At 65.1% G+C, this 43,836-nt stretch carries 36 protein-coding genes and 1 pseudogene; 24 read left to right on the forward strand and 13 right to left on the reverse strand.

Annotated elements, in window-relative coordinates; genetic code table 11:
* Window positions 1-57: 57 nt before the first annotated feature.
* The 3 genes from PMN64_RS20565 (at window position 58) to PMN64_RS20575 (ending at window position 3,233) form a co-directional block, all read left to right on the forward strand.
* Window positions 58-669: a shikimate kinase gene (locus tag PMN64_RS20565; RefSeq protein ID WP_411781934.1), complete on the forward strand. Its 612-nt coding sequence runs from the start codon at window positions 58-60 to the stop codon at window positions 667-669.
* Complete coding sequence (gene aroB / locus PMN64_RS20570; RefSeq protein ID WP_411781935.1) at window positions 666-1,808, forward strand: 3-dehydroquinate synthase; 1,143 nt, start codon at window positions 666-668, stop codon at window positions 1,806-1,808. Before PMN64_RS20565 ends, aroB begins: the two co-directional genes overlap by 4 nt.
* 117 nt (window positions 1,809-1,925) lie before the next feature.
* Window positions 1,926-3,233, forward strand: a complete 1,308-nt coding sequence (locus tag PMN64_RS20575) for an HlyC/CorC family transporter (protein WP_028343265.1) — start codon at window positions 1,926-1,928, stop codon at window positions 3,231-3,233.
* Window positions 3,234-3,403: 170 nt separating this feature from the next.
* On the opposite strand, the gene PMN64_RS20580 is transcribed toward PMN64_RS20575, so the two are convergent.
* Both PMN64_RS20580 and PMN64_RS20585 read right to left on the reverse strand, forming a co-directional pair.
* The gene (locus tag PMN64_RS20580) at window positions 3,404-3,853 is read right to left on the reverse strand and encodes a hypothetical protein (protein WP_028343266.1); all 450 of its coding nucleotides are present in this window, start codon (window positions 3,851-3,853) and stop codon (window positions 3,404-3,406) included.
* A gap of 118 nt (window positions 3,854-3,971) precedes the next feature.
* Entirely contained in the window at window positions 3,972-4,247 is a 276-nt protein-coding gene (locus tag PMN64_RS20585) for a BolA family protein (RefSeq protein ID WP_028338206.1), read from the reverse strand.
* Window positions 4,248-4,356: 109 nt separating this feature from the next.
* Here PMN64_RS20585 and PMN64_RS20590 point away from each other — a divergent pair, with 109 nt between their 5' ends.
* Entirely contained in the window at window positions 4,357-4,995 is a 639-nt protein-coding gene (locus PMN64_RS20590) for a J domain-containing protein (protein WP_304497709.1), read from the forward strand.
* Window positions 4,996-5,327: 332 nt separating this feature from the next.
* On the opposite strand, the gene PMN64_RS20595 is transcribed toward PMN64_RS20590, so the two are convergent.
* On the reverse strand, window positions 5,328-6,422 hold the full coding sequence (locus tag PMN64_RS20595) for a citrate synthase/methylcitrate synthase (protein WP_411781936.1): 1,095 nt from the start codon (window positions 6,420-6,422) through the stop codon (window positions 5,328-5,330).
* A gap of 76 nt (window positions 6,423-6,498) precedes the next feature.
* On the opposite strand from PMN64_RS20595, the gene PMN64_RS20600 reads away from it, so the two are divergent.
* On the forward strand, window positions 6,499-7,722 hold the full coding sequence (locus tag PMN64_RS20600) for a citrate/2-methylcitrate synthase (protein WP_411781937.1): 1,224 nt from the start codon (window positions 6,499-6,501) through the stop codon (window positions 7,720-7,722).
* On the opposite strand, the gene PMN64_RS20605 is transcribed toward PMN64_RS20600, so the two are convergent.
* On the reverse strand, window positions 7,723-8,385 hold the full coding sequence (locus PMN64_RS20605) for a DedA family protein (protein WP_411781938.1): 663 nt from the start codon (window positions 8,383-8,385) through the stop codon (window positions 7,723-7,725). It lies immediately after the preceding gene.
* A 292-nt stretch (window positions 8,386-8,677) separates the two neighbouring features.
* On the opposite strand from PMN64_RS20605, the gene cobS reads away from it, so the two are divergent.
* From cobS to PMN64_RS20630, 5 genes are all read left to right on the forward strand, one after another.
* Complete coding sequence (cobS, locus tag PMN64_RS20610) at window positions 8,678-9,676, forward strand: cobaltochelatase subunit CobS (protein WP_411781940.1); 999 nt, start codon at window positions 8,678-8,680, stop codon at window positions 9,674-9,676.
* 3 nt (window positions 9,677-9,679) lie between these two features.
* Window positions 9,680-10,090, forward strand: coding sequence for a GNAT family N-acetyltransferase (locus PMN64_RS20615; RefSeq protein WP_076824818.1), 411 nt, complete (start codon window positions 9,680-9,682; stop codon window positions 10,088-10,090).
* Window positions 10,087-11,985 carry a cobaltochelatase subunit CobT gene (cobT, locus tag PMN64_RS20620; protein WP_028343273.1) on the forward strand — a complete coding sequence of 633 codons (1,899 nt, stop codon included), beginning with the start codon at window positions 10,087-10,089 and terminating at the stop codon, window positions 11,983-11,985. Before PMN64_RS20615 ends, cobT begins: the two co-directional genes overlap by 4 nt.
* Before the next feature lie 3 nt (window positions 11,986-11,988).
* A complete protein-coding gene (locus tag PMN64_RS20625) occupies window positions 11,989-13,077 on the forward strand; it encodes an esterase-like activity of phytase family protein (protein ID WP_411781941.1) in 1,089 nt (362 codons plus the stop codon).
* Between the two features lie 136 nt (window positions 13,078-13,213).
* A complete protein-coding gene (locus PMN64_RS20630) occupies window positions 13,214-14,326 on the forward strand; it encodes an NADH:flavin oxidoreductase/NADH oxidase (protein ID WP_411781942.1) in 1,113 nt (370 codons plus the stop codon).
* Window positions 14,327-14,425: 99 nt separating this feature from the next.
* On the opposite strand, the gene PMN64_RS20635 is transcribed toward PMN64_RS20630, so the two are convergent.
* Window positions 14,426-15,952 carry an FAD-dependent monooxygenase gene (locus tag PMN64_RS20635; RefSeq protein WP_411781943.1) on the reverse strand — a complete coding sequence of 509 codons (1,527 nt, stop codon included), beginning with the start codon at window positions 15,950-15,952 and terminating at the stop codon, window positions 14,426-14,428.
* 55 nt (window positions 15,953-16,007) lie between these two features.
* Here PMN64_RS20635 and PMN64_RS20640 point away from each other — a divergent pair, with 55 nt between their 5' ends.
* On the forward strand, window positions 16,008-16,646 hold the full coding sequence (locus PMN64_RS20640) for a TetR/AcrR family transcriptional regulator (protein ID WP_411781944.1): 639 nt from the start codon (window positions 16,008-16,010) through the stop codon (window positions 16,644-16,646).
* A 105-nt stretch (window positions 16,647-16,751) separates the two neighbouring features.
* The gene (locus PMN64_RS20645; protein WP_411781945.1) at window positions 16,752-17,852 is read left to right on the forward strand and encodes an LLM class flavin-dependent oxidoreductase; all 1,101 of its coding nucleotides are present in this window, start codon (window positions 16,752-16,754) and stop codon (window positions 17,850-17,852) included.
* A gap of 67 nt (window positions 17,853-17,919) precedes the next feature.
* Here PMN64_RS20645 and PMN64_RS20650 read toward each other — a convergent pair whose 3' ends face one another.
* The 3 genes from PMN64_RS20650 to PMN64_RS20660 all read right to left on the reverse strand — a co-directional run bounded on the left by PMN64_RS20650 (window position 17,920) and on the right by PMN64_RS20660 (window position 22,112).
* Window positions 17,920-19,602 (reverse strand): phospholipase D-like domain-containing protein, encoded by a 1,683-nt coding sequence (locus PMN64_RS20650; protein ID WP_411781946.1) that lies wholly within the window; start codon window positions 19,600-19,602, stop codon window positions 17,920-17,922.
* Window positions 19,603-19,843: 241 nt separating this feature from the next.
* The gene (locus PMN64_RS20655; RefSeq protein ID WP_411781947.1) at window positions 19,844-20,986 is read right to left on the reverse strand and encodes a hypothetical protein; all 1,143 of its coding nucleotides are present in this window, start codon (window positions 20,984-20,986) and stop codon (window positions 19,844-19,846) included.
* Window positions 20,898-22,112 carry a DUF2235 domain-containing protein gene (locus PMN64_RS20660; RefSeq protein ID WP_411781948.1) on the reverse strand — a complete coding sequence of 405 codons (1,215 nt, stop codon included), beginning with the start codon at window positions 22,110-22,112 and terminating at the stop codon, window positions 20,898-20,900. Before PMN64_RS20660 ends, PMN64_RS20655 begins: the two co-directional genes overlap by 89 nt.
* A 221-nt stretch (window positions 22,113-22,333) precedes the next feature.
* Here PMN64_RS20660 and PMN64_RS20665 point away from each other — a divergent pair, with 221 nt between their 5' ends.
* Window positions 22,334-22,753, forward strand: coding sequence for a hypothetical protein (locus tag PMN64_RS20665; RefSeq protein WP_028343281.1), 420 nt, complete (start codon window positions 22,334-22,336; stop codon window positions 22,751-22,753).
* A 160-nt stretch (window positions 22,754-22,913) separates the two neighbouring features.
* On the opposite strand, the gene PMN64_RS20670 is transcribed toward PMN64_RS20665, so the two are convergent.
* On the reverse strand, window positions 22,914-24,092 hold the full coding sequence (locus PMN64_RS20670; RefSeq protein WP_411781949.1) for an ABC transporter substrate-binding protein: 1,179 nt from the start codon (window positions 24,090-24,092) through the stop codon (window positions 22,914-22,916).
* 150 nt (window positions 24,093-24,242) lie between these two features.
* Here PMN64_RS20670 and PMN64_RS20675 point away from each other — a divergent pair, with 150 nt between their 5' ends.
* Window positions 24,243-25,241 (forward strand): winged helix-turn-helix domain-containing protein, encoded by a 999-nt coding sequence (locus tag PMN64_RS20675; protein WP_411781950.1) that lies wholly within the window; start codon window positions 24,243-24,245, stop codon window positions 25,239-25,241.
* A gap of 69 nt (window positions 25,242-25,310) precedes the next feature.
* On the opposite strand, the gene PMN64_RS20680 is transcribed toward PMN64_RS20675, so the two are convergent.
* Window positions 25,311-25,931 (reverse strand): TetR/AcrR family transcriptional regulator, encoded by a 621-nt coding sequence (locus tag PMN64_RS20680; RefSeq protein ID WP_411781951.1) that lies wholly within the window; start codon window positions 25,929-25,931, stop codon window positions 25,311-25,313.
* 52 nt (window positions 25,932-25,983) lie between these two features.
* Here PMN64_RS20680 and PMN64_RS20685 point away from each other — a divergent pair, with 52 nt between their 5' ends.
* The 4 genes from PMN64_RS20685 to PMN64_RS20700 all read left to right on the forward strand — a co-directional run bounded on the left by PMN64_RS20685 (window position 25,984) and on the right by PMN64_RS20700 (window position 33,012).
* The gene (locus tag PMN64_RS20685) at window positions 25,984-26,241 is read left to right on the forward strand and encodes a hypothetical protein (RefSeq protein WP_411781952.1); all 258 of its coding nucleotides are present in this window, start codon (window positions 25,984-25,986) and stop codon (window positions 26,239-26,241) included.
* 287 nt (window positions 26,242-26,528) lie between these two features.
* A complete protein-coding gene (locus PMN64_RS20690; protein ID WP_411781953.1) occupies window positions 26,529-29,999 on the forward strand; it encodes an acyl-[ACP]--phospholipid O-acyltransferase in 3,471 nt (1,156 codons plus the stop codon).
* A gap of 75 nt (window positions 30,000-30,074) precedes the next feature.
* Window positions 30,075-31,853, forward strand: coding sequence for an NAD(P)-binding domain-containing protein (locus PMN64_RS20695; RefSeq protein WP_411781954.1), 1,779 nt, complete (start codon window positions 30,075-30,077; stop codon window positions 31,851-31,853).
* A 196-nt stretch (window positions 31,854-32,049) separates the two neighbouring features.
* Window positions 32,050-33,012, forward strand: coding sequence for an alpha/beta hydrolase (locus tag PMN64_RS20700; protein ID WP_411781955.1), 963 nt, complete (start codon window positions 32,050-32,052; stop codon window positions 33,010-33,012).
* 193 nt (window positions 33,013-33,205) lie between these two features.
* Here PMN64_RS20700 and PMN64_RS20705 read toward each other — a convergent pair whose 3' ends face one another.
* The 3 genes from PMN64_RS20705 to rpmB all read right to left on the reverse strand — a co-directional run bounded on the left by PMN64_RS20705 (window position 33,206) and on the right by rpmB (window position 36,045).
* A complete protein-coding gene (locus PMN64_RS20705; protein ID WP_411781956.1) occupies window positions 33,206-34,411 on the reverse strand; it encodes an ABC transporter substrate-binding protein in 1,206 nt (401 codons plus the stop codon).
* A gap of 264 nt (window positions 34,412-34,675) precedes the next feature.
* Window positions 34,676-34,903: a hypothetical protein gene (locus tag PMN64_RS20710; RefSeq protein WP_028336196.1), complete on the reverse strand. Its 228-nt coding sequence runs from the start codon at window positions 34,901-34,903 to the stop codon at window positions 34,676-34,678.
* Between the two features lie 833 nt (window positions 34,904-35,736).
* Window positions 35,737-36,045, reverse strand: coding sequence for a 50S ribosomal protein L28 (gene rpmB / locus PMN64_RS20715; protein WP_411781957.1), 309 nt, complete (start codon window positions 36,043-36,045; stop codon window positions 35,737-35,739).
* Window positions 36,046-36,399: 354 nt separating this feature from the next.
* Between rpmB and PMN64_RS20720 the strand changes: the two genes are divergently transcribed.
* From PMN64_RS20720 to PMN64_RS20745, 6 genes and pseudogenes are all read left to right on the forward strand, one after another.
* Window positions 36,400-37,230: a DUF3108 domain-containing protein gene (locus PMN64_RS20720; RefSeq protein ID WP_016843497.1), complete on the forward strand. Its 831-nt coding sequence runs from the start codon at window positions 36,400-36,402 to the stop codon at window positions 37,228-37,230.
* Between the two features lie 743 nt (window positions 37,231-37,973).
* Window positions 37,974-41,507: a helicase-related protein gene (locus PMN64_RS20725; RefSeq protein ID WP_411781958.1), complete on the forward strand. Its 3,534-nt coding sequence runs from the start codon at window positions 37,974-37,976 to the stop codon at window positions 41,505-41,507.
* A 30-nt stretch (window positions 41,508-41,537) separates the two neighbouring features.
* Window positions 41,538-41,822 carry an RNA-binding S4 domain-containing protein gene (locus PMN64_RS20730; RefSeq protein ID WP_028341879.1) on the forward strand — a complete coding sequence of 95 codons (285 nt, stop codon included), beginning with the start codon at window positions 41,538-41,540 and terminating at the stop codon, window positions 41,820-41,822.
* A gap of 136 nt (window positions 41,823-41,958) precedes the next feature.
* Window positions 41,959-42,297, forward strand: coding sequence for a ferredoxin FdxA (fdxA, locus tag PMN64_RS20735; RefSeq protein WP_016844914.1), 339 nt, complete (start codon window positions 41,959-41,961; stop codon window positions 42,295-42,297).
* Window positions 42,298-42,708: 411 nt separating this feature from the next.
* Window positions 42,709-43,515: a CarD family transcriptional regulator gene (locus tag PMN64_RS20740; RefSeq protein WP_080686805.1), complete on the forward strand. Its 807-nt coding sequence runs from the start codon at window positions 42,709-42,711 to the stop codon at window positions 43,513-43,515.
* A gap of 231 nt (window positions 43,516-43,746) precedes the next feature.
* Window positions 43,747-43,836: pseudogene (locus tag PMN64_RS20745) on the forward strand (IS5/IS1182 family transposase); the annotation flags it as partial.

Here is a 43,836-nt window from a genome sequence, read left to right on the forward strand (position 1 = left end):
TTTCAAGGCAGAAGACGGCATACGCGATGATATCCTAAGTCTCGTGGGCTCGGAGATGTGTATAAGAGACAGACCCTGGAGGCCGACATCGCGGCCGTGCTGGGGACGCGGTCGATCGTGCTGGTCGGCATGATGGGGGCCGGCAAGTCGACCATCGGCCGCCGGGTGGCGGCGCGACTCAAGCTGCCGTTCGCCGATGCCGACACCGAGATCGAGGCGGCGGCGCGGATGACGATCCCGGAGATCTTCGAGACCCACGGCGAGCCCTATTTCCGCGACGGCGAGGCGCGGGTGATCGCCCGCATCCTCGATAACGGCCCGATCGTGCTGGCGACCGGCGGCGGCGCCTTCATGCGCGAGGAGACCCGCAACCGGATCCGCGACCGCGCGATCTCGATCTGGCTCAAGGCCGACAGTGATATCATCATGCGCCGGGTGCGCCGCCGCGCCGATCGTCCGCTGTTGCACACCCCCGACCCCGAGGCGACCGTCAACCGATTGCTCAGCGAGCGCGAGCCGGTCTACCGGAATGCCGATCTGACGATTGCCTCGCGCGACGTGCCGCACGACCGCATCGTCGACGAATGCCTCGAGGCCCTGCATGCGCATCTGTGCGGTGCGCGTCCGGCCAACGAGCCACCACCTGACGGATTGAACGCGACCTCATGACTGCGCCCTTGAAACATTCTGCCTCCGTCACCGTCGACGTCGCGCTCGGCGACCGCGCCTATGACATCGTCATCGGCCGCGGCGTGCTGCAGTCGCTCGGCGAGCGTGTCGCGGCGCTGCGGCCCGGCGTGCGTACCGCCATCGTCACTGACCGCACCGTTGCCAAGCACTGGCTGGAGCCGACCGAGGCGTCGCTCGCAGCGGCAGGCGTGCCGACGTCGAGGATCGTGGTCGAGGAGGGTGAGGGCTCGAAGAGCTATGCCACGCTGACCGAGGTCAGCGAAGCGCTGATCGCGGCGAAGATCGAGCGCAATGACCTCGTGATCGCGCTCGGCGGCGGCGTGGTCGGCGATCTCGCCGGCTTCGCGGCCGCGATCCTGCGCCGCGGCGTCGATTTCGTGCAGGTGCCGACCTCGCTGCTGGCGCAGGTCGATTCTTCCGTCGGCGGCAAGACCGGCATCAACTCGCCGCAGGGCAAGAACCTGATCGGGGCATTCCACCAGCCGGTGCTGGTCATCGCCGACACCTCGGTGCTCGACACGCTGTCGCCGCGCCAGTTCCGCGCCGGCTACGCCGAGGTCGCGAAATACGGCATCCTCGGTGACGAGGCCTTCTTCGCCTGGCTCGAGAAGAATCACACCGACATCTTCTCTGGCGGCGCCGGGCGCGAGCACGCGATCGCGACTTCGTGCCGCGCCAAGGCGGGCGTCGTCTCGCGCGACGAGCGCGAGACCGGCGAGCGGGCGCTGCTCAATCTCGGCCACACCTTCGGCCATGCGCTGGAGGCCGCGACCGGCTTTTCGGATCGCCTGTTCCACGGCGAGGGCGTCTCGGTCGGCATGGTGCTGGCGGCGGAATTCTCGGCGCAGCTCGGCATGATCTCGTCCGATGATGCGGGGCGCATCGCGCATCATCTGTCCGCGGTCGGATTGCCGACGCGCCTGCAGGATATCGCAGGCTTCGCGCAGGAAGGTCTTGCCGACGCCGACGCTCTGTTGGCGCTGATGGCGCAGGACAAGAAGGTCAAGCGCGGCAAACTCACCTTCATCCTGCTGGAGGCCGTCGGTCGCGCCGTGATCGCCAACAATGTCGAGCCGCAGCCGGTGCGCGACTTCCTGCAAGCCAAGCTGAAAGCCTAGAGCGGGATGACTCTTCCTCGGATCGTCATCCCACTCTATCTCTTTGATTTGAGCATGATCTTTTCGGAAAACCGCTACACACGTTTCCGGATCATGCTCTAACCACGGATCAATTCAGTGGGATGGTTCACCTTCTCGATCGTGCTGCTCTGTCTCTTCATCTCGGCGTTTTTCGCGGCGAGTGAGACGGCGCTGACCGGCGCCTCGCGCGCCAGCATGCTGCGGCTGTCGAAGCAGGGCAACACCGATGCCGGTGTGGTGTCGAAGCTGTTCAACATGCGCGAGCGCATGATCGGCGCGCTGCTGCTCGGCAACAACATCGCCAATATCGGCGCCTCGGCGCTGGCGACCGGCGTGTTCACCGCCTGGTTCGGCGACGTCGGCGTGCTCTATGCCACCGCGGTCATGACCGTGATGGTGGTGGTGTTCGCCGAGGTGCTGCCCAAGACCATCGCGATCAACGCGCCCGACCGCATCTCGCTTTTGGTCGCGCGGCCGATGCGGCTGACGATCTTCGTGCTGGGGCCGCTGCTCACTATCATCGAGACCATCGTGCTGGCGCTGATGAAGCTGCTCGGCATCAAGGTCGGGGCGCATCAGGCGGTGCTGTCGCCGACCGAACGTCTGCGCGGTGCGGTCGATCTGTTGCATCACGAGGGCAAGGTCGAGAAGCAGGACCGCGACATGCTCGGCGGGTTGCTGGATCTCAGCGAGCTGCAGGTCTCCGACGTCATGGTCCATCGTACCGAGATGACCATGGTCAACGCCGACCTGCCGCCCGAGGAGCTGGTGCGCGAGGTGCTGGCGAGCGAATACACCCGCATCCCGCTGTGGCGCGAGAAGCCGGAGAACATCGTCGGCGTGCTCCACGCCAAGGACCTGCTGCGCGCGATGCGCGCCAACGACGGCGACATGTCCGCGATCGATGCCACCGCGATCGCGCTGCCGCCCTGGTTCGTGCCGGAGATGCGTCCGGTCTCCGAACAGCTGAAGGCGTTCCGCCGCCGCAAGACCCACTTCGCCCTCGTGGTCGACGAGTATGGCGAGGTCGAAGGCATGGTGACGCTGGAGGACATCCTGGAGGAGATCGTCGGCGACATCTCCGACGAGCATGACGTCGTCGTCGCCGGCGTGCGGGCCCAGCCGGACGGCTCGGTCGTGGTCGACGGCTCGGTGCCGATCCGCGATCTCAACCGTGCGATGGACTGGCGCCTGCCGGACGAGGAGGCGACCACGGTCGCCGGGCTCGTGATCCATGAGGCGCGCTCGATCCCGGAGCGCGGCCAGAGCTTCACCTTCCACGGCTTCCGCTTCCGCGTGCTCCGCCGCGAGCGCAACCGCATCACCGCGCTGCGCATCGTCGCCGTCCCGCGCGAGACCGAGCTGGAGGAGAAGAAGCCGAAGCGGGCGGGGACGGCGTTCTAGTTCGAGCTGGCTAGTCTCCTAGCACCGTCACCCTGAGGAGCGCGTAGCGCGTCTCGAAGGGTCGACAGCCCGGCTGGTGGCCGTGCATCCTTCGAGACGCGCTGCGCGCTCCTCCAGTGACAAAGGCGCAGCCTTTGCGCGGGGATGACGGGTCTGATGGATGTGCCTCGCTACTCGATATCGATCGAGATGCCCGACAGCTTCCACGCGCCGTCGGAGGGGATGAAGCCGAGCTGATACTTCACCTGCTTGGGCGCGGTGTCGAAATGCCCCTTCAGCCGCAGCACGCCCTTGTCGTCGATCTTGGCGTCCTCATCGAGCACGATCGGCTTGGCCACCACGGCGTCGAACACCGCATGCTTGTCGACCAGATCCTTGAAGATGGTCTTGAGCTTGTCCGGCGGAAACTGGTCGCGGAACGGCTTTGAGATCTTGGCGTGGAACACGGTGAAATTGTTCGCGGCCACCGCATCGTTGAGCGACACCAGGATGCTCTTGACCAGCACCTCCTGGACGAACGGGCTCGGCATGTCCAGCGCCGAGGCCGGACGCATCGCGCAGATCAGGAGCAGGCCGGCGGCGGTGACGATCGACCGGAAACGTGGCCAGCAAGGGATCATCAATGGCCCCATATCATGCGTGGCGGTGCAATCCGTAGTTTCACCTGCTCACCTATGGAGCAGGTCCATCCTGTTCTCATAAAGGAAAACCACTGCTTCGTCTTGAGGCAAGCGCGCACTAGCGCGGCTTTTCCCCGGGGCCGTGGGCGTGGATCGCCAGCGCATGCACCGAGCCGGCGAGTTCCTGCGCCAGCGTCGCATTTATCATGCGATGGCGTTCGATCCGGCTCTTCCCTTCGAAGGCCGGAGACACAATATATACCCGAAAGTGCGTCTCCCCGCCTGGCCTGTGGCCGGCGTGGCCCTCATGCAGATGTGACTCGTCGACGACGTCGAGGCTTTCCGGCAAGAAAGCTTCACGCAACTTGTTTATGATAGCGTCTTTGGTGCTCATGGCGGCGGAGTTAGGTTCGCGACAGCTTTTCGTCAATGGTGCAAGCGGGAAACGAGGTCTGCGCAATGTCAAGACTTGAAGATTTGTGCATTGCGTAGTCAAAGAGAACATGCCGATCGATTCATCAAAATTCTTCGACTCCATTCGCATCAAGCCGACCAAGGTGAGTGCGAAGCGCCAGGCGCAGGCCGGCGAGCAGGCTGTGACCTGCGAGTGGGCGGGTTGCCAGAACAAGGGCGCGCATCGCGCCCCGAAGGGCCGCGAGAATTCGCGCGAGTATTGGCACTTCTGTCTCGATCACGTCCGCGAATACAACCAGTCCTACAATTTCTTCCAGGGGATGAATCCTGACGACGTCGCGCGCTACCAGAAGGACGCGCTGACCGGCCACCGTCCGACCTGGAAGATGGGCGCCAACAACGGCAAGAAGGGCGACAGCGGTCTCGATGCCGCCGCCGATCCGTTCCACGTGTTCTCCGAGCTCAACGGCCGCGGCCGCTGGCGCCCCGGACCGGGCGGCGCGGAGCCCAAGCCCGAGACCCGCAAAATCATGAACGCCGAGCGCAAGGCGCTGCAGGTGATGGGGTTAGGGGCCGAGGCGACGCTCGAAGACGTCAAGTCGAAGTACAAGGCGCTGGTCAAGCAGCACCATCCCGACGCCAATGGCGGCGACCGCTCGACCGAGGATCGCCTGATCGAGATCATCAAGGCGTACAATTACCTGAAGACCGTGGTGCGCGAGGCCTGAGCTCTCTCGTCCTCGTCGCCCCTGCCTAGTGCGCAGTTGCCCACGGGAGCAGGGGCCCATAACCACCGGCCGTTATCGTTCGCACAAGATGTCTGCCCGATTGCCCCATCGATGGGCCGCGGCGTATGGGTCCCTGCGTTCGCAGGGACGACAGAGGAGCGTGGCTCCGCCGTCGTCCAACGATGCAGTTTTGTAGCCCGGATGAAGCGCAGCGCAATCCGGGGCACATCTATCCGCGGTGGGACCGCTCCCGGATTTTCGCGGAGCCTGTCATCGGGCGCGCGTTCGCGCGACCCGTTGACTCCATCCGGGCTACGGGTCGGCGTTAGCTCTCACCCCTTCGGCATCGCCCCGACATAGGACGAGCTCGGCCGGATCAGCCTTCCAGTGCGCCGCTGCTCCAGGGCGTGCGCGGTCCAGCCGGCGGCACGGGCCACCGCGAAGATCGGCGTGAACGCCTGCCGCGGGATTTCCAGCCCATCGAGCAGGATCGCGGTGAAGAACTCGACATTGGTCTCGAGCGGCCGCTCCGGATTCTTCTTCCGCAGCGCCTCGCGGATATAGGCCTCGACCTCGGCGGCAAATGGCAGGTCGGCACCACTGGCCTCGAGGCGCTCGATCGCGACCTTCAGCACGTCGGCGCGCGGGTCGCGCACGCGATAGACCCGGTGACCAAACCCCATCAGCCGTTCGCCGTGCGCCAGCGCGCCGTCAACCCAGGGCTTGATGCGCTCGCGCGTCCCGATCGCGTCCAGCATCTCCAGCACCGGCTCCGGCGCGCCGCCATGCAGCGGGCCGGTCAGCGCGCAATAGCCACCGGTGATCGCCGCGAACAGATCGGCCTGCGTCGAGGCGATCACCCGCGTGGTGAAGGTCGACGCATTCATGCCGTGATCGCAAACGGTGACGAGATAGGCGTCGAGCGCGGCGACCTCGCGCGGCTCGACCTTGCGGCCCAGCAGCATGCGCAACGTGTCCGCGGCGTGGCCGGCATTCGGGTCCGGCGCGATCGGGTCATGTCCCCTGGCGTGCTGGACCAGGGCGCCCGCGATCACCGGGAAGGCGCCGACGATGGTCGCCTCGTGCTCCAACCCGTTCTCGCCGCGGAGGCCTGCGATCGCGGCCCTGAAGCCGTCGACGATGGACATGCCGCGCGTTGCCGGCAGCAGGTCCGGCAGCCGGGCGAAGGCGCGTTCGCGGGCGGCGCCGAGGCTGGCGCGGACATTGGCTTCGCTCAGCGCCTTACCGGTGGCGCCGTTCCACAGCCGCGCCGTGACGCCCTCGAAGCTCGACTTGTCCGCGAGGTCGGCGACGTGCTCGCCGGCGATAATCAACTCGCCGCGCTCGCCGTCGACGTGGCTCAACACGGTCTCGGCGGCGGGAACGCCATCCAGACCGATCTGGCTCTTGGTGAGATGCATATTCATGGCCTGATCTCCTTGCTTCACCCCTTCAAGGTCAGGCCTCTCGACGAGTTGATCAATCTTGATTATATAAATCAATATGAAAAAATCCGCCGAGCTTTACCTCTCCGCCCGGGAGGCCGCGGCCGAGCTCGCGATCTCGCCGGCGACCCTCTACGCCTATGTCAGCCGCGGGCTGATCCGCTCCGAGCCGTCGCCGGATTCGCGCAGCCACCGCTACCGCGCCGAGGACATCAGGGGGTTGAAGGAGCGCCGCGTGCCGTCGCCGGAGCCGCGCGGCTTCCGTAATTTCGACGCCGACCTGCCGGTGATGGATTCGGCGATCGCGACCATTACCGAGCAGGGCCCGATCTATCGCGGCGTCAACTGCGTCGAGCTCGCCGAGCGCGACACGCTGGAGCACACCGCGACGCTGCTGTGGGACGTCACCGGCGTCGATCCGTTCGCGCCGGACAATTGTCCGCAGGTCTCGGACGAAATGCGCGCCATCGCTGAGGCCGCGCGCCGCGCCCAGCCGATCGACCGGACGGTGGCCGTGCTGGCGCTGGCGGCAAGTGCCGATCCCGGCGCCTTCACCCGCGCGCCGGACGGCCGCGCGATGGTCGGCGGCCGCATCTTGCGGCTGCTGGTCGCGACCATGCTGAACGCTGCGCCATCGAACGAGCCGCTGCACGAGCAGGTGGCGCGGGTCTGGACGCCTGACAACAAGCACGCGCCCGATCTGATCCGCCGCGCGCTGGTGCTGCTCGCCGATCATGAATTGAACGCGTCGACCTTCACCGCGCGTTGCGCGGCATCGACCGGGCTCAATCTGTACGACGCCGTGATCGCGGGTCTCGTCGCGTTGAAGGGCCCGATGCATGGCGGTGCCGGCGTGCTCGCCTCGCGCCTCGTCAAGACGATGCTCGACAATGACGTTGCGCCGGTGGTTCGCGAGCGCGTTGCGCTTGGCGAGCGGTTCGCCGGCTTCGGGCACGGCGTCTACAAGAAGGGCGATCCGCGGGCGATCTCGCTGCTCGAGGCGCTGACGCGGGCCGGCGCGCCGCGCAAATTCACCAGGGAAGTACCGGAGCGGATCGCGGAGGCGACCGGCGAATTCGTCAACATCGACTACGCGCTGGCGGTGCTGGTGCATGCGCTGCGGATGCCGGCGGGCAGCGAGCTCGCGCTGTTTGCGATGGCCCGCAGCGTCGGCTGGATCGCGCATGCCAGCGAGCAGCTTCAGCTCGGCAAGTTGATCAGGCCGCGTGCCCGCTATGTCGGCCCGGCACCCGGGCGTGGCGGGACCACCAACAGCATCTAGCTATTTCGCCGGCTTGGCCGGTTCGATCAGGCTGCCGCCGTGGCGGCGGCGGATGGTCCAGACGGCCAGCGCCAGGATGACGGCGGCGCCCGCGACCGCAAACATCCAGAGATGTTTCCCGGCATGTTCATGGTGCGGCAGGCCGGCATAGTCGTGCAGCGCGGTCACGGCGAGTACGCCGGGCAGCACATGCGCCGGCGCCCAGAGCAGGATCGCGGGAATGTTGACCGCGTAGAAGCGCGCCGGCGGCATGTCGAGCGCGCCGGCCGTGATCGGCACGAAGGCGCGGATCGGCGGCACGAAGCGGGCGAAGAACACCGCGAGCACGCCCCAGCGATTGAAGAACGCCTCGCTCTGCGCAACCACGCGCGGGTAGTTGGAGAGCGGCCAGGCCGACAGGATCTCGCGCTGGCTGCGGTGGCCGATCAGATAGGCGGTGCCGTCGCCGAGCATCGCGCCGGCGGCCGCCGCGGCGAGCACCGGGAGCAGCTTCAGTTCCCCGCCCGGCACCAGCGCGCTCAACGCCAGGATGATGGTCGAACCCGGCACCAGGGAGCCGATCACCGGAACCGCTTCCAGCAGGGCGGCCAGAAACAGTGTCAGATAGGCAAGCCAGGAATGGGCCGAAACGAACGCGATGAACGGGTCAAGGAATGAAGTCACAAAATTCCCATGCAGCGGTGATATCGGCTTGAGAGCTAACAACTCCCTGCCGGGGTGAAAAGTGCCTCGGAAAGCCAGGGCGCCCACGCGCTGCGGCAAAAGTACGGCGTGATTCGCAGGGCAGCCTTTCAAAAACCGGCGTCCGGACCTATCTTCATGATAGGACAACGGAACTTTGATTGGCCCACGGGCTTCTGCCGGCCGTTGCTCTCTGCTAGGCTTGTGCCTAGCACCCCATCCGCAGCCAAACGATCAATCTGGTTTCGGGAATGCCCGTGACCTCGGAGGATGAATGACGACCGCCGTCCAGACCAAAACACAAGAACCCGTCGGCTTGCCCGACATGAAGGTGTCGGTCCGGCAGGTCTTCGGGATCGATAGCGATCTGGAAGTTCCCGCCTATTCGGAAGTCGATCCGCATGTGCCGGAAACCGATCCGGACTATCGCTTCGATCGCGCGACCACGCTCGCGATCCTCGCTGGCTTTGCCAAGAATCGTCGCGTGATGGTCACCGGCTATCACGGCACCGGCAAGTCGACCCACATCGAGCAGGTTGCGGCCCGCCTCAACTGGCCCTGCGTGCGCGTCAACCTCGACAGCCACATCAGCCGTATCGATCTCGTCGGCAAGGACGCCATCGTGGTCAAGGACGGCAAGCAGGTCACCGAATTCCGCGATGGCATCCTGCCCTGGGCGCTGCAGCACAATATCGCGCTCGTGTTCGACGAATACGACGCCGGCCGCCCGGACGTGATGTTCGTGATTCAGCGCGTGCTGGAAGTCTCCGGTCGCCTGACGCTGCTCGACCAGAACAAGGTGATCAAGCCGCATCCGGCGTTCCGCCTGTTCTCGACCGCCAATACGGTCGGCCTCGGCGACACCTCGGGCCTCTATCACGGCACCCAGCAGATCAACCAGGGCCAGATGGACCGCTGGTCGATCGTTACCACGCTGAACTACCTCGCCCATGACGAGGAAGTGGAGATCGTGCTGGCCAAGGCGCGCCACTACCGCACGCAGGAGGGCCGCGACATCGTCAACAAGATGGTGCGGCTGGCGGACCTCACCCGCAACGCCTTCGCCAACGGCGACCTGTCGACGGTGATGAGCCCGCGTACGGTGATCACCTGGGCCGAGAACTCGGACATCTTCAACGACATCGGCTTTGCGTTCCGCGTCACCTTCCTCAACAAGTGTGACGAATTGGAGCGGCCGCTGGTCGCCGAGTTCTACCAGCGCTGTTTCAACGTCGAGCTGCCGGAATCCTCGGTCAACGTGGCGCTCAGCTAGTCCATGCCGAAAATCTCCGTCGAGCGCACAGTCACCCAGACGAAGAAAGCGGTGCTCGGCGGATTGCTCCACTACAACAACGAGAAGATGGGGAAGCAGAAGTACAAGCGCTTCGCCATCTCGCTGCGGCAAGGCGACAAGATTGTCGGCGGCATCGTCGGCGAGGTTTGGACCGCGGTGTTGTTCATCCAGTTGTTCTGGATGGAGCAGAAGTTTCGCAACAAGGGCTTTGGCGCGAAGCTGATCAAGGCGATCGAGGACGAGGCGCGGCGCTTCGGAGCGACGCGATCTTATCTGGATACGATGAGCTTCCAGGCGCCGGGCTTCTACCGCGCCAACGGATATAAAGAGTTCGGTTCGATTGAGGGGTATCCCGGCGGCGTAACGCGCCATTGGTTTACGAAATCGCTATGACAACCTCCAACATCAAATTCCGTCCCGGATCCAAGGAAGCGCCGACCGAGCCGTTCAAGCGCTCGGTGTCGGCGTGCCTGAAGGCGATCGCCAAGAAGCCGGAGCTCGAGGTCTCCTTCGCCGCCGAGCGCCCCGGGCTCGCGCCCGGCAAGGCGCGGCTGCCGGAGCCGGCGCGCAAGATGACCAAGCGTGATGCGGCGATCGTGCGCGGCCACGCCGATTCGATCGCGCTCAAGATCGCCTGTCACGATCCCAAGGTGCATCGCAAGCTGATGCCGGGCAATCCGCAGGCGCGCGGCGTGTTCGAGGCGGTCGAGCAGGCGCGCGTCGAGGCGATCGGCTCGCGGCGAATGGCGGGCGTTGCGAAGAACCTCACCGCGATGCTCGACGATCATTTCCACCGCGGCAAGTATGACGAGATCACCGACCGCGCCGATGCGCCGCTGTCGGATGCGCTGGCGATGCTGGTGCGCGAACGTCTCACCGGCATGGCGCCGCCCGCCGCCGCCAAGAAGATGGTCGATCTCTGGCGCCCGACGCTGGAGGACAAGATCGGCTCGCGGCTCGACAAGCTCAGCCGTTTCACCGAGGACCAGGCGAGGTTCGGCGACCTCGTCCACGATCTGCTGTCGGCGCTCGATCTCGGCGACGACCGCAACATGGATTCCGACGATGACGACGACCAGGACGAGAACCAGGACGGCGAGAGCGATCAGTCCGGCGCCGAGGGCTCGCCCGACTCCGATGCCGCGCAGGAGATGAGCGCCGACCAGGCGCAGACGTCCGCGGAAGAGATGAGCGAAAGCGCGATGGAGAGCGCGCAGGCCTCCACGTCGGACACATTCGACGACGGCGAGCTCGGCGACGACGAGACGCCGGGCGAGGCGACACGGCCGAATGCGCGCGGCCAGAACGAGCCGCGCGGTCCGGAATATCACGCCTTCGCGCCGAAGTTCGATGAGGTGATCGCCGCCGAGGATCTCTGCGATCATGACGAGCTCGAGCGGCTGCGCTCCTATCTCGACAAGCAGCTCGCGCATCTGCAGGGCATCGTGGCGCGGCTCGCCAACCGCCTGCAGCGCCGCCTGATGGCACAGCAGAATCGCGCCTGGGATTTTGACCTCGAGGAGGGCATCCTCGATCCGGCGCGGCTGTCGCGCGTCGTCACCGATCCCTATCACCCGCTGTCCTTCATGCATGAGAAGGAGGCCACCTTCCGCGACACCGTGGTGACGCTGCTGCTGGATAACTCCGGCTCGATGCGCGGCCGCCCGATCACGGTCGCCGCCACCTGCGCCGACATCCTGGCGCGGACGCTGGAGCGGTGCGGCGTCAAGGTCGAGATCCTCGGCTTCACCACGCGCGCCTGGAAGGGCGGGCAGTCGCGCGAGGCGTGGCTCGCGGCCGGCAAGCCGGCCAATCCGGGCCGCCTCAACGATCTCAGGCACATCATCTACAAGTCGGCCGATGCACCCTGGCGTCGCGCGCGCAAAAATCTCGGGCTGATGATGCGCGAGGGCCTGCTCAAGGAGAACATCGACGGCGAGGCGCTCGACTGGGCGCACAAGCGCCTGCTCGCGCGTCCCGAGCAGCGCCGAATCCTGATGATGATCTCCGACGGTGCGCCGGTCGACGACTCCACGCTGTCGGTCAATCCCGGCAACTATCTCGAGCGGCATCTGCGTCACATCATCGACGAGATCGAAACCCGCTCGCCGGTCGAGCTGATCGCGATCGGCATCGGTCACGACGTGACGCGCTACTATCGCCGCGCCGTGACCATCGTGGACGCCGAAGAGCTCGGCGGTGCCATCACCGAAAAGCTCGCCGAGCTGTTCAGCGAGACTCACGGCTCGGCGCCCGCGCCGGGCATCCGGCGCCGCCTCCACTCGTGAGACATGCGCTCACCCCCTAGCCGCCGCCGTTTCCTCCAGGGTATGGCGGCGGGGCTGTCGGCCGCCACATTGCCGCGTCTTGCGCAGGCGCAGAGCGCGACCCAGCCGCCGGCAACGCCGAGGCCGGCTGCGAGGCCGAGCCCCTACCGGGTCAACGAACCGGTTTCGATCGACGTCAACGCACGGCCGCTGCCGTCGTTCGACACCCGCGATCGCGCGCGCACGCGGTTCGGCGCGCTGGAGTATCGCAGCGGGCTGATCCTGACCTCGTCGTTCTCCGGCTTCGGCGGCCTCTCCGCGCTACGGCTCGATCCCAAGGGTGAACGCTTCATCGCGGTCAGCGATCAGGGCAGCTGGTTCACCGGCCGCATCGTTTATCGTGGCCGGGAGATGGTCGGGCTCGACGACGTCGAGGCGGCGCCGCTGCTCGGCGCCGACGGCAGGCCGATCACCGTGACCCGCGGCTGGTATGATTCGGAATCGCTCGCGCTCGACGGCTCGTTCGCCTATGTCGGGCTCGAGCGGGTCAACCAGGTGCTGCGCTTCGATTTCGCCAAGGGCTTTACCCGCGCGCGCGGCGAGGTGGTGCCGCTGCCGGCGGCGGCCCGCAAACTTCCGAACAACAAGGGGCTGGAGGGCCTCGTCTTCGTGCCCAAGGCCACGGGCCAGCTGCTCGCCGGCACGCTGATCGCGTTCTCGGAACGCGGGCTCGATGCGAACGGCAACCTGATCGCCTTCCTGGTCGGCGGCAAGACGCCGGGCCAGTTCAGCATCCGCCGCAGCGAGAATTTCGACATCAGTGACGCGGTCCTGCTGCCGTCGGGCGGCCTGTTGATTCTGGAGCGGAAATTCTCCTGGTTCGGCGGCGTCGGCATCCGCATCCGCCGTCTCGCGCTGTCCGATATCGCGCCCGGCGCCCTGGTCGATGGCCCCGCGATCTTCAGTGCCGATCTCGGCAACGAGATCGACAATATGGAAGGCATCGACGCCCATGTCACGGAGGAGGGCGAGACCGTGCTGACCATGGTCTCCGACGACAATTTCTCCCTGATCCAGCGCAATCTGCTGCTGCAGTTCACGCTGGTGGACTGAGGCGCCGGCCCGGAGGGACGCGGTCCGGACATTGCTGATCTGCGCCGCGGCCTGCGCGGCCTTCCGGACGGTTGGTGATCGGCCGTGGTGCCTCTATCTTAACCGGGCCCTCTCCCCGATCCCGGATATCCGCCGCATGAGCACCCTGTTTTCCCCGATCGAACTGCGCGACCTGAAACTCTCCAATCGCATCATGGTCTCGCCGATGTGCCAGTATTCGGCCATCGACGGCTCCGCCAACGACTGGCACTTCACCCACATCAACATGCTGGCCCTGTCGGGCGCGGCGATGTTCTGCATCGAAGCCACCCATGTCGAGGATATCGGCCGGATCACGCCGGGCTGCCTCGGTCTTTACAACGATGCCAACGAGGCGGCGCTGAAGCCGATCCTGGCCTCGGTGCGCAAGCATTCGAAAGCGGCCGTCGCCATGCAACTCGCCCATGCCGGCCGCAAGGCGTCGAGCCAGCGTCCCTGGGAGGGCGGGCAGTTGATCCCGATTGCCGAAGGCGGCTGGCAGACGGTCGGACCATCCGATGTCCCGCACAAGGAAGGCGAGGCTGCGCCGGCGGCGCTCGACGATGCCGGCCTGAAGCGCATCCGCGAGGCCTTTGTCGCGTCGGCAAAGCGCGCCGACCGGCTCGGCATCGATGCGCTCGAGCTGCACGGCGCGCACGGCTATCTGCTGCACCAGTTCCTGTCGCCGATCGCCAACAAGCGGACCGACCGCTATGGCGGCTCGCTCGAAAACCGCATGCGCTTCCCGCTGGAAGTGTTCGACGCCGTGCGCGCCGTATTCCCGGATCACAAGCCGATCGGCATGCGGGTGTCGGCGACCGATTGGGTCGAGGGCGCCTGGGACCTTGCGCAGACCATCGAGTTTGCCAAGGAGCTGAAGAAGCGCGGCGTTGACTGGATGGATGTCTCGTCCGGCGGCGTCTCACCGTTGCAGAAGATCCCGCTCGGGCCGGGATACCAGGTGCCGGCGGCGCTGGCGGTCAAGGAGGCGACCGGCGTCACCACGATGGCGGTCGGCCTGATCACGGAAGCGAAGCAGGCGGAGGAGATCGTCTCGTCCGGCAAGGCCGATATGATCGCGCTCGCCCGCGGCATGCTCTACGACCCGCGCTGGGGCTGGCACGCCGCCGCCGAGCTCGGCGGCGAGGTGAGCGCGCCGCCGCAATACTGGCGCTCGCAGCCCTCGACGCAGAAGGCGCTGTTCGGCAAGACCACGTTCGGGACGCGGTAAGTTCACCCACTGTCATTCCGGGGCGGTCCGCAGGACCGAACCCGGAATCTCGAGATTCCGGGTTCGATGCTGCGCATCGCCCCGGAATGACGATGCAATTCATCCTGTTTGGGCACCGAACCAGCGCGTCAGCGCGGCGTCGAGGCCCGCCAAGTCTTCGTCGTCGGCCGCCCAGGCGATACAGGCATCCGGACGGATCAGCAGCGAAGGGCCGCCGCGTCTTGACACGTTACGTCTTGGCACGCATCGCACGAAGATGTCCCAGCGCGCCGCGATCGCTGACGCAGCTCCATCAGTCGCATCGACCAGCACGGCCCTGCCGTCCTCCATCTGATCGAACAGGGTTGTCTCCGCGCCGCCGTCGCCGAGAGCAAAATTGCCGGAGAGCCGGCCGACCGATGGATGGTCGCTGCCGAGATCGTAACGGATCCTGACGCCGCTGATCATTTCGCCGAAGTAGCGGGTGCCCTCGTCGAGGCTCATCAGGTCCGCGACGATCTCGCGCAACGCGTCCGTCATGACATCAGGCCGCATCAAGGCGACCTGGGCGCGGGTGTTGGCGAGCACTTTTGCCGCGATCGGATGCCGTTCTTCCGTGTAGCTGTCGAGCAGGCTTTCGGGCATGCGATCGCAGACAACAGCCGCAAGCTTCCAGCCGAGATTGACCGCATCGAGCAGGCCGAGATTGAGGCCTTGTCCGCCGAATGGCGAGTGCACATGCGCCGCGTCGCCCGCCAAAAGGACGCGGCCCCTGCGATAGCTGTCGGCCTGCCGCGCATTGTCGGTGAAGCGCGTCGCGGTCTTGACGGCGGTGACGCGAACGTCGGCCCCGCTGATCCGGCGCAGGGTGGTCTCGATCTCCTCGCGCGTGACTGGCGCGCTGCGATCGGCCGGCGGACCATCGAACTCGGCCAGGAACACCCGGCCAGGAATCGGTCCATATGCCATCATGCCGACCGGCGTTCGCCGCCAGCCGACCGGCAGCAGGCGATCCGGATGATCGAGGTCGACGATGGCCTGGTGTCCGGTGAGGGTCGGTTCGGTGCCGGGGAATGCGAAGTCCGCGCGCTTGCGAACGGCGCTGCGTCCGCCGTCGCAGCCGACCAGATAGGCAGCCTGCAGCTCGACATCGCCGGACGCGTCCCTTGTCCGCGCCACGATGCTATCGCCATGATCCTCGAAATCGATCAGTTCGCAGCCGCGCCTGATTGTGATGCCGAGCGCGCGGGCGCGCTCGGCAAGCATGCTTTCCAGGGCTTGTTGGTTCACCCCGCGCAACCGCCGGTCCGGCTCGCGCTGACGCGTCTGGTCGATCAGGAAAATGCCCGAGAAGTGACCGCCGAATTTCTTGAACGGCAGTTCGCTCGCATCGCCCGCGCCCTTCATGAGCCTGGACATGCTGTCCGCCATGCTGCGTTCGACCGCATTCATCGCGTCGCCGAGGCCGCGGCGCTCCAGCGCCTCGCCTGCCAGCGCGCCGATCGCGCCGGCCTTGATGGTCTGGTCGGGCTCGGCCAGCCGCTCGATCACGATCACGTCGGCGCCGCCCAGGGTCAGTTCGATCGCCAGCAGCAGTCCGGTCGGCCCGGCACCGACCACAACCACGTCGGTTCGTTCACGCGTCACGCCGTCACCATAAAATTATACTCAGTATAATATTTAGTATGGTACAAATTCCCGCATGTCAAATCAGGGCGGATTGCGGGAGCGGAAAAAGGAGGCGACGCGCCAGGCGATCTCGGATGTCGCAACCGGGCTGTTCCTGGAACGCGGCTTCGACAATGTTTCGGTGGCCGAAGTCGCCGAGGCGGCCGAGGTCTCGCGGATGACGGTGTTCAATTACTTTCCGCGTAAGGAAGACCTGTTCTTCGACCGTGAAGAGGAAAGCCGGCAGATGCTGCGGGCCGCCTTTGCCGAGCGTCCGGCCGGCGAGGCGCCGATCGCGACCCTCCGCAAGCTGGTGCACAGCCTGGCGGATCGCGTGCATCCGTTCGCGAAATTCACCGATGCGACGGCGAAATTCTGGCGCACCGTCGCCGAGAGCCCGGCGCTCTCGGCGCGGGCGCGCGAGATGCGTGACGAGTTGATCGATGATCTCGCGAGCGTGCTGGCGGCAGCCGTCAAGCGCCCGCTCGCCGATGCCGATGCCCGGCTCGCCGCGTCGATGGTGGTCACGGCGCTGACCGTCGCCTATGCGGAAGGGCTTCGCGAGCACAAGGCCCGCAGGTCGGCTGCATCGTCACGCGAGACCTTCCTGCGGATCATGGAGCGAAGCTTTTCCGGTATCGCGATCATGCTGAAGGATACGCCCTACGCATGAATCCCGGCCGAGCCGGATGCGACAAGGCCATTGTTCTGCCGCAGCCGGGGCAGGTACTCTCGAAGCGCGTGCGGAAGACACGCATCGAACAAAGAGAGGAAACCCATGGAACTCGGATACTTCGCGATGCCGTCGCATCCGCCGGAGTGCGGATTGAAGGAGGGCCACGACTGGGACCTGCAGACGCTGCGATGGCTCGACGAGCTCGGCTATCAGGAAGCCTGGATCGGCGAGCACCACACCGCGCCCTGGGAGCCGCATCCGTCGCCCGATCTCCTGATCGCGCAAGCGCTGCTGCAGACCAGGAACACCCGTATCGGGCCCGGCGGCTTCCTGCTGCCATATCATCACCCGGCAGAGCTCGCCAACCGCGTCGCGATGCTCGATCACCTCTCGAACGGGCGGCTCAACTTCGGCGTCGCGGCCTCCGGCCTGCCGAGCGACTGGGCGATGTTCAATGTCGACGGCATGTCAGGACAGAACCGCGACATGACCCGCGAGGCGCTCGAGATCATCCTGAAGATGTGGACCGAGCCGGCTCCCTGGACCCACAAGGGCAAGTTCTGGACCGTGACCAAGCCGGACACCATGTTCGATTTCCTCAAGCCGCACATCAAGCCTCAGCAAGCGCCGCATCCGCCGATCGGCGTCGCGGGGCTCTCCAAGAATTCGGACACGCTGAAGCTCGCCGGCGAGCGCGGCTTCATTCCGATGAGCCTCAACCTCAACCCTGCCTATGTCGGCAGCCACTGGGACTCGGTCGAGGCCGGCGCGGCCAAGACCGGTCGCACGCCGAGCCGCAAGGATTGGCGAATGGTGCGCGAGGTATTCGTCGCGGACACCGATGAAGAAGCATGGAAGCTGTCGACCGGCGACATGATGGGCCGGATGATGGGCGAGTACTTCCTGCCGCTGCTCGGCCACTTTGGTTTCAAGGATTACCTGAAGGCCTCGCCCGACGTGCCGGACAGCGACGTCACGGTCGAATATTGCGCGCGCAACAACTGGATCGTCGGCTCGCCCGCGACCGTCACCGAGAAGATTGAGAAGATCTACCAGGAGGTCGGCGGCTTCGGCGTGCTCCTGGTGTTCGGCTTCGACTACAAGCACAAGCCGGAAGCCTGGCACAATTCGCTGCGGCTCCTGAAGCAGGAGGTGCTGCCACGGCTGAAGCATCTCGACGCCTCGGTCGGCCGCGCGGCGTAGGACCTGGGACGATGAGGAGCACGGGGCAGCGGTAACGCTGCCCCGTAGTCATGACGGATCGCCGGCGTCAGGTGGTGCCGAGCCAGAACCGCGTTTCGGTTTCCGCCCAGCCCTTGCCGATGCGGTTGCTCAGCCAGGTGTCGCTGCGCTTCAGTCCCTTGTCCTTCTGGCCCTCCGGCGTGTTGCGCCAGGCCTGCCAGCGATACTGCCCGTAGATGCTGATGATGCGCGCCGCATAGGTCAGCGCCAGCTGCGAATCGCCCCTGATGATGACGAGGTTGTCGTCGTTCTTGGTGCTGGCGCGGTCAGAGAAATTGTGCGAGCCGGTCATGACCACCGGGTTCTTGCCGGCCGGATCCAGCACGATCACCTTGCTGTGCACGGCGATCATGAATTTGCCGGTGTTCTTGATCTCGTGCTCCCACCAGTCCGCGGTCTTGTCGATGCCGGCGGGCCGGATCACGTCGGCGATCTGCTTGCCCTTAAAGACCTGTTGCTGTCCGTCGCCGGCCAGGAGCTGCAGCTGGTCCTTCGGACTGTCCTTGCCCTGCGCCGGGAAATTGTTGAGCACCCCGCGCACATAGAGCTTCTTGTCCTGCGCCTTCTCCAGGATCGGGCCGAGCAGGCCCTTGTTGCCGGGATTGAGCATCAGGCACACCGCGCCATGCTCGGTGTCCTCGATCATCTTGGTGGCTTCCTTGAGGTCGCCGCTCTTGGTGGTCGGCGTGAACCAGACGCTGAGCTTCGACTTGCCGATGGTGAAAGGCCATTCGTGATCGCCGGCCACGGCCAGCGCCTTCGGCGACTTGCTGCCGTCGGCGTAGATCGCTTTCCAATGGTCATGATAGGCCGCCGCGACCTTGTCGTCGGTGATCTCGAGCCCGTTGTTGTTCTGGGTGCACAGTCCGGTCCGGGTCCAGTTGGTGCTGCCGGTCCAGACCACCTTCGGCTTCTGCGCACCGTCGCAAAACACCGCGAACTTGTTGTGGGCGTAGCGGCTCGGCGCAATCTTGCGGCGGACGATGTCGACGCCGGCCTTCTTCAGCACGGTGGCGTTCTTCTCGGTGTCCTTGGCGGTGGCGTCGGACTTGCCGGTGCTGTTCCCAAGCACGACGTGCGCCTTGCCCTTCATCGCGGTCAGCGCGGCGATCAGCTCAGGGTCGTTGAGCTCGTAGAGCGCGAGATAGACGTCGCGCTTGCCCTTCCTGGCATCGGCCAACAGCGCCAGCAGGCGGGCGCCGAGCTGGCCCTTGAGGAAGTCGCGGATCTTGTTGCCCTTGGTCGAGATCGCCTTCTCCAGGGTTTGCGCCGGCTTCTTGTCCTTGCCGATCGCGCGCGACAGCCATTGCGCCGAGATCGTGCCGCGGTTGAACCACGGCTTCAGCGGGCCCGACGGCATGGCGGAGACGTAGTCGGTCCATTGCGCCGGCGCGCTGTAGGCGGGCTTCACCTTGGTGGCGCCGTCCTTGAGAACCGGAACGACGCCATAGCGGACCGGCGCGTCGATTGGCGCCAGGAAATCGGTCCAGTTCGTCTTCTGCACCGGCCATTCGGTGCTCGGCCGATGTTCGCCCGGCTTGTGGCCTTGCGCCTGGTCCTCGAACCCGACCCAGGTGTCGACCACGGTTGCACTTTTGCCCTGCTGCTGACGATACAGCGCAAAGCCGAGACAGTCCGGGATCATTGCCGCGACCTCCCAGACCACGAAGATGCCGTCGGTGGTCGGGAACGCCTGAATTGTGGAAATCATGGTGATGCTCCAAATCCCTGATGAGAAATATCCGGTCGATATGAATGTGATGCGTCCTTGGCGCGTCCGCGCGTCAACCTCGCCCGGCGATCCTTGCGTCGGATCATTCCGGGCGTCGGGCCGCTGATCTAGCAAGGAGAGTATGCCAGATAATTTACAACCGGATCTGTCGGCAGGATCACAGATCGATCATACCGTTGCACCCGTTCAGCCGCGATGCCGTGAGCCCGGTCGCGGCCTCCTACAGCAATCGCACCGTGACCTTCGCCTTGCCCTTATGGTCGCCGTAGAACCATCCGCAGACCCAGGGGAGGCCGATGACGGCCTGGTTGACGTAGAGGAAGATCTCGCCGCTGCGATCGGCGGTGAACCTCGCTCTGTAGACCTGCGGGTCGGTATTCGACACCGGCAGGGGGTCGAGGAAGTACTCGTCGACCCCGGTTTCGCCGGCCCGCGCGATCAGCCGAAACCACGGCCGGAACAGGATCCGTCGCAGGAAGATCGTGGCGTATCCACGCCAGCGCTTTGCGCTCTCGATGGTTGAGGTCCGGTATCCGATCGGCGTCACGGCGCGGCCGGCGTCCTCCCATGGCTCCGACATCGTGATCGCGATCTCGTACTTGAACCCCGTGCGCACCTTGAGGCCGGTCGGCGCGCAGATCGCGCTGGTGTCGAAGTCGGCCGCATCCTGCGGGATGCCCTTGTCGACGGCGACCAGCTTGTCTGTTGCAGTGCCCTTGCAGAATGCCCCGGTCGAATCGGCGAGATTGAACAGGAAGTGGCTGACCAGCGTCGCGCTGAACCAGACCAGCAGGGCTGTCAGCGCAAACGGCACGACATGTCGCTTTCCGACATTGAGGACCCACTGATAGATCACACTGGTGCGGAATCGATAGATCGCGTTGTGCACGAAGCCGGAGAGCGGCACAGGGTTGGTGCGGTTGCGCCAGATGATCCGCATCCGGTCGCTGATGGTTGCGCTGAGCGAACTGCCCACCGCCATCAGCGCGAAAACAGCGATGATGCCGCCGGCGAACCATTCCGGATTGCCGGCGTACCAATCGGTCCACCAATGAAAGGAATCGGGCAGGAACGATTGAACGAAGCGCACCAGCTCCGAGATCATCCTGACAGGTGAGCTGAATTCGTTCTCCTTGTGCTGGTTGTGGAACAGCCAGAACGCCGCCAGATGAAGCGACGCCGCCAGCGTGGCGAAGTAGGCAATCCGGCGCATCCAGACGTAATTCCATAGCTTCTCCTGCGCGGCATAGCGCGCCGGTGCGCCCGCGGGCGTCTCAAACGTATTGGCGCCGAGCGGGGTGATCTGGCCGCTGCGCGAGACGACCACGTAGTTCGGCGGAAGTCCGATCGGGGGCGTAGGCATTGGCGCCGCTGTCGATCCGCTCGAACACGCTCTCGTGGATTTTCGGCATCGGCACGCTTACGCCGGCATAGGGATCGTTGCAGAGGTCGGCGACCTTGCGCGGACCGTACCGGTAATACGCTCCGAGGCCCGCCCGCGAATCGTAGAGGCGGCCATCCTTGTCTTCGGAGGACTTGATCGACTTGATCGCGTCAGGGTCGGCGACCGGTGCGCTCTTGAATGCGAGGCCGCGCTTGACGGCTTCGTCGACCAGCCAGGCCAGCGGCACGAAGGCCACGGCGTCGTCCGGATAGCCGCCGCCGACATTGGCATGCATTCCGACGAACCAGACCTGGACGAGGCGCTCACCATCGATGCTGGCCGGCACCGCCGGTGCGGGCTGTCCCGGCTCCTGCTCGGTCCAGAGCACCGGATGAAAGGTCGTGCGCTCGTCGTCGAGTGCAAGCGCGTGCCGCGCGCACTTGACCTTTGGGCTGAGAATCCGGTTCGGCAATTCAAGCGGCCACACCCAGTTCGAGATGCCGCGCGTCATCTCGTCGATCGGCAGGCCATAGGCCGCGACGGTATCCCAGATGCCGATAAATTCGATCGCAGGCACCGGTTTGCGGACGATCTCCGCATAGGGTTTGTTGCCTTGCAGGCGGTCCAGCACCGGCACGAGGACATAGTCGCGCAATGCGCGGAACAGCACCTCGATGCGCCAGATCGAGTGGTAGCCCTCGGCCCGGTATGCGCGATAGGCCTTCACCGCGCCGTCGTGCAACTCGGATTCGGTGTCCGCGACGATCAGGCCCTGATCGAGGATGAGTGCGGCGAGCGTGCGCACGGTGAATGCGCCGCGGCTGAATCCGAACAGGTAGATCTTCGAATCGTTCTCGTGGTCGTAGTTCCGGCAGATGAACTTGTAGGCGTCGAGGATGTTGCGCTTGAGACCGTAACCGAAGGCGCCGCCGAGCAGAGCAAGCGGAATGAATTTCGACGTGCCGACGCCGTCATCATACTTGGCGGCCTGCGTATTGCCCTGCAAATCAAGCGACTGGAATATCCGCCAGACATTGGTGCGCCAGACGCTGGAAGCGGCGTTGCCGGTGCCATCGGACAGAATAATGATCTTCGGACTCGGCATTGAAAGACGCTCGCTGAAAACGAATGAAGCGGATGACGCAGCGTAGCAGGGAGCGGATCGATTGCTACCTTTGATCGCTCTTTAATCATTCCATGCCGCGATAGGTGTGAACTGGCACACAAAGCGTCACGTGGTCGCGGCCATGTGAGAGGTGACGGCTTTCGCGTTGCTGCGAAAAGGCCTAGCCTGCGAGCGGCGCAATTCATTGATGAGGCATAGCGATGCGCAGCCACGTCAGAAAATTTGCCCACGTCCTTGAGCGCTTCGGTCTTGCTTTGGCGGGAGCTGCAAGCGGTCTGTTTGTCGCCATCCATGTCGGCTCGAGCGTCTCGGCGCTGACCTCGCAGGCGTTCCTGCTCATCATGATGCTGGGCGGCGCGATCGGCTTCTATCTCGGCATCGATACGCCCCCCAAGCTGTTCCATCCGAAGGATACGGCGTCGATGCGCAAGATCGACGCGGCGGAGCTGCTCGGCGCGATCGGGACCTTCCTCGCGACGATGGTCGCGTTCTTCTCGGTTGGCGTCGTCGTGCTGCGCAGCGAGCCGGACATCGGCTGGACCGCGGCTATCATGGCGGGCTGGGTGCTCGGCGTTGCGATGCAGATCGTCGGCGGTACGATCGCGCGGGCGCGCGCGTGAGGCATCGAACTGGTGCTGGACGAGGCTGGTTTCCTGGCTCGAAATCGGTCGTGTGGGAGGGGGAACGGTCTGGACGCAAGTCGGGTGTCGGCCGTCACCCGCTATGCCGGGACACCGCAAAGGCCTACGCCGCGCCGGATCAGCTGCTACTCCGCCTCCCTTATCTGTTCACGACCTTGGTGGGATCCTTGACCGCCTTGAACGTCTCCTGCTCGACGCTGTAGAGCTCGCCGCCGACCTTCTCGACCTTGCGAATGTAGATGTCGTGGACGACCTCGCGCGTCTTCGGGTCGATCGACATCGGGCCGCGCGGGCTTTCCCAGGCCACGCCCTTCATGGCGTCGACCAACGCATCGCCATTGGTCTTGCCGCCGGTCACCTTCAGCGCCTCGTAAATCAGATGCATGCCGTCATAGGCGCTGACGCTGATGAAGTTCGGTCGAACATTCGCGTTGGCCTTGCGGAAGGCGGCGACATAGTCGCGGTTCAGGTCCGATGGATGCGCGGCGGAGTAGAACCCCGCCGTGATCATGCCGATCATCGCATCGCTCATACCCGGCAGGTCCTCGTCGTCGGCGATGTCGCCGGGGCCGATCAGCTTGATCCCGCTCTTGTCGAGCCCGCGCTCGACGAACTGCTTGGCCAGGATACCAGCCTGGCTTGTCGGGACAAAAATGAACAGGGTGTCGGGATTGCCATCCCGCGCGCGCTGCAGGAACGGCGCGAAATCGGGGTTGGCCAACGGCACTTTCAGCGCTTCGACGATCGTTCCGCCGGCCACGGTGAAGCTCGCCGAAAATACGCCAGCGGCTTCGCGCCCGGGTGCCCAGTCGGACGCGATGATGGTGACCCGTTTCGATCCGTTCCTCGCCGCCCAATCCGCCAGCACGCTGGCCTGCTGCGCGTGCGTCCAGCTGGTGCGTACGAAGTAAGGCGACCGCTCGGTCACGATCGAGGTGCCCGATACCATGACGACGGTTGCCGTCTTGCTCTCATTGGCCAGCGGCGCGAGTGCCAGCACGCTCGGCGTCAGCCCGCCGCCGAGGATCGCGACCGCGTCGTTGACGATGAGCTCCTGCGCGATGCGCTTGGCGTTGTCGGGCACGCTGGCATCGTCCCGGACGATCAATTCGATCTTGCGGCCGGCGACTATGTCGCCATGTTGCGCCATGTAGAGCCGCGCCCCAGCAACCGCCTGTTTGCCGACCGGCCCCAGAACGCCGGTCAATGGCATCACCAGCCCGACCCTTACGACGTCCTGCGCCTGGGTGTGTCCCGGTCGCACCGCCGCAAGCGCCAGAACAGCCCCGACCAACATGGCAAACCGGGTGCTCGACATGGCCAACCTCCCGTGAGCCCGGAAATGATGCCGGGCTATCCGCGACTATCGGCTTCGCGGCAGGGAAGTCCTGATGAAGAAGTGACAGAACGGCGAATTTCCTGCTAAATTTTCCCGATTGGTGCCGTCTGTGGGCATGGAGTGACCTCTATGGACCCGGCGACTGATTCCGTTTTGATATTTGATTCCTTTGAGCTTGATCTCGCCCGCGGCGTAGCCCGCGTGGATGGCGTCGATCTCGATCTCAGGCCGAAATCATTCGCGGTGCTCGGCTATCTCGCCAGCAATGCCGGGCGGCTGGCATCCAAGCAGGATCTGCACGAGGCGGTCTGGGGTAACGTCGCGGTTTCGGACGACTCGCTCGTCCAATGCATCCGCGAGCTGCGCCTGAAGCTGCGCGATGATGACCACCGCATCATCAAGACGGTGTCTCGCCGCGGTTATCGCCTCGACGCCAGGCCGGTGCAGCCGGCGCACGATTATGGATCGCAGAACGTCTCGCGCCGGATGTCCGCTCCCCGCGGCATTGCAGCGCGCTTGGCCGCGCTTCCCCGATGGTTGCTGATCGCCGGCCTGTCGGTGATCGCCTTCGCATCACTCGCATCCGCGCCGCCGATCGCCAACGGGATGTGGCATCCCCTGGCGGAATTGACGCACTGGCTTGTCCCGCAGGATCACGGCATCGTGCCGGATCAGGACGTCGAGCGGATCACCGCGCTGGCCGCCGAGAAGCAGCTTCCGCTTCCCGCCTATCGCGTTCGCGCGCCGGCAAGCGACGTGCCGGACAATGTCCGTCGCTTTCTCGGCGTGTGGGTGAGCGGTGAGGGATGGATCAATTCGCACCGCCAATTCATGATGATCGTCACCAATGTCGATCGGGACGGTGTCGCGACCGGCTATCTCGTGAACGGGCCGGCGATGCCGCACAGCCGTGTACCCGGACCCGGCTTTTCCGGCGGCTTCACCGGATATGTCCTCGACGACGTCTTGCGCTATGACGGCAATACGGGACTGCATTCTGCCTCCATCACCGCGGATGGACGGATCGAGTTCAAGCTCGTCTTCCGCGAGGGAGGTACCAGTATCGTGTTCCTCGAACCGCTCTGGACCCTTGCCCATCCAGGGCACGTCGCCCGCAATCAAACTTGATCGCATCGTTCGCGATGACGGCATGTCGCCAATGCGGATCGTCGGCCGCGATCGCGTGTGCGCGCGCAGCTACGCGTCGCGCGTGACGCCCAATCCGGCCAGATGCGTGTCGACGAACTGGGCGAGCCGCTCGCGCAGCATTTCCGGGGGCGCCGCGACCATGCGCTCCTCGAGGCCGAGCGAGATGATGCCGTGGACCGCGGAGAACATCATCCGCGACAGCAGCGCGATGTCGCCGGGATCGCGATCGGGCAGCAGCCGCACCAGCGGCGCATGCATCAGCGCGAAAGCGTCCATCACCATCGTGAGGATGTCTTCCGGAAACGGCCGGTCGTCCTCCATCCGGTGCTCGAACAGCGAGCGCAGCAGATTGGCGTGCTCGGTGGCGAAGCCGAGATAGGCGTCGGCAAGTCCGTGCAGCTGGCGCAGGGGATCGTCGGCCGGGACCGCCTTGAGCTGCGTGGTCAGGGCGTGAACGGTCTCCCGGTTCACGGTCAGGATCAGCCCGTCGAAGTCGCCGAACTCATTATAGACACTGCCGATGGAGCAGCCGGCGGCCTCGGCGACATCGCGAACCTTGAGTGATCTCAATCCCTTAGTGGCGATTGACCGGCGCGCGATCTCGATCAGCAGGGCTCGCCGCTGAAGTTTTTTTCGGTCTCGTCGCGATTCTTCTTGAACAATGTTCATTTTCATACTACTAATTTGAGCGTTGCTCAAGTTGGCGCAGGAGGCCGCTCAGATGCAGACCCTAGCACTTCAATTGACCACCACCCTTGTCGATGACGCGATCGAGCTCGTGAAGGGCTTTGGCCGCGCCGTCCTCAATCTGGCGACCGCGCCGATCGAGCGGATCGCCCGTGCCTGCGACGTCGCAGGCGTCCTGGAGCAGCGGCGCGCGGATCGGCGCGCGCCGCGCCAAGCGGCTGCGAGCGGTGGCCGCTGCAAGTCGCGCAACTGCCGATGGTCGCCGTTCCGCGGCTTGAGTGAACTGACCTGAAGCGGGCCCCCGGCAATTGTCGGCGAAACCTCAACAAAGCGCTCACCATGTCCTCTGCGAGCCCGTCCGCCGTCGATCAACCCCAGGTCTGGATAAGGTCTCGTACATCTCTGGCGGGCAATGTCGCGACGTCCCGGTGCGACCGATTTTGCGCCGGTTCGAACCGATACGTTGCGGAAAAGACTAAAGGCTGCGGCATCCCCGTCATTTTCTCCTAGCTCACCATTCTCTGCCACCCGAATTCGCAGACCTGCCAGCGCCGTGCGCGCTAACCCAAGGAACCGGTCATGATCAAGGAATTGATGACGTCCCGCCGCTTCGCGCCGCTGTTCTGGTCGCAGTTCTGCTCGGCGTTGAACGACAACGTGCTGAAGAACGCGCTCGTCATCATGCTGCTGTATGGCGTCGCCAACGAGCAGGGGCCGGCGCTGGTCCAGCTTGCGGGGGCGGTGTTCATCGCTCCGTTCTTCGTGCTGTCGGCGCTCGGCGGCGAGCTCGCCGACCGCTACATCAAGTCCGTCGTCGCCCGCCGGCTGAAGTTCTTCGAGATCTTCGCCGCGGCCTTTGCCGCCGCCGGCTTCTTCACCCATTCGATTCCGCTGCTGTTCATCGCGCTGGCGCTGTTCGGCATCGTCGCCGCGCTGTTCGGCCCGGTGAAATATGCCGTTCTGCCCGACCAGCTGTCGGTGTCCGAACTCGCGACCGGCAACGCGCTGGTCGAGGGCGCAACCTTCATGGCGATCCTGATCGGCACCATCGCGGGTGGCATGTTCGTCGCCGGCGCCAGCCACATGGGCTGGATCTGTGCCGCCGTGGTCGGCCTGTCGGTGCTGTCCTGGGCGTTTGCATCGCGCATCCCGGTGACGCAGCCGTCCGCGCCCGATCTGCCGATCACCAAAAATCCCTGGACCTCGACCGTGCGCCTGTTGAAGTCGCTCTATGCCGAGCCGCGGCTGTGGGACGGCATGGTGATCGTGTCCTGGTTCTGGATGGTCGGCGCGATCGTGCTGTCGCTGCTGCCTGCGCTGATCAAGGAAGGCGTCGGCGGTACCGAGGGCGTGGTCACGCTGTGCCTCGCCGTGTTCGCGATCGGCATCGCCGCCGGCTCGCTGTTCGCCGCGCAGCTGAGCCATGTCCGCCCGAATCTCGCGCTGGTGCCGATCGGCGCCATCGTGATGGGCGTGATCGGCCTCGATCTCGCCTGGGCGATCGCCACCACCTCGCTCGGCAAAGATGTCACCGCGGCTGCGTTCGCGACCTCGTTCGGCGGATTCCGCATGCTGGCCGACTTCTTCCTGTTCGCCTTCGGCGGCGGCCTGTTCGTGGTGCCGTCGTTTGCCGCCGTGCAGGCCTGGACCGCGCCGTCAGAGCGTGCCCGCATCATCGCCGCCGGCAACATCCTGCAGGCCGGCTTCATGGTCGCAGGCGCGGTGTTCGTCGGCGCCCTGCAATATATCGGCCTGCCGATCGCCTGGATCTTCTTCGGCCTCGCCGTCGCGAGCTTCGGCACCGTCTGGTTCGTGCTGAGCAAGTGGGGCAAGGAAGGCGTGCGCGACTTCGGCGCGCTGCTGTTCCGGGCGCTGTTCCGCGTCGAGGTGCGTGGCATGGAGAACCTGCCGCCATCGGGCACGCGGATGCTGATCGCGCCCAACCATGTCAGCCTGGTCGACGGCCCGCTGCTGCACGCCACCTTGCCGATCGATGCGAGCTTCGCGGTCGACACCGGCATCTCCAAGGCGTGGTGGGCCAAGCCGTTCCTGAAGATGATCAAGCACTACACGATGGATCCGTCGAAGCCGCTGGCCGCGCGCGACCTGATCAAGCTGGTCGCCGCCGGCGAGCCGGTGGTGATCTTCCCGGAAGGGCGCATCACGGTCTCCGGTTCGTTGATGAAGGTCTATGACGGCACCGCGATGATCGCCGACAAGGCCGATGCGGTCGTCGTCCCGGTCCGCATCGAGGGCGCGCAGCGTTCGCATCTCAGCTATCTCAAGAATGGCGAGATCAAGCGCTCCTGGTTCCCCAAGGTGACGATCTCGATCCTGCCGCCGGTGAAGCTGCCGGTCGACCAGTCGCTGAGGGGCAAGGCGCGCCGCAATGCCGCCGGCGCCGCGCTGCAGGACGTGATGATCAACGCCATGGTCCAGAACGCGATGCTCGACCACACGCTGTTCGAGGGCCTCGGCCATGCCTATCGCGACCGCGATACCGGCAAGCCGATCATCGAGGATGCGCTCGGCACCAAGCTGACCTATCGCAAGCTGATCCTCGGCGCCCAGGTGCTGAGCCGCAAGCTCGAGCAGGGCACCGCGGTCGGCGAGAATGTCGGCGTGCTGCTGCCGAACTCGGCCGGCGTCGCCGTCGTGTTCATGGCGCTGCAGACCATCGGCCGCGTGCCGGCGATGCTGAACTTCTCGGCCGGTCCGGTCAACGTGCTGGCGGCGATGAAGGCGGCGCAGGTCAAGACCGTGCTGACCTCGCAAGCCTTCATCGAGAAGGGCAAGCTCGACAAGCTGATCGCGGCGCTCGCCGGCCAGGCGCGCGTCGTCTATCTCGAGGACGTCAGGGCCGGCATCGGCCTCGCCGACAAGGTCGCGGGCTTCCGCGCCGGCATCGCGCCGCGGGTCGCCCGCAAGGCCAACGATCCCGCGGTCATCCTGTTCACCTCGGGGTCGGAAGGCACGCCGAAGGGCGTCGTGCTGTCCCATCGCAACATCCTCGCCAACGCGGCGCAGGCGCTGGCGCGGGTCGATGCCAATGCCAACGACAAGGTGTTCAACGTGCTGCCGGTGTTCCACTCGTTTGGTTTGACCGGCGGCATGATGATGCCGATTCTCGGCGGCATCCCGATCTTCATGTATCCGTCGCCGCTGCATTACCGGATCGTGCCCGAGCTGATCTACCAGACCGGCGCGACCATCCTGTTCGGCACCGACACCTTCCTCACCGGCTACGCCCGGTCGGCGCATGCCTATGACTTCCGCACGCTGCGGCTCGTCATCGCCGGTGCGGAGGCGGTGAAGGAGCGCACGCGGCAGATCTACATGGAGCGCTACGGCATCCGCATCCTCGAGGGCTATGGCGTCACCGAGACCGCGCCGGTGCTGGCGATGAACACGCCGATGGCCAACCGCCAGGGCACCGTCGGCCGGATCTCGCCGCTGATGCAGTACCGACTCGATCCGGTCCCCGGCATCGAGGAAGGTGGCCGGCTGTCGGTGAAGGGCCCGAACGTGATGCTCGGCTATCTCCGTGCCGAGAATCCCGGCGCGCTGGAGCCGCTGCCTGAAGGCTGGCACGACACCGGCGACATCGTCACGGTCGACGCGCAGGGCTTCATCGCGATCAAGGGCCGTGCCAAGCGCTTTGCCAAGATCGCCGGCGAGATGGTTTCGCTGTCGGCGGTGGAGGCGATCGCGGCTGCGATCTGGCCGCAGGCAATGTCGGTTGCGGTCACGCTGCCCGATCAGCGCAAGGGCGAACGCATCGTGCTGCTCACCACGCAGAAGGACGCCGACCGCGCCGCGATGCAGCGCCAGGCCAAGAGCGTCGGTGCCTCCGAGCTCGCAGTGCCGGCCGATATCCGCGTCGTCGACAAGGTGCCGCTGCTCGGCACCGGCAAGACAGACTATGTCGGCGCCACCGCATTGGCCAAGGAAATAGCAGCGGAACTCGCCGCGGCACCTGCGCCGCAGGCCGAGCCTGCCAGTGAAGAGCCTGAGGCCGAGCCGGAATCGCTGCAGCAACACGTTGCATGAGTCTTGGCATGATGGTTGTGCTTTTCGGGAGCATGTTGTCAGATAGACGGCAACTGCTCCCGAGAAAGCACGATCATGCTGGACAGACTGAACCCGGCTACCGAGGACACGCCTGAACTTGCCGCCGAGCGATGGATCGGCGCGCTGGATGCGGCGCTCGCGAGCCGCTCCGCCGAGGCTCTCGCCGCGCTGTTTGCGCCCGAGAGCCACTGGCGCAATATCTTCGGCATTTCCTGGCAGTTTGCGACCTTCAGCGGGCGGCAGCGCGTCGTCACAGAGTTGCTCGCGCGCGCCACCGCGGTGAACGCGCACGGCTTTCGTCTCGACGACCGTGCCTTGATACCGCGGCGGGCCGTGGTGGCCGGACGCGAGGTGATCGAGGCCGTCTTCACCTTCGACACGTCGAATGGTCCCGGCAGCGGCGCGGTCCGCCTGCTGCATGAGAGGGGCGGAAATTCCGCGGCGTGGACGTTCTCCACGATGCTCGACTTCAACCGCATCTGCGAGGCGCGCGCCGACCGCGCCGCCGAGCAATCCCACGCGCGCGATTTCGCCGCACCCGACTGGCTGGAGCAGCGGCAGGCCTCGCGCGCGTATGCCGACCGCGAGCCCGACGTGCTGATCGTCGGCGGCGGCCATGCCGGCATCGCGGCCGCGGTCGAGTGCAAGCGGATCGGGCTCGATGCCCTGATCGTCGATCGCGAGCGGCGCATCGGCGACAATTGGCGGCTGCGCTATCGCGGCCTCAAGCTGCACAACAAGACGCCGGTCAATCTGTTTCGCTATCTGCCGTTTCCGCCGAGCTTTCCGGACTACATCCCGAAGGACAAGATCGCGAACTGGCTGGAGAGCTATGTCGACATCATGGAGCTCGACTTCTGGACCGAGACGTCGTTCGAGGGCGCGCGCTATGACGATAGGGCGCAACGCTGGACGGTGACGCTGCAACGGACCAGCGGCCCGCGCACGCTGCATCCGAAGCACATCGTGCTCGCGACCAGCGTCAGCGGCACGCCGAACGTCCCCAGGATCGAGGGCATCGAGAATTTCGAAGGTAAGGTGCTGCACTCCAGCGCGTTCGCGGCCGGGCGCGAATGGGCAGGGCGCTCGGTCGTCGTGTTCGGCACCGGCACCAGCGCACATGACATCTGCCAGGAGCTGCACGCCGCCGGCGCCGACGTCACCATGGTGCAGCGCAGCCCGACCATGGTGGTCAATGTCGAGCCGGCGCAGCTCTACGACAAGACCTATCTCGGCGACGGCCCGCCGATCGAGGTGCGCGACATCCTTAATTCCGGCGTGCCGCTGCCGGTGATGAAGATCGCGCACCGGATCATCACCGACGAGGTGAAGCGGCTCGATGCGCCCTTGCTGTCGCGGCTGGAGCGCGCCGGCTTCCGGCTCGAATTCGGCGAGGACGGCACCGGCTGGCCGCTGAAGTTTCGCTCCCGCGGCGGCGGCTACTACTTCAATGTCGGCTGCTCCGAACTGATCGCCGACGGCAGGATCCGCCTGATCCAGGCCGCCGACATCGCTGGTGTCACCGCCGCCGGCCTTGCGCTGAAGGACGGCACGTCGCTCACCGCCGAGCTGTTCGTGCTCGCCACCGGCTACAAGGGCCCGGACCATCTGGTCGGCAGGTTGTTCGGCGAGGACGTCGCTGGGCGCGTCGGCCGGGTTTGGGGCTTTGACGATGCGACCCAGGAGCTGCGCAACATGTGGACGCGCACGCCGCAGCCCGGCCTCTGGTTCGCCGGCGGCGCGTTCTCGCAGGCCCGCATCTACAGCCGCTTCATCGCGCTGCAGATCGCAGCGATCGAGGCTGGCACGCTTTCCAAGCAGGTAGAGCTTTGACGAAGTCATCTCACTCGCTGTTTTCTTCTCCCTCTCCCCGCTCTTGCGGGGAGAGGGTTGGGGTGAGGGGCTCCGTCCGCGCACTCGACTCGTGGAGATTCCCCCTCACCCGGCGCTGCGCGCCGACCTCTCCCCGCAAGCGGGGCGAGGTGAAGCAAGTTGCCCCATCGTTGCTCACTTGAACTAAAGGACTCCCATGCCGCTTCCGCTCGACCCCGTTATTGAGAAGATCATCCCGCTGCTGCCGCTGCGCGATCCCGAAACCATGACGCCGCAGAGCTGCCGCGATTCGCTCCGCGCGCTGGCCGAGGCGCGCAAGGCGGTGCCGCCGCCGCCGGTCGACGTGGCACGCGACATCGAGGTGCAGGGCGCCGCCGGCAAGCTCAGCGCGCGGCTCTATCGCAACGGCCGCGGCACGGCGCCGACCGTGATTTTCTTCCATGGCGGCGGCTGGGTCGCCGGCGATCTCGAGACCCATGATCGCCAGGCCCGCAACCTCGTGATCGACACCGGCGCGGTGGTGATCTCGGTCGATTACCGCCGGCCGCCGGAAACACGCTTTCCCGGCGCGTTCGAGGATGCGTTCGCCGCGATCCGCGACGTGGTCGCGCGCATCGACCAATTCGGCGGCGATCTCGCCCGCGTCGGCGTTGCCGGCGATTCCGCGGGCGGCAATCTCGCCGCCACGTCAGCGCTCGCCTGCCGCGACGCCGGCATCAGGCTCGCCGGGCAATTGCTGGTCTATCCCGTCACCGATGTGGTCGGCAATTTCTCCGATGCGGGCGAGAACGCCAAATTTCCGTCACGCGCCGAGAATGCGGACGGCTACTTCCTGACGCGGGCGACGATGCAGTGGTTCTGCGGGCACTATCTCGCCGACAAGGCTGAGGGCGCCGACTGGCGCGTCTCGCCGCTGCGCGCGAAGAGCCTTGCCGGTGTCGCGCCGGCGGTCGTCACGACAGCCTGGTTCGACCCGCTGCGCGATGAGGGCCACGCCTACGCCGAGGCGTTGCAGGCGGCCGGCGTGCCGGTCGCGTATCATTCCGGCGAGGGCCTGATTCACGGCTACTTTGGTCTTGGCGATGCGTCGGAGGCCGCACGCGCCGAGGCGCAGCGCGCGCGGGCGGATTTTCGGGTGTTGTTGGAGCGGGGAGTTTAACGTCCGGTCGCTCCAGCCATTGTTGGCGAAGGAAGTGTAACCACATCGTCGTCCCGGCGAAGGCCGGGACCCATTACCCCGAATGTCGGTGTTGTACGACGTTGGGGCCACAGCCTGCTCCAACAACAGGCTGCGGTGGTTATGGGTCCCTGCTTTCGCAGGGACGACAATCTTGGCGTGGATGGCCTTGCCCTCAATCATTCCCGATCGTGTCGCCGAACAGCTGCCAGGTCTCGCCGTTGAACTTCTGCAGCCGCATCGCCTCGACCGGGAAGTAGTCGGTCGGCGAGGTCTTCACCTTGATGCCGGGCAGGAACATCGGCAGCGCGATGTCGAGATTGGCGGCCTGCTTCATGATGTTCTCATGGGTGAGGTCGTCGCCGCATTGCTTCAACACCTGCACCGTCGCCTCCGCCACCACATAGCCGTAGACGATTAGCTGGTCCTGCAGATTGCCGTCCGGAAAATACTTCTTCATGAAGTCCTGCCAGGCGATCACGTCCGGATCCGCTTTCCATTGCGGATCGTTCGGATCCTTCAGCGAGTAGGACGAGATGATGTCCTTGGAGTATTCGAAGCCGGCCGGCTTCAGCACCGAGGATACCGAGGTCGAGGTCGCCGCGAGGAAGAACAGGTCCGGCTTCCAGCCGATCTCGCCGATCTTCTTGATCGCCTGCGCTGCCTGCTTGGGGATCGCGTGCATGAACAGCACGTTGGCGCCGGATGATTTCAGCTTCACGATCTGGCTGTCGACCGTCGGATCGGTCGATTCATAGGTCGTCTCCGCCACCACCATCTTCGCGGTGTTCTCCGGCCCCAGCCCCTTCTTGAAGCCGTTGCCGTAATCCTTGCCGGCGTCGTCGTTCTGGTAGAACAGCGCGATCTTCGCGTCCGGCTTGTTGGTCAGCACATATTTTGCGTAGACCGCGGTCTCGGCCTGGTACGACGGCTGGAAGCCGATCGTCCATGGATAATGCGCGTAATCGCCCCACAGGGTGGCGCCGGCGCCGACGAACAGCTGCGGCACCTTCTTGTCGTTGAGATATTTGCGCACGGCCAGGCCGGTCGGCGTGCCCAGCGGATTGAGGATCGCGGCGACCTCCTCCTGCTCCACCAGCTTGCGGGTCTGCTCCACCGTCTTCGGCGGCGAGTAGCCGTCGTCGAGCGTGATCAGATTGATCTTGCGCCCGTTCACGCCGCCCTGGTCGTTGATCATCTTGAAGTACGCGGCCTGCGTCTTCGCGATCACGCTGTAGGCCGACGCCGCGCCGGAGAACGGCGAGGTCTGTCCGAGCTTGATCTCGGTGTCGCTGGCGCCCGTGCCATATTTCTTCTCGGCGGCGTGTACCTGCGTCGCGAGCGCAAGCGCGACGGCTGCCGTGACGGCCTTCCAGATCATCGTGAGCCTCCCTGTGGCTTTTTTTGATCGCGAGGGAGAGCTTACGTGAGCGGCCGCACGTTGGGCTTGTGGTGAGACGCCAGGGCAGGGTTGCGAAAATGCGGCGCGATGAAACTACGACCGTCGTCCCGGCGAAGGCCGGGACCCATAACCACGAGTATTTGCCGCTAAGCGGAATGTTGCCCCAGCATTCTATCCATTAAACAGCTGGGGTAATGGGTCCCGGCTTTCGCCGGGACGACGATGATGAGAGAGCGGCGCGCCTCAGCGCACCCGCACGCTGCCGGTTGTCACCGGATCGGTCGGCAGCACGGTGGCGCCGGCGCGGCTGGCGGCGGCGGAGGTGATCATGCCGGGCTCGGCCGCGGCCTGCACATTGCGCGGCGGGTTGAATTCGAGGATGACGAGGGCGGCCGTGGCGAGCACCGCCACCGCGGCGGTTGCAATCGCAGGCACCAGTCTTCCGCGCGGATCGGCTGCGCGAACTTGCATCGAGCAATTCCTTTATCGGGGTCGTTCTTTCGACGTGACATAGGAACGGCCAGGCTTCTTCCCAAGAGTGCGGCGCACTTGCCTCACAATCAGTTGTGCTGGCCGTGATGTCCCTCACGGTCTTCGAGACGATGCGGCGTACCGCGTCGAATCGAATTCGTGTCGGACGGCTTGTTTGCACACTAATATCTGGAAGAGATCGTGGCGTTTTGCATGCGCCTCATGCGCTCGTGATGATGCGCGGTGATGTTGTGATTAACGTCCGCGTGAGAAGCTCGCTTTGCCTTTATTTATAGGGTTTCTTTGTTGGTCGGGGCGCGTGCGTTAAGCGTTTCTTCACGCACTCTCGATGCATCAAGCAGAAGACTCGTGTGATGTGCGCGTGATGGAAGAGATGACACCGCTGTCATTGGCAGCAGCTGTCAGCGAACTGTCGCAACCATGGTGACGCCGTCATTGCGACGCTTTAGCAAAGGTGGAAGCCTTGGCGAAGCGACGAAGCAATCCATCTCTCCCCACGCAGAGCAATGGATGATTTTACTTCGTTCGTCATTGCACAAAGAAGATTCCACTTCGCCATCGCGCCTCGATCGCGGTCTCATTTCAATTCTATTGCTTTGATACCAAGTCGACGAAATGCACTGATGCGTCGCTTGACGCGAGAGCCCGCGTGTCGCTTTCCGAAATTGGTCCAGCGTTCACGCATGAATGTGCGACGCATGCAACCAGAGCGACCATCTCGGTAGCCAGTTTGTTGGCCAAAACAAAAACGACCGGGTCATCCGACCCGGCCGTTCAAAACTCTCTCCGCGAATTCCGCGTTCGCGTCTAGCTCAGCTCGCCTTCTCCACCGGCGCCGGCTTGCCGACCTTCTTCTCGATCGCGCGCTTGAGATCCAAAGCGCGGGGCGAGAGCACGTCGGCCTTGGCCTTGAGCAAATAGGCATCGAGGCCGCCATTGTGGTCGACGCTCTTCAGCGCGTTGGTCGAGACGCGCAGGCGCACGTTGCGGCCGAGCGCTTCGGAGATGAAGGTGATGTTGGCCAGGTTCGGCAGGAAGCGCCGCTTGGTCTTGATGTTCGAGTGGCTCACCTTGTGGCCCGTCTGGGGGCCCTTGGCCGTCAGTTCGCAGCGCCGGGACATCTTACAAAATCCTTATTGCATCCCCGCCGCTCGAAGGGCGTGCAATCACACGGCCCGCGCGGGGGTTTTGAATTCGCGTCCATTTTCCAGGAACCGCGGGTGTATAGGGGGAGAATACCCGAGCGTCAAGATTATATCGCCGCATGCGCGGACCCGGAATTGCCGGTTTATAAGCCGTTCCAGCCACTTAACGGCGGATATGGCAACCATATAAAGGGCGTATTCGGCTGCAAGTCTAGGTTCCATACAAGATGCGCCTTGTTGTCCGGCCGAATTGAACGCCGAAATGGACAACGGATAGAGCGCCGATAGCAGGACCGTCAGGTAGGTTAAGTGACCACCGCCATTGCCATTTTGCCCCCGCTCGGCCGGCTGCTCGGCTTGTGCGCCGGCGCTTTGCTGCTGTTCTGCGCCGAGCGTGCCAGCGCGCAGGGTCGGCTCGACGCCCAGTACGAGGCGACCCTGGCCGGTATCCCGGTCGGCAAGGGCAGCTGGACCATCGAAATCGGCGACGACACCTTCTCGGCCTCGGCGCAGGGCGGCACCGCGGGCCTGCTGAAGGCGTTTTCCGGCGGCTCCGGCGCGGGCGCCTCGCAGGGCCGCGTCGTCAACGGGGCGCTGGCGGCCTCCTCCTACACCGCGACCACCACCACCTCGAAGAAGTCGGAGACGATCCGGATGGTGCTGGCGAATGGCGGCATCAAGGAATCGGCGATCGAGCCGGAGCCGCCGGTCGATGCCGACCGCCTGCCGGTGACCGACGCGCAGAAGAAGAACGTGTTCGATCCGATGACCGGCTCGTTCCTGCGCGCGCCCGGCAATGCCGAATTGATGAGCCCGGATATCTGCCGCAGCGGCGCCGGCATCTTCGACGGCCGCATGCGTTACGACCTCAAGCTCGACTTCAAGCGGGTCGAGATCGTCAAGGCCGAGCGCGGCTACCACGGCCCGGCGCTGGTCTGCGCGCTCTATTTCGTGCCGATCTCGGGCTACATCCCGGATCGCCCGGTGATCAAATACCTCGCCGCCCAGCGCAACATCGAGATCGCCTTCGTGCCGATCGCCGGCACCCGCCTGCTGGTGCCGTTCCGCATGACGATCCCGACCCCGCTCGGCCAGGCCATGCTGGAAGCGACCTCGTTCGTCACCACAGCCGCGCCGCCGCGCGTGGCGAAGACGCAGTAACCCCCTGTCGTAGCCCGGATAAGCGAAGCGCTATCCGGGGACAGTCGTCCCGCATATCGCTTCGCTCATGCGGGCTACGCGGTAGCCAGACCGTCACCCTGAGGAGCCTGCGGAGCAGGCGTCTCGAAGGGCGACGCCACCAGCCGGGCCGTGCATCCTTCGAGACGCGCTACGCGCTCCTCAGGATGGCGGGACCGAAAGGGTGATTGCCCTGCGGCACGCAACGAACGTCACCGGAATCCAGTTGACTCTTGTCCGCTTCTGATTCGACTCGGTCACCCTTGGAACTTAAGGAATTCAGTCCGCATATCCTGTGCTTGTGGAGCCCTCTCAAACTTGATCTAGTGCCGCCGCCGTCAGCCTACCCGAGATGTTGCGGTGAACGTTTCGAGCCCGGAATGGAGTCAGCGATTCGGCCGCGATTCGTTCTAGACTCGTTCCAGAGCTTAAGCCGGGTGCGGAAAGCGTCGCATTGTGAGACAGATTTTGTGAAAGGACGCGTGAAGGAGTGAAGACCAGAGCGTCAATCCCTCACCGTCACCCTGAGGAGGCCGCGCAGCGGCCGTCTCGAAGGGTGACGGCCCTGCTGTCTCATCAAGATCGCCGCAAACGGGTCGATCTCGGCCATGCATCCTTCGAGACGCGCTGACGCGCTCCTCGCAGGTACAACGGCGAATTAGCCGTTGTACCGGGGATGACGGATCAGAGAGCGCCCCAACAAATTCAAGAAACACCTGCAAAATATGGCTTTCTCAAATTCGTTCGGAAATGACCGCGTGCCCGGTGCAGGCGTCACCGCGGTGCTCGGGCCGACCAACACCGGCAAGACGCATCTGGCCATCGAGCGCATGCTGGCGCATTCGTCCGGCCTGATCGGGCTGCCGCTGCGGCTGCTCGCGCGCGAGGTCTACAACAAGATCGCGGATCGCGCCGGTGTCGACAACGTCGCGCTGGTCACGGGCGAGGAGAAGATCAAGCCGAAGGCGCCGCGCTTCTGGGTCTCGACCGTGGAAGCGATGCCGCGCGATCTCGATGTATCCTTTCTCGCGGTCGACGAGATCCAGATCGCCGCCGATCTCGAGCGCGGGCATGTGTTCACCGATCGCATCCTCAACCGCCGCGGCCGCGACGAGACGTTGCTGCTGGGCGCTGCGACGATGCGGCCGATGATCGAGCGGTTGCTGCCCGGCGCCTCGATCATCACCCGGCCGAGGCTCTCGCAGCTCGAATTCGCCGGCGACCGCAAGATCACGCGGCAGCCGCGTAGAACAGCAATTGTCGCGTTCTCGGCGGACGAGGTCTACGCGGTCGCCGAATTGATCCGTCGCCAGCATGGCGGCGCTGCCGTGGTGCTTGGCTCCCTGTCGCCACGCACGCGCAATGCGCAGGTCGCGATGTTCCAGAACGGCGACGTCGATTATCTCGTCGCCACCGACGCGGTCGGCATGGGGCTCAATCTCGACGTCGATCACGTCGCCTTTGCCTCCGACCGCAAATATGACGGCTACCAGTTCCGCCGCCTGACGCCGGCCGAATTCGCGCAGATCGCCGGTCGCGCCGGGCGCGCGACGCGCAACGGCACCTTCGGCACCACCGGGCGCTGTGCGCCGTTCGAGCCGGAGCTCGTCAATGCGCTGCAGAACCACACCTTCGATGCCGTCAAGGTGCTGCAATGGCGCAACGCCAAGCTCGATTTCGCCTCGCTCGGCGCGTTGCAGGTGTCGCTGGCGCTGACGCCCAATCATGAGGCACTCACGCGGGCCCCGGTGGCCGAGGACCTGCGGGTGCTCGAGCATGTCGCGCGCGACGCCGAGGTGCGCGAATTGGCGCATGGGGCCAAAGCGGTGGAGCGGCTGTGGGAGGCCTGCCAGGTTCCGGACTACCGAAAGCTGTCGCCGGCCGCCCATGCCGAACTCGTGACCACGCTGTATGGCTTCCTGATGCAAAAGGGGCGTATCCCTGACGCATGGTTTGCCGCCCAGGTCGACCAGGCCAACCGGACCGACGGCGATATCGACACGCTATCGGGCCGGATCGCGCAGATCAGGACCTGGACCTTTGTTGCCAACCGGCCGGACTGGCTTTACGACCCGGACCACTGGCAGGGGATCACGCGCGAGCTCGAAAATAAATTATCCGATGCGCTGCATGAACGGCTCACGGAGCGTTTCGTTGACAGGCGGACCAGTGTATTGATGCGCCGCCTGCGGGAGAACTCAGTTTTGAATACGGAAATTGGCAAGACCGGTGAAGTGATCGTGGAAGGCCACGTGATCGGCCGGCTCGATGGTTTCACCTTCGCACCTGATGCGGCCGAGGCCGGCAGCGACGCCAAGGCGCTGCAAGCTGCCGCCCAGCAGGTGCTGGCGCGCGAGATCGATGCGCGTGCCGAGAAACTGGGCGCCGCCCCCGACGAGCAGTTCGTGCTGACCTCCGACGGCACCATCCGCTGGACCGGCGATGCGGTCGCCAAGCTGGTGGCCGCCGACGACGCGCTGCATCCGCGGCTGCGCATCATCTCCGACGAGCGGCTGACCGGCGCCTCGCGCGAGGCGGTGCAGACCCGGCTCGACCTCTGGCTCAAGACGCATATCGAAAAACTGCTCGGGCCGCTGTTCGAACTGTCCAAGGCCGAGGACCTGCAGGGCATCGCCCGCGGCATCGCCTTCCAGCTGGTCGAGGCGCTCGGCGTGCTCGAGCGCAGCAAGATCGCGGCCGAGATGAAGGATCTCGACCAGCCTTCTCGTGCTGCCTTGCGCAAATACGGCGTGCGGTTCGGCGCCTACCACATCTATTTCCCGCAGCTGCTAAAGCCCGCCGCGCGCTCGCTGGCCTCGCTGCTGTGGGCCGAGAAGCAGAGCAATGTCGACATGGCTGCGTTGTCGAATGTGCAGCATCTGGCGAGTAGCGGCCGCACCTCGTTCCCGGTCGACAAGCAGCTCGCCCGCGATGCCTATCGCGTGCTCGGCTATCGCCAGTGCGGCGAGCGCGCGGTGCGCGTCGACATCCTGGAGCGGCTCGCCGATCTGATCCGCCCCGCTTTGGCCTGGCGCGAGACCTCGCCGGGCGAGAAGCCTGCGGGCGCGTTCGACGGCCGCGGCTTTGTCGTGACGCAGGCGATGACCTCGCTGACCGGCTCCGCGGGCGAGGATTTTGCCTCGATCCTGCGCGCGCTTGGCTACCGCATGGACCGCCGCCCGCCGCTGCCGCCGAAGCCCGTTGAGGCCACACCGGCAGAGACCACGGAGGCCGTCGCCGAGACCACCGAGACCGTGGCCGGGACCACCGAGACGGTCGCCGCCGAGACGCCGCCGGTCGAGGCGACCTCTGACGCCGCCGTGGATGCGCCGGTCGGTGCCACTGCCGAGGTTGTGGCCGATGCGCCGGAGGCTGCCACGGATCAGCCGGTGTCCGGCGATCCCGCACCATCGGCCGCGCTGCTGCCCGATGTCGGCTTTGCCGAGGTGGTGTCCAGCGAGGCGACGCCGGTCGTCGTCGAGACCAAGCCCGAGCCCGTGGCGGAAGTTGCCGCCGAGCCCGCCGCTGTCGCCGAAGAGCCCGCTGCTGAGGCGCCCGCTGCGGAAACGGCATCCGAGCCCGCCCCTGCCGCGGAAGCCACTGCAGAGACGCCGTCCGAGACCGCCACCGAGGCGGCCGCGGAGACCGCGGGTGCCGAGGCAGCACCGGCTGACGCCGCTGCCGCCGCCGCGGAGACGCCGGCCGAGCCGCAGTTGGTCGAAGTCTGGCGTCCCGGTGGCCGTTCCGACGAGCGCCGTCCGCATCATCGCGGCCATGATCGCAACCGCGGCCGTCACCAGGGCAAGCCCGCGGAGGGCGCGCAGGCCGCTGAAGGCGGCGGTGAGGGCGACAACAAGCGCGAACATCATCGCCGTCCGCGCCGTCACCAGGATTTCCGCGCACCGCGCCCGGGTGCGCCGGCGGATCCGGCTGCGGCGCCCGCCGAGGGCGCGCAGGCCCGCGACAACAGGGACGACAAGGGCCAGCGCCGCGAGCGCTTCGAAGGCAAAGGTCGCGATCGCGACAATGAGCGTCGCCGCGACAACAAGTTCGGCGGCGACCGCAAGGGCGAGCGCGGCGATCGTGACCGCGGCGGCCGCGATTTCGGCAAGAGCGGCCGCGACAAGCGCGAGGGCGGCCCGTCGCATCGGCCCTACGCCTCGAGCGCGCCGCGCGAGCGCGACCGGCCGATCGATCCGAATTCGCCATTCGCCAAGCTCGCTGCCCTGAAAGAGCAGCTCGCCGGCCGGAAGGAATAGTCCAACCCTTAGTTTAACGCTTGGTCTAGTTTGGATCGACAGCGCCTCGATAAATGGCTGTGGCATGCGCGCCTGGTGAAGGCTCGCACCAGCGCGGCTGAACTCGTCGCGTCAGGTCATGTCCGCATCAATGGCACGCGCGAGAAATCGCCGGGCCATGCGGTGAAGGCGGGTGATGTCGTCACCGTCGCGCTCGACAACAGCGTCCGCGTGCTGAAGGTGACAGGCTTTGCCGAGCGGCGCGGCGATGCCAGTTCGGCGCGCGTGCTGTACGAGGATTTGCAGGCCGGCAATTTGCAGGCCGGTAAGGAGTAGTTATCTAGCGCTTGCTATCTCAATTTGGGTGGCAGGAGCGTGAGAATACTGGCGTTTTTCGAGGGCCGCTTCCCTTGCGGCCCCGGTATTCCTGCGCTACGCAACCCCAGAAAAATCGATCGTTCCGGAGTTTTGGATGACCTACGTCGTCACTGAAGCCTGCATCAAGTGCAAATATACCGACTGCGTCGAGGTCTGCCCCGTCGATTGCTTCTACGAGGGCGAGAACATGCTGGTCATCCATCCTGACGAATGCATCGATTGCGGCGTGTGCGAGCCGGAATGCCCGGCGGACGCCATCAAGCCGGACACCGAGCCGGGGCTTGAGAAGTGGCTCGAGGTCAACCGCGACTACGCCAAGAGCTGGCCGAACATCACCCAGAAGAAGGACTCGCCGGAAGACGCCAAGGAGTGGGAAGGCAAGGAAGGCAAGTTCGAGAAATATTTTTCTCCGAATCCGGGCAGCGGCGACTGATTCGCCAGGGATTACCACGGTAAGGGTGGACGTCGGTCCGCCGCGGCCCTCCGTTCGGCCGCCGATTTAACCCTAATGACGGACATATGACCTGAACGGCCCCTGTTATGCCCGGAATCGGGCGTAAACCATTGATTTTTGCGGAAAATGTGCTATATCTGACACATTACAGGCCAAGAACCCCCTGCCATGCGTACCTTGTGGCTTCGAGGTTCCCGCAAACTCGAACAGGGGCGTGGCAGTTTCCGCGCGCAGGCTGTGTCACAGAAAACGCGTAAAAAGAGTGCTTCAAAGACGACGAAAAAAGCCGCTGTCGTTGCTCGCAGCGCAACCAAGGGCCGTGCCAAGGCGTCCGTGAAGGGGGCCAAGAAGGCGGCGGCTGCAAAGTCCTCAAAGAACAAAAGAAGCGTGATGCCAGAAAAGACTGCCAAGACTGCCGCGAAAGCGGCAGCTGCGAAGCCCGCTGCTGCCAAGGTCGCCCCCAAGCCTGCCGCGACCAAGACGGCTGCTGCGCCGAAGCCGGCCGCCCCGAAGGCTGCCGTCCCCGCCGCTGCTCCGAAGGCCGCCGCCAAGCCGGCCGCCGCGCCGCGCGTCGAGGAGCCGAAGAAGGTCGTGACCCAGCGCCAGGGCTTCAAGGCCAACGAATTCGTGGTCTATCCCGCTCACGGCGTCGGCCAGATCCTGGCGATCGAGGAGCAGGAGATCGCGGGCGCCAAGCTCGAGCTGTTCGTGATCAATTTCATGAAGGACAAGATGACGCTGCGCGTCCCGACGGCGAAGGTCGCCAATGTCGGCATGCGCAAGCTGTCGGAGCCGGCGCTGGTCAAGAAGGCGCTGGAGACGCTGAAGGGCCGCGCCCGCGTCAAGCGCACCATGTGGTCGCGCCGCGCCCAGGAATATGAAGCGAAGATCAACTCGGGCGACATCGTCGCGATCGCCGAGGTGGTCCGCGATCTCTATCGTTCGGAATCGCAGCCCGAGCAGTCCTACAGCGAACGCCAGCTCTATGAAGCGGCGCTCGATCGTCTGTCGCGCGAGATCGCGGTCGTGCAGCACTCGACCGAGACCGAGGCGATCAAGGAAATCGAAGGCCAGCTCGCCAAGAGCCCGCGCCGTGGCGCCAAGGCAGAAGCCGAGGGCGAAGGCGAGGGCGATGCAGACGGTGAGGATGCCGATACCGATGGCGACGATACCGCCGTTGAGGACGAAGCCGCCTGAAAGGGTTCGACGGATTGAAAACAAAAGCCCGGTCGCAAGACCGGGCTTCTTGCTTGCGGGCTGGTGTTGTGTGCTCAAGCGGAGCGAGCCCCGAAGGTTGTACGCCCCGGATTCTTGGCCGTCGCCCCTCGAGACGCGCTGCGCGCTCCTCAGAGCCTGACTGAAAAATGGGTGAGTGATCTCAGTGGGGTGTGATTCCATCGGATTTGCAAAGATTCGAGGGAGAGCACGATGCCCTGGACCAAGATCACTCGGGAGCAATATCGGCGGGACGATCTGCGTTATGCAAGCGATATGACCGATGCGGAGTGGGCGCTGATC

Origin of the sequence: Bradyrhizobium sp. UFLA01-814 (genome assembly GCF_046718885.1) — a bacterium.
Lineage (GTDB): Bacteria > Pseudomonadota > Alphaproteobacteria > Rhizobiales > Xanthobacteraceae > Bradyrhizobium > Bradyrhizobium elkanii.

What these genes read in the sequence shown, in the direction of transcription:
- aroB (WP_411781935.1), top strand. Translation starts at nt 666, where the DNA reads ATGACTGCGCCCTTGAAACATTCTGCCTCCGTCACCGTCGACGTCGCG.
- PMN64_RS20580 (WP_028343266.1), bottom strand. Translation starts at nt 3,853, where the DNA reads ATGATCCCTTGCTGGCCACGTTTCCGGTCGATCGTCACCGCCGCCGGC.
- PMN64_RS20585 (WP_028338206.1), bottom strand. Translation starts at nt 4,247, where the DNA reads ATGAGCACCAAAGACGCTATCATAAACAAGTTGCGTGAAGCTTTCTTG.
- PMN64_RS20590 (WP_304497709.1), top strand. Translation starts at nt 4,357, where the DNA reads ATGCCGATCGATTCATCAAAATTCTTCGACTCCATTCGCATCAAGCCG.
- PMN64_RS20595 (WP_411781936.1), bottom strand. Translation starts at nt 6,422, where the DNA reads ATGAATATGCATCTCACCAAGAGCCAGATCGGTCTGGATGGCGTTCCC.
- PMN64_RS20600 (WP_411781937.1), top strand. Translation starts at nt 6,499, where the DNA reads ATGAAAAAATCCGCCGAGCTTTACCTCTCCGCCCGGGAGGCCGCGGCC.
- cobS (WP_411781940.1), top strand. Translation starts at nt 8,678, where the DNA reads ATGACGACCGCCGTCCAGACCAAAACACAAGAACCCGTCGGCTTGCCC.
- PMN64_RS20615 (WP_076824818.1), top strand. Translation starts at nt 9,680, where the DNA reads ATGCCGAAAATCTCCGTCGAGCGCACAGTCACCCAGACGAAGAAAGCG.
- cobT (WP_028343273.1), top strand. Translation starts at nt 10,087, where the DNA reads ATGACAACCTCCAACATCAAATTCCGTCCCGGATCCAAGGAAGCGCCG.
- PMN64_RS20625 (WP_411781941.1), top strand. Translation starts at nt 11,989, where the DNA reads ATGCGCTCACCCCCTAGCCGCCGCCGTTTCCTCCAGGGTATGGCGGCG.
- PMN64_RS20630 (WP_411781942.1), top strand. Translation starts at nt 13,214, where the DNA reads ATGAGCACCCTGTTTTCCCCGATCGAACTGCGCGACCTGAAACTCTCC.
- PMN64_RS20640 (WP_411781944.1), top strand. Translation starts at nt 16,008, where the DNA reads ATGTCAAATCAGGGCGGATTGCGGGAGCGGAAAAAGGAGGCGACGCGC.
- PMN64_RS20645 (WP_411781945.1), top strand. Translation starts at nt 16,752, where the DNA reads ATGGAACTCGGATACTTCGCGATGCCGTCGCATCCGCCGGAGTGCGGA.
- PMN64_RS20650 (WP_411781946.1), bottom strand. Translation starts at nt 19,602, where the DNA reads ATGATTTCCACAATTCAGGCGTTCCCGACCACCGACGGCATCTTCGTG.
- PMN64_RS20655 (WP_411781947.1), bottom strand. Translation starts at nt 20,986, where the DNA reads ATGCCTACGCCCCCGATCGGACTTCCGCCGAACTACGTGGTCGTCTCG.
- PMN64_RS20660 (WP_411781948.1), bottom strand. Translation starts at nt 22,112, where the DNA reads ATGCCGAGTCCGAAGATCATTATTCTGTCCGATGGCACCGGCAACGCC.
- PMN64_RS20665 (WP_028343281.1), top strand. Translation starts at nt 22,334, where the DNA reads ATGCGCAGCCACGTCAGAAAATTTGCCCACGTCCTTGAGCGCTTCGGT.
- PMN64_RS20670 (WP_411781949.1), bottom strand. Translation starts at nt 24,092, where the DNA reads ATGTCGAGCACCCGGTTTGCCATGTTGGTCGGGGCTGTTCTGGCGCTT.
- PMN64_RS20675 (WP_411781950.1), top strand. Translation starts at nt 24,243, where the DNA reads ATGGACCCGGCGACTGATTCCGTTTTGATATTTGATTCCTTTGAGCTT.
- PMN64_RS20680 (WP_411781951.1), bottom strand. Translation starts at nt 25,931, where the DNA reads ATGAACATTGTTCAAGAAGAATCGCGACGAGACCGAAAAAAACTTCAG.
- PMN64_RS20685 (WP_411781952.1), top strand. Translation starts at nt 25,984, where the DNA reads ATGCAGACCCTAGCACTTCAATTGACCACCACCCTTGTCGATGACGCG.
- PMN64_RS20690 (WP_411781953.1), top strand. Translation starts at nt 26,529, where the DNA reads ATGATCAAGGAATTGATGACGTCCCGCCGCTTCGCGCCGCTGTTCTGG.
- PMN64_RS20695 (WP_411781954.1), top strand. Translation starts at nt 30,075, where the DNA reads ATGCTGGACAGACTGAACCCGGCTACCGAGGACACGCCTGAACTTGCC.
- PMN64_RS20700 (WP_411781955.1), top strand. Translation starts at nt 32,050, where the DNA reads ATGCCGCTTCCGCTCGACCCCGTTATTGAGAAGATCATCCCGCTGCTG.
- PMN64_RS20705 (WP_411781956.1), bottom strand. Translation starts at nt 34,411, where the DNA reads ATGATCTGGAAGGCCGTCACGGCAGCCGTCGCGCTTGCGCTCGCGACG.
- PMN64_RS20710 (WP_028336196.1), bottom strand. Translation starts at nt 34,903, where the DNA reads ATGCAAGTTCGCGCAGCCGATCCGCGCGGAAGACTGGTGCCTGCGATT.
- rpmB (WP_411781957.1), bottom strand. Translation starts at nt 36,045, where the DNA reads ATGTCCCGGCGCTGCGAACTGACGGCCAAGGGCCCCCAGACGGGCCAC.
- PMN64_RS20725 (WP_411781958.1), top strand. Translation starts at nt 37,974, where the DNA reads ATGGCTTTCTCAAATTCGTTCGGAAATGACCGCGTGCCCGGTGCAGGC.
- fdxA (WP_016844914.1), top strand. Translation starts at nt 41,959, where the DNA reads ATGACCTACGTCGTCACTGAAGCCTGCATCAAGTGCAAATATACCGAC.
- PMN64_RS20740 (WP_080686805.1), top strand. Translation starts at nt 42,709, where the DNA reads ATGCCAGAAAAGACTGCCAAGACTGCCGCGAAAGCGGCAGCTGCGAAG.